The following is a 57,671-nucleotide window of genomic DNA, read 5'->3' on the forward strand; positions in this document are numbered from 1 at the left end:
ATCGCGATCTCGTTGGTGCGGGCCATCAGCGTGGCCGAAGGCGGCGGCAGGGCCTGCATGTCGCCCGGATGGCTCATCAGCCCGCCCGAGGCCACCACCGTGTTGGTCAGCGGGTCATAGATCACCGCCTCGTTCAGGCCGCGCAGCGTCGCCTGGGAATCCAGGATCTGGTCCAGCGCCTCGGGGTCGTGCATCAGGTCCGACCCCGACCCTTCCAGGCCGTTGGCCGCGCTGGCCAGGTAGTTGGCCAGCGAGAACGCCTCGGTGCGGATATTGGCGTTATGTTCCTGCAGATAGCCGTGCGACGCCTCCAGCGCCTCGCTCAGCGCGGTATTCACCCGGTCGCTGAACCAGATCTGGATGCCGTAATGAAAGAACACGGCGGCGAAGGTGCCGACCAGGATGGTGGGCGCCGCCGCGACGATGCCGAACAGGGTCACCAGCCGGACATGCAGCCGCGCCCCCGCCAGGCCGCTGCGCCGTTCGGCCAGCACCCGCCCGACCCGCTCGGCCAGCGCCAGCGCCAGCAGCAGCAGGACCAGGAAGTTCAGGATGAAGATCAGCGCCTGGACGCGCGGATAATGCGTCAGGGACATGCCGCCCGACAGCACCACGAAGGTCGCGACGCCGAAACACAGCGCCAGCGCGACCAGGGTGATCGCGACATTGCGCCGCGCCAGCACGGAAAACAGCCCGCGCATCACGCCCGTCCGGCGCGACGGACGCTCGGCACGCGGCGCCGCCGGCACGGGTATCAGCTTACGCCCCGGACGACTGGAATTTCCAGGTCCCGGATCTTCTTGCGCAGCGTGTTGCGGTTCAGCCCCAGCATGGCGGCGGCCTTGATCTGGTTGCCGCGCGTGGCGGCCAGCGTCATCTGGATCAGCGGCCGTTCGACCTCGGCGATCACCCGGTCATAGATGTCGTGCAGCGGCATGCCGTCCTGCCCCGACGACAGGAAATGGCGGATATGGCGCGCCACCGCATCGGCCAGCGGCTCCTGCGACGCCGCCTGCGGCGCCTCGCCCGGCAGGTCGCCCGACGTCTCGGCCAGTTCGGAATCGATCAGCTCGGCGGTGATCGTCTCCTGGGGATACAGCGCGGCCAGCCGGCGCATCAGGTTTTCCAGCTCGCGCACATTGCCCGGCCAGCGGCCGGCCTGCAGCCGTTCGACCGCGCCCTCGGCCAGCATCTTGACCGGCAGCCCGTCCTCGCGGCTGCGATCCAGGAAATGCCGCGCCAGCAGCGGGATGTCCTCGGCCCGCTCGCGCAGCGGCGGCAGGCGGATCGGCACCACGTTCAGCCGGTAATACAGGTCCTCGCGAAACGTGCCGGCGCGGATCGCCTGGCGTAGGTCGCGGTGGGTGGCGGCGACGATGCGCACATTCGCGCGGATCGGCTGGCGACCGCCCACGGTGGTGAACTCGCCCTCCTGCAGCACGCGCAGCAGCCGGGTCTGGGCCTCGGGCGGCATGTCGCCGATCTCGTCCAGGAACAGGGTGCCGCCGGCGGCCTGCTCGAACCTTCCGGGCGTGCGGTTGGTGGCGCCGGTAAAGGCACCCCGCTCATGGCCGAACAGCTCGCTTTCGATCAGTTCGCGCGGAATGGCCGCCATGTTGACCGCCACGAACGGCCCGCCCCGCCGGCGCCCGTAATCATGCAGCGCCCGCGCCACCAGTTCCTTGCCCGTGCCGCTCTCGCCGTTGATCATCACCGTCAGGTCCGACGTCGTCAGCCGGGCGATGATGCGATAGATGTCCTGCATCGCCATCGAACGGCCGATCAGCGGCATGCGCTCGTCGGCATCGGCGGGCGCGGGCTCGGGCAGCGCGCTGGCCGGCGACGCCAGGGCACGCTCCACCACCGACAGCAATTCCTTCAGGTCGAAGGGCTTGGGCAGATATTCGAACGCCCCCCGCTGGGCCGCCTTCACGGCGGTGATCAGGGTGGATTGCGCGCTCATGACCACCACGCGCAGGTCCGGCCGCGCGCGCTTGATGCGCGGGATCAGGTCCAGGCCGTTTTCGTCGGGCATCACCACGTCGGTGATGACCAGGTCGCCCTCGCCTTCCTCGACCCACTGCCACAAGGTGGCGGCATTGGCCGTGGTACGGACCTGGTAGCCCGCCCGCCCCAGCGCCTGGCTCAGCACGGTGCGGATGGAACGATCGTCGTCGGCGACAAGAACGGTCGGCAAGGGCATGCGGGGTTCAATCTCTCGGAACGAAAATCACGGCGGCGAAGGATGCGCGGATACGGGACGCGGATTTGGCGAGCACATATTTGGCGATCAGGGCGCGTCCTTTCCCTCGGCCACCACAGGCAGGTGCAGCAGCACCTCGGTCCGTCCGGGGCGGCTGTCAATCTCGATCACGCCGCCATGATCGTCGATGATCTTGCCCGCCAGCGCCAGCCCCAGCCCGCTGCCGCCGGCCTTGGTGGTCAGGAACGGCTCGAACAGATGCGGGCGGATGCTTTCGGGAATGCCCGGGCCGCTGTCGCGCACCGAAACGACCAGCGGCAGCTCGACCCGCTGCTCCATGCCCGGCACCGCCAGGCGCACGCCGTGGCGATAGGCGGTACCCAGGATGATCTCGCCGCCCAAGCCTTGGTTGCCAGAGCCTGGGTGACCAGAGCCCTGGTTGCCCGACATGATGGCCTCGGCCGCGTTCTTGACCAGGTTCAGCAGCACCTGCACCAGTTGGTCGCGATTGCCCCAGACCGGCGGCAGCGACGGGTCATACTCCTCGACGATCCGCACGCCGCTGGCGAAACCCTGCTCGGCCAGCATCCGCACCCGCTCCAGCACGCGATGGATGTTCACCGGGCGGCGTTCCAGCGGCTTGTCGCTGAACATCTCCATCCGCTCGACCAGGTCGCGGATCCGGTCGGCCTCGTCGCGGATCAGCACCGCCAGTTCCCGATCGCCCTCGCCCACCGAGCTTTCCAGAAGCTGGGCCGCGCCCCGGATCCCCGAAAGCGGGTTCTTGACCTCGTGCGCCAGGATGGCGGCCATGCCCGACACGCTGCGCGCAGCGGACCGAAAGGTCAGTTGCCGGTCCAGCGCCCGCGCCGCCGAGGAATCGTGGAAGGTCAGCAGCACGCCGCCCGGCTCCTCGGCGACCAGCGTGCCCTGGACGGTAATGCCGGTGCGGTGCAGGCGCGGGCCGTCCAGCGTCAGCTCATGCTCGGCGATGGTGACCCCGTCGCGCCGCACCTGCTCGACCAGCAGGAAGATCGGATGGTCGGCGGCCAGCAGATCGGCCAGCCCCATCTGCACCAGATGCGGGCTGGACGCACCGAAGAACGGCTCGGCCGCGCTGTTGACGTGACGGACGCGATTATCGGCACCGACCAACATGACCGGCATCGGCATCGCATCCAGCAGCGCCCCTCCGTCGGGCGGCGCAAGCACGGCTTCCGCGGCGCCATGGACGGACATCGTCGTCCTCACGCCGCCTCGGCGGTGCCCTGGTCGGCAATGCCCCGGCCGCCCGCCGCGCCGAATCGCTCGCGGCGCGAACCCGCCGCGATGTGCCGGTCATAGAAATCGGCAATCATCCCGATCGCGACGTCGGCCTGGTCCACCCGGTTGATCGCGGCCCGGAAATGCGCCGAATCCGGCAGGCCGGCCGAGTACCACGACACATGCTTGCGCGCCAGGCGCAGCCCCGGATGCGCCCCGAAATGCGACAGCATCATATGGTAATGTTCCAGCACGATCGCCTTCTCGGTCGCCAGATCGGGATCGGGGACCGCCTCGCCCGTGCCCAGCGCCCGGGCCACCTGGGCCGGGAACCACGGCCGGCCATAGCATCCCCGCCCGATCATCACCCCGTCCGCCCCCGACTGCGCCAGCGCGGTGCGCGCGTCCTCCACCGTCAGGATGTCGCCATTGACGATCACCGGCAGCGAAACCGCGTCCTTCACCCGCCGGACGAAGGCCCAGTCCGCGGTGCCGGTATAGAATTGCTGCCGCGTGCGCCCATGCACCGTGACCATGCGGATGCCGGTCCGCTCGGCGATCCGCGCCAGCACCGGGGCGTTCAGGCTGGCATGGTCCCAGCCCATGCGCATCTTCAGCGTCACCGGCACGTCGACCGCGCGCACCACCGCCTCCAGCAGCCGGCCGGCCAAGGCCTCGTCGCGCATCAGGGCCGATCCCGCCTGCTGCCCCACCGCGACCTTCTTGACCGGGCAGCCGAAATTGATGTCGACCATGTCCGCGCCGCGATCGACCGCGATCCGCGCCGCCTGCGCCATCGCCTCGGGCTCGCACCCCGCAAGCTGGACGGCGTTGGGCCCCTCCTCGTCCGCGACCTCGGCCATGCGCAGCGTGGCGTCGTTTTCGCGCACCATCGCCCAGGACGCGATCATCTCGGACACGACCAGCCCGGCCCCCAGCCGCCGCGCCAGCCGACGGAACGGCAGGTCCGTCACGCCCGACATCGGCGCAAGGATGACCGGGGTGCGCAACACCACCCCCCCACCCAGATCGATGGGGCGCAGCAATTCGGACGACATGGACGGCATGATCCCCGCTTGGGCTGTCAGATTCCAAACCCGGCACATCGCGCGGCATCCCGAATGGATAAAAAATGCAGCATAGATGCTTAGGATTTGAGCACAGTATATAAACTCTCCGCGTCACGCAATCGCGATGGCAGCATCCCGCGCGCATCCCGCTTCCGAAATTCGCCCATGCGGCCTCGGTTGCGCTTGACGGCGGAAACCTGGCGCCCCATTGCTCCGCCATGCGTGTTGCAGCCATCCTTCTCGCCGCCGGTGCCGGCCGCCGTTTCAGCGCCACCGCGGCATCCCCGGTCGCCAAGCAGTATCTGACGCTGGCCGGCCGGCCGGTCATCCGCCACGCGGCGGACGCCCTGCTTCCCCATGTCGGCCTGCTCCAGCCCGTCGGCGACCCGGCCGCCCTGGCGGACGCCCTGACCGGCCTGGACGTCCTGCCGCCCGTGCCCGGCGGCGCCACGCGCCAGGAAAGCGTCCGCGCGGGGCTCGAGGCGCTGGACCGCCTGCCGCCGGACGCCCGCCCGGACCTGGTGCTGGTGCATGACGGCGCGCGGCCCTATGTGCCGGCCGAGGTCACGCGGGCGGTCATCGCCGCGCTGGCCCATCACCCCGGCGCGATTCCGGCCGTCCAGGTGGCCGACACGATCAAGCGCGGGCGCAACGGGCTGATCGACGGCACGGTACCGCGCGACGACCTGTACCGCGCCCAGACGCCGCAGGGTTTCCGCTTCGCGCTGCTGCGCGACCTGCACCGGGGTGCCGCGGCGTGCGACGCGACCGACGACGCCGCCCTGCTCGAGGCCGCCGGCCACACCGTGGCGCTGGTGCCCGGCTCGGAAGACAATATCAAACTGACCTACAAGGAGGATCTCATGCGGCTGGAACGCCTGATCGGTCCGACATTGCTGCCGCGCACGGGCGTCGGCTACGACGTCCATGCCTTCGCCGAAAACCGCCCGCTGATCCTGTGCGGCATCCAGGTGCCGCACGATCGCGGCCTGGCCGGGCATTCCGACGCCGACGTGGGCATCCACGCGCTGTGCGACGCGATCTACGGCGCGCTGGCCGAGGGCGATATCGGCCGGCATTTCCCGCCCAGCCAGGACGAATGGAAGGACGCCGACAGCGCCCGCTTCCTGGTCCATGCCGGACAGCGGATTCGCGAACGCGGCGGCATGCTGGTGAACGCCGACGTGACGCTGATCTGCGAACGGCCCAAGATCGGCCCGCATGCCCAGGCGATGCGCCAGCGCCTGGCCGACCTGCTGGAGGTCGAGATCGACCGGATCTCCGTCAAGGCCACGACATCCGAACGGCTGGGCTTCACCGGCCGCGAGGAAGGCATCGCCTGCACCGCCTGCGCCACCGTGCTGGTGCCCTGATCCGAATTACGGCGGGCCCGACAGGGGCCCGCCGAGGCGCCTCAGCCGCCGATCGCCATGATGACGACCACCACGGGCACGACCGCCAGCAGCACCCACGCCCCCATGGCGCAGGTCGCGACGATCTGGCCCAGGCGCTGCTTCGTCCGGCGCGACGCGGACAGGCCACCCTGCGCCTTGCCCGGGCGGAAATCCAACTCGTGCGCGTTCAGGGCGGACAGTTCGGATAAGGGGCGCCAATCGATCGAAGCCATGCGACACTCCTGCCTTCACCGCTAAATGGTCTACCGCCCTTCTACCGCAAGCCCGTGTAACGGAGTGTTCGGCTTGGTATCAGAGCGCAAGGCGCCAAGTGCCGGCTTTTTATGGCAGATCAATGGCCGGCGGGACTGATTCGCCGCCCTTCGCGTCCACCAGTCGCAGGAACGACACGGCATCGGCGACGTCGCGTCCCAGGGCGGCCAGGCGTTCGGCCTGCTGGGCGTCATAGCCCCAGATCTCCATCTGGGTCCGCTCGTCCAGCGTGGCGCAGGACGTCGCCTGTTCGGCGCTCAGCCGCCCCTCGACCAGCGCCAGTCCCAGCACCAGACTCCCCAGGGCGGGCACGGCAACGCCCAGCGCCGCCAACACCCCGTCGGACAGCGATTCCAGCAGCCCGCGCACGCGCGCCAACGCCTCCGGCGGCTGTTCGACCGGCATGACGCCATAGGTCACCGCCAGGGCGATGCCGTGACGCGCGCGCAGCCAATCCAGCCACGGATCCCATTCCTGCCGCTGGCGCTCGGCCAGCAGCGCGGGCGCGCGCACGCGATAGCACAGCAGGTCCCCCGCCGCGTATCCCGCCAGGGCCGCCACGCTGGCCTGCCGGTCGGGCGCGATCCGTTCCAGCATCGTGCCCGCGATCCGCGTCAGCTTCAGGTCGGACGGCGTAAATTCCCCGCCCTTCGCCCCGCCGCCGGCCGCCTGCCATTCGGCCGCCAGGGCCGTGGCCAGGGCCGGGCTGGCGACCCGCAGGGCCGCCCCGCCCGGCAGGCGCACCGGACGTCCGTCCAACTGGACGGCAAACCCCTCCGGCTGGGCCACCGCCTCCGCCCGGTCCCAGAAACGGCGGCGCGCGGCGGGCGCGGCGGCATCCTTGCCATCGGTCATCGGAACAATCCCAGGCCACGCAGGAAATCCAGGGCCTTCGGCGCCTTGGCCTTGGGCGCCGCGCCCGGCGACGGCCCCGGCTGGCCCTCGCGCGCGGCCAGCAACGCGGCCGGACACGGATCGGCGACGGCCGAGGACGGGCCGATACTCAGGGTGAAACGCTGCTGGGGCCCGACGCGATCCATGCGCGGCCGGGGCGCCTGCACCGTGCCGCCCACCGCCACCGGCATCGCGGCGCCGGTTCCGCCGATCAGCACCTGCGGCACCAGATGCAGGTCCAGCGCCTGGTCGGCCAGGCCGATCGTGCCATGCCCGGTCACCGACAGGCGATAGGTCTGCATGCCGATCGTGTCCAGCGCCGCCCGCCCGTCCGCCAGGCCCATATGCACCGCCAGGCAGCGCAGGCCGGCCGCCGAATCCTGCGCGGCCCCCGCCGCCGGCCCCAGCAGCGCGCCCAGCGCCCTGCCGTCGATCTGGCCATTGACCAGCGACAGGCCCAGATGCCCGGTCAAGGACGTCCGCAGCGCCGCCCGGTCCCGCCCCTGGGCCTCCAGCGTGCCGACCAGTTGCAGCGCGCCATGCAGGTACGGCGGCATGCCGGCCTGCGCCGCCGCCCATTCCGCCGGCACGACCAGCGATCCCAGGCTGGCCGACAGGCGCGGCACCGCCCCGGTTCCGGCCCCCGAATCGTCAATGGTCAGGGTGCCGTTCACCCGGCGATCCGTCCCGTCCGCCCGCAGCGGATCGACGGCCAGGCGCCCGCCATGCACAGCGATATGTGCCTGGGCATCGCGATAGGTCTCGCCGCCCAGCCGCATCTGCGCTGCCGACAGGTCCAGGTCGCCATCCAGCAGATGCAGCCCCCCGAACGGCAGCGCCGCCACCTGCTCCGCCGGGACCGACCCCGAAGCCGGGGCGGGCGCGGGCGGCGCAGCCGTTTCCGAAGCCCCCTCCGCCACGGGCCCGACCGGGCGCAGCGCGTCCAGATCCAGGCGCGCGGCGTGCACCCGGCCCGTCAGCAGCGGCAGCCCGTTCGTGCCGGCATGGCGCGCCAGGGTCAGGTCGCCGGCCAGCGCCAACTGGGCCGCATCCAGCCGCAGGCCGGACAGTTGGACCTCCTCCCCGCCCCGCGCCGCCAGATGCGCATCGGCGGTCAGCCGGTCCAGCGCCCGGCCGCCGGGAAGGGCCAGCCGGTCCGCCGTCATGTGCAGGTCCAGCGCCGATTGCGCACCGCCGATGCTGCCGCCGGCCTTCAGGCTGGCGCCACCCTGGCGCAGCGTCAGGTCCACCGGCAGGGCCGTGCCCAGGCGGGTGTCGACCGCCGCCCGGATCTCCGCCAGCGTGCCCAGCGCGCCCTGCAGGTCGAACGGCCGGCCGTCATAGGCCCCGGCGGCCTGCACCGCCAGATGATCGGCCGGCGTCGGCGCGTCCAACGCCAGATGGTCCAGATGCAGGCCGGGCACCCACGCCCCGATATCCGCCGCCCCGGTCCGCAGATGCAGGTACCGCAGGCCGGGCGCCGCCGGACCGCCGGCGGACAGATCGACGATGCGGGCGTCCAGCGCGATGTCCCGCACCGCGGGCAGCCCCGCATGCACGAACAGCCGGTTCAGCGCCGCCAGTTGCCCCAGATTGCCCCGCACGGCGACATCATAGCCGCGCAGGCGGGCGGGATCGGACAGGCTGCCGTCCAGCGTGGCGTCGCCCTGCCGCACGCCCGCGATCTCCAGCGTGGCGTACAGCCGTACCGGCCACGCATCCGGCAACGGCGCGGCCAACCGCCCGACATGGCCCAGCAGCGTGAAGACCACTCCGGCATCGGCCGGACGATGGCCCCGCAGATCGATCGTCGGCGCATCCCCCGCCAGGCCGTCCAGCAGCAGGTGATCGACCGCCACCGCGCCCGTCGCATGGGCCTCCCGGTCGTCCCAGGCCAGGACCGCATCCTGCACCCGCACGCTGCCGATCCGCACCCGCCAGCGCGGCGCGGCGGACGGTCCGCCCGCCCCGCCCGGCACGGACTCGGGCCCAGGTGCGGACGCAGGTGCGGGCGGCGGCCGCATCTGCCAGTTCGCCCGCCCGTCGGCCAGCCGTTCGACCAGCAGGTCGGGATGCGCCAGCCGGACATCCTCCAGCCGGATCTCGTGCCGCAGCAGCGGCAGCAGCGCCAGGCGCGCCTGCAGCGAGGCCGCGCTCAGCATGTTCGCCCGCGCGCCGCCCGGCATGTCCGACAATGCTACGTCGTCGACCGTGACCGAGGGATAGGGCAGGACATGCACCGCGACCGACCCGACATGCAGGGTGCGCCCGGTCTGGCGCCACACCGCCCGCGCCACGACCTGCCGCAGGGCGTCGGGGTCGATCATCGTGCGCGCCGCGATCGCGCCTCCCCCCAACGCCAGCACGGCGATCACGGACGCGGCCAGCAGCCAGCCCCGTCCCCGCCGCGCCGCGCGCCCCGGCCCCCTGCCCGGCTCCATCCCCGACCCCGTCATCCTCGCCCCTCCACCGTCTCGTCCCGAAATCCGGCTTCAACCGCGCCGGCTTCAACCACGCCTGGGCGACGGCGTGCTGCCGGCCGAGAAGCCGAGCTGCCGGAAGGTATCGCGCATATGCGGCGGCAATTCCGCCGTGACCACCAGCCGCCCGCCGGCCGGGTGCGGCAGGTCCAGCGCGCGGGCATGCAGGTGCAGTTGGTCGGTGAACCCTTCGGGATGCGCGGCCGCGCCGCCATATTTGGGATCGCCCAGGATCGGCGTGCCCAGGGCCTCGCAATGCACGCGCAACTGGTGCGTGCGGCCGGTCAGCGGCGACAGGGCCAGCCAGGACATCTTGCGCCCCGCGGCGTCCAGCACCTCATATTCCGACAGCGCATGCGCCGCGTCCTCGTCCTTGCGCGAGGCGACGACCGTCAGCGCGCCCGGCCCCGCGCCCAGCCGGGCCAGCGGCTGGTCGATCACCCCGCTGGCGGGCGTCGGCCGTCCGACCACCACCGCCCAATAGGTCTTGCGGACGTCGCGGCCGCGAAACGCGGCGGCCAGCTTCGCCGCCACGCCCGGCGTGCGCGCCAGCAGCAGCAGGCCCGACGTGTCGCGGTCGATCCGGTGCACCAGGCGCGGACGCGGATCGTCCTCCTGCGCCTTCAGCCCGTCCAGCATGGCATCGACATGATGGGTGATCCCCGGCCCGCCCTGCACCGGCAGGCCGGCGGGCTTGTTCAGCACGATCACCTGGTCGTCGCTATAGATCACCATGCCGCGGATTTCGCGGATCAGGCGCGCATCCAGTTGCGGGCGCGGCGGCGGGGCCGGGCGCGCGGCATCGGGAATGGGCGGCACGCGCACCGCCTGGCCCGGCGCCAGACGGGTCGAGGTCTCGGCGCGCCTGCCGTCCACGCGCACCTGCCCGGTGCGGCACAGCTTCTGCAGCGCGCCCTGGGTCAGGTGCGGGTAATGGCGGCGGAACCAGCGATCCAGGCGGATATCGGCCTCGTCCTCGCTGACGGTCAGGGTCACAACACTCATGACTGACGGCTTTCCCGCAGTCTGCTCCGACTGTCCAGCCGTCGCGGCCAGGAAAGCCAGGTTCCGGACCGATTTTCCCACGAGCCGGACGCGCCCGGGCTCGGAGGGGACGCCTGCTCTACGCGTCTTTCTTCTGTTCGCGCCCCTGCTCGCGCCCCCGTTCGCGCAGGCGCGCCCAATGTTCCAGGCGCTTGCCGATCTCCCGCTCGAACCCGCGGTCGAAGGGCTGGTAGAATTGCTGGCGCGCCATCCCATCGGGGAAAAAGCCGCGCAAGGCGCCCCGCTGTCCGGCATCGGGATGCGCATCGGCATAGATGTCCGCATAATCGTCCGCATAGCCGCGGCCATAGCCCAGATCCTTCATCAATCCGGTGGGCGCGTTCAGGATATGGGCCGGCGGCATCAGGCTGCCGGTCGATTTCGCCACGCGCCGCGCGGCCTTGTAGGCCGCATAGACCGCGTTCGATTTCGGCGCGGTGCCCAGATGCACCACCAGTTGCGCCAGCGCCAGCTCGCCCTCGGGCGACCCCAGCCGCTCGTACGTCTCCCACGCCGCGATCGCCAGGGGCAGCGCCTGCGGGTCGGCCATGCCGACATCCTCGGCCGCGAAACGGGTCAGGCGTCGGGCGATATAGCGCGGATCCTCCCCGCCTTCGAGCATGCGGGCAAACCAGTACAGCGCCGCATCCGGGTCCGAGCCGCGCAACGATTTATGCAGCGCCGAGATCAGGTTGTAATGTTCCTCGCGGTCCTTGTCGTACAGCACCGCCCGGCGGGCCAGCAGGCCGGAAAGGCCCTGCGCGTCCAGCGGCCGCTCGGCCTTCACCGCCAGCACCTGCTCGACCATGTTCAGCAGATAGCGCCCGTCGCCATCGGCCATGGCACGCAGCGTGGCGCGTCCTTCGGCGGTCAGCGGCAGTTCGTGCCCGCACTCGGCCTCGGCCCGGCGCAGCAGACGCTCCAGCGCCTCGTCATCCAGCCGGCGCAGCACCAGCACCTGGCAGCGCGACAGCAGCGCGCCGTTCAGGGCGAAGGACGGGTTCTCGGTCGTCGCGCCCACCAGGATCACCGTCCCGTCCTCGACCACCGGCAGGAAACCATCCTGCTGCGCGCGGTTGAAGCGATGGATCTCATCGACGAACAGCAGCGTGCCGCGCCCGGCCTCGGCCAGGCGCCTGGCATCGTCGAAGGCGCGCTTGAGGTCCGCGACACCGGAAAATACCGCCGAAAGCTGCACGAAGCGCAACCCCGCCGCATCGGCCAGCAGGCGTGCAATCGTCGTCTTGCCCACGCCCGGCCCGCCCCACAGGATCAGGCTGGCCAGCGATCCGCGCTCCAGCATGCGGCGCAGCGCGCCGTCCGGGCCCAGCAGATGGTCCTGGCCCACCACCTCGTCCAGCGCGGCGGGGCGCAGCCGGTCGGCCAGAGGCTGCGTCCGGGCCGGCGGCCGCCCCCTGCGCGGCGCGGCTTCGGGCGAAGCACCGCGCACCGCCTCGCCCTGCCGCGGCGCGGGCGCGCCGAACAGATCGCCCTCATCCGGTTCATCCCGCCTGCCCGCCATCACGTCCCGTCCATCCGCATCACATCATGGTACCCGGTCGCCAGGATCGCGCCAGATACATCGCGCCAAATACATCACGCCAGATACCATGCGGGCGCTCCCGGCCAAACCGGCAGCGCCCGCCTGTCATACCGCCATCCGACCCCTCGTTCGGGCCGGCAACGACCTAGTGTCCCGATTCCGAAATTCGCAAGCGAATTTCGGGATCGAAAGGACACTAGAATCAATATTTTAGTGGCCTGCTGATCCGAGAAATTCTCATAAGAATTTCTCGGGCAGGACACTAGAGCCATATCCATTCACACTGGTTCACGGATATGGCTCTAGCTTATTGTTTTAACGAGCATCTTTATCCGACCGGATGAGTCCATCCGGTCGGATGATGCTCTAATGCACATTCCCCCAGGACGGCGCCCCCAGTGCGGGACACGAACACGTGCTGCCCAGCGGCACCTGGGTCGGCAGCCGGCAGCTATAGACGCCCGCCTGGCACATATAGCCATATCCCGCGACCACGCCGGGCTCACCCGGCGGATAGGATTGCGCCACGCCCTCGCACCCGGCGGGCAGCAGCGCCAGCCCGCCAAGCAGCAGCAGGACCGGCCAGCGTCCACCCGGCCGCACCATATCGCGATCCATCTTTCGCATCACACCCTCCTGTCTCGAATGCACACCCGGAACGGATGCCGGCCCGTTACCAGGGAAGCGTACGGTCCATATGGAAGAATCCCCCGGTCGGCCCGTCATCCGGCAGGGTCGCCAGGCGCACGCTGGTCAGGGCGCCCGCCGCCACGTCCAGCGGCGCGGCCTCGCCCCCCATCTCGGTGCGGACCCAGCCGGGATGGGCCGAATTCACCTTGATCCCGGTATCCTTCAGCTCATGCGCCAGATGCACGGTAAAGGCGTTCAGCGCCGTCTTCGACGCGTCATAGGCAAAGGTCAGCTTGCCATAGATCGACGATGCCGGGTTGCTGTGCTCGCCCAGCGAACCCAGGATGCTCGACAGGTTCACGATCCGCCCGGCCTTCGACTTCAGGATCAGCGGCAGCAGGATCTGCGTCAGTTGCACGGTCGCGAACAGATTGATCTCGAACGTATCGCGCAGGATCTGGATCGGCGTGGCCGAGGGCGGCGGGGCGACGCCGCCGGGGCCGCGGTCCAGCAGCACGCCGGCATTGTTCACCAGCACGTCCAGCCGCCCATGCGTGCCGGCGATCCAGTCGCGCAGGGCGATCTGCTGCGCCGTATTGCCGATATCCAGCACGACGCCCTCGGCCGACACGCCTTCGTCGCGCAGACGCTGCGCCACATGCTCCGCCTGGTCGTGGCGGCGCCCGGCCACCAGCACGTGCATTCCCTGCCGCCCCAGTTGCCGCGCGGTCTCCAGGCCGATGCCCCGCACCGCCCCCGTCACCAGCGCGATCCGTCCCGTTTCATCCATCCTCGTGGCCTTTCCTTCCTGGTCCGCATCCCCGGTCCGGCCCCTGCTCCGGCCCCTGTTCCGGCGTTTCCGGTCAGGCCGCCTCGGCGATGGCGCATCCCGCCGCATGCCCGCTGGCCCAGGCCCACTGGAAGTTGTAGCCCCCCAGCCAGCCCGTCACGTCGACGGCCTCGCCCACCGCATAGAGGCCCGGAACCGCCCGCGCCGCCATGGTGCGCGACGACAGGCCGCGCGTGTCGATCCCCCCGCGCGTCACCTCGGCCTTGGCGAAGCCCTCGGTGCCGGACGGGGTCAGGCCCCAGCGGGACAGGATCTGTCCCAGCCGGTTCAGCGCCGCGTCGGGAATATCGCCGAGACGCCCGTCAGGCAGATGGTGCGCGGCCATCGCCTGCGCAAGCCGCTGCGGCAACAGCCCCGCCAACGCGGTGCGTCCTTCGATCCGCGGCCGCTGCCGCTTGGCCGCCCGCAGCGCCCCGGCGGCGTCGATCCCCGGCAGCAGGTCCAGGCAGATCTCCTGCCCCGCCTGCCAATAGGACGAAATCTGCAGGATCGCCGGACCCGACAGCCCGCGATGGGTGAACAGCATCGCCTCGTCGAACCGCGCCTTGCCGCACCGCGCCGCCACGGGCAGCGACACGCCCGACAGCTCCCGCACCCACGGCCACGCCGCCACATCCAACGTCAGCGGCACCAGCGCCGGCGCGGTGTCCGTCACGCACAGGCCGAACTGCCTGGCGATCACGTGCGACAGCCCGCTCGCCCCCATCTTGGGTATCGACAGCCCGCCGGTCGCCAGCACCAGCGCGGGCGCACGATAGACGCCCCGGTCGGTGGTCACCACGAACCGGTCGGACAGGCTGACATCGGTGATTCGGTGCGACAGGCCGATCGTCACCCCGCCGGCCGCGCATTCCGCCAGCAGCATCGCGACCACCGCGCGGGCCGACCCGTCGCAGAAAAGCTGGCCCAGCGTCTTCTCGTGCCAGGCGATCCTGTGCCGTTCGATCATCGCCAGGATGTCGGCCGGCCCGAACCGCGCCAGCGCCGATTTGGCGAAATGCGGATTGCCGGACAGAAAGCGGGTGGCGGCGCAATCCAGATTGGTAAAATTGCAGCGCCCGCCCCCAGAAATCAGGATCTTCCGCCCGGCCTCGTCGGCATGGTCCAGCACCGCGACGCGCCGCCCGCGTTGCCCCGCCGTCAGCGCCGTCATCAGCCCGGCGGCGCCGGCCCCCAGGACGATCGCATCCACGTCCCGCATCATGGGATCAGAGCGCCATGGGCTCAGAAATCGAGGTCCGCATAATGGTCGGGCGGCACGATCCCCGTCACCCGGTCATTCAGCAGCGAGCGGAAACACGGGCGCGACTTGATCCGCGCATACCAGTCCTTGGCCGCCGGCGCCTTGGACCAGTCCACGTCGTTGATGAAATCCAGGCATGACAGATGGGCCGCCGCCGCGAAATCGGCCAGCGACAGCGCGGGCCCGGCCAGCCATTTCCGCGTCTCGGCCAGCCAGTCGATATAGGAAAGGTGATAGCGGATATTGGCATAGCCGGCGCGCAGCGCATTGCCGTCGGGATTGCCGCGCCCCGAAATGCGCTTCAGCACCTTTTCGTTCAGCAGGTTGTGCGTGACCTCGATCGCGAATTTCTGGTCGAACCACGCGACCAGACGCCGCACCTCGACCCGCTCGGCCAGGGTGCGGCCCAGCAGCGGCGTGTCGGGATAGGCCTCTTCCAGATATTCGCAGATCACCGACGAATCGGGGATCGACAGCCCGTTCTCCTCGACCAGCAGGGGCACCGTGCACGCCGGATTGGCCGCCAGATAATCCGGGCGCCGGTCCCACACCCGCTCCATCATCAGTTCGAACGGCAATCGCTTTTCGCCCAGCACCAGACGAACCTTGCGGGAATAGGGCGACAGCGGAAGATGATAGAGGATACGCATCCGCCCGCTTTATTGCATCGCGCCCCGCTTCGCCAAGCCTCCCTTGCCTCGACAGGGCCCCATTCTCACGCTAGCTCACGTCAATCCCCTCATGTTCCGCCCTCCTGTTCTGGCCACCAAAGGTTCGTGACGCCTTGCCCGACGAATCCAGCCCCCTGCCCCGCATCCGCGCCCGCGGCCGCTCCTTCCTGGCCCTCGTGCTCTCGCCCGAGGCGGCGCTCGATGACTGGCTGCGCGGGCTGGACGCGCAGATCGCGCGCTCCCCGTCTTTTTTCGTCGGCAAGCCGATCATTCTCGATCTGGGCCTGCTGTCGGCCGACGCCGAAGGGCTGGACGGACTCCTTGCGGCGCTCCTGGCGCGCGGCGTGCGGATCATCGCGATCGAAGGCGGCGATCGCGGCTGGCCGGCGCTGGCCGGATGGGACTGGCCGGACGGATTCGCGGGCGGACGGGCCTCGGGCCCGGTCGACCTGCCGGACGAGGACGAATCGCCCGTCCCCGCGTCCCAAGGCACCGCATCCCAGGCCGCCGCATCGCTGATCGTCGAGGGACCGATCCGGTCGGGACAGGCGATCCTGCATCCTGACGGGGATGTGATCATCGTCGGATCGGTGGCATCGGGCGCCGAAATCTCCGCCGGCGGATCGGTGCATGTCTATGGCACGCTGCGCGGGCGGGTCATCGCCGGCATGGGCGGACAGGACGGCGCGCGGATCTTCGCACAGGCGATGAAGGCCGAATTGCTGGCGATCGACGGCTATTACATGATCGCCGAGGACATCGACGCGGCCCTGCACGGCAAGCCGGCCCAGGCGCTGCTGCAGGACGACACCATCGTGGTGCGCAAGCTGGACTAGGCCCCGGCCGGGCTCGACCGGCCCCCGGCCAGCCCCTGGGCCGCTTTCCCGTTGCGATTGCCACATATCCGCCATTAGACTCACGCAATTACGGCGCCGCAGAACGGCGAATCGAGACAAGGGAATATGCGTATGGCCAAGGTGCTGGTTGTCACATCCGGAAAGGGCGGAGTCGGCAAGACGACCTCGACCGCCGCCCTCGGCGCGGCACTGGCCCAGACGGGGAAGAATGTCGTCGTCGTCGATTTCGATGTCGGCCTGCGGAACCTGGACCTTGTCATGGGCGCCGAACGGCGCGTGGTCTTCGACCTGATCAATGTCGTGCAGGGCGACGCCAAGCTGGCGCAGGCGCTGATCCGCGACAAGCGGGTCGAAACCCTGTCGATCCTGCCGGCATCGCAGACCCGCGACAAGGACGCGCTGACCCCCGAGGGCGTGGCCCGGGTGATCGGGGAACTGCGCGAGAAATTCGACTGGGTGATCTGCGACAGCCCCGCCGGGATCGAACGCGGCGCCCAGCTCGCGATGCACCACGCCGACCAGGCGATCGTGGTGACCAATCCCGAAGTCTCGTCGGTGCGCGACAGCGACCGCATCATCGGCATGCTGGACAGCACCACCGAACGCGCGAAAAAGGGCGAGAAGATCGACAAGCATCTGCTTCTCACCCGCTACGACCCGGCCCGCGCGGCGCGCGGCGAGATGCTGCGCACCGACGACGTGCTGGAAATCCTGTCGATCCCGCTGCTCGGCATCGTCCCGGAAAGCGAGGAAGTGCTGCGGGCGTCGAACCTCGGCACCCCCGTCACGTTGTCCAATCCGACCAGCGCCCCGGCCCGGGCCTATTTCGAGGCGATCCGCCGCCTGGAGGGCGAGAAGCTGGACGTCAGCGTGCCGACCGAGCGCAAGGGCCTGTTCGACTGGCTGTTCAAGCGGAGCGTGGCATGAGCTTTCTGGCAAACCTGTTCGGACGCAAATCCTCGGCCCCGATCGCCCGCGACCGCCTGCAGATCCTCCTCGCCCACGAACGGGTGGCCGGCGAAGGCCAGTCCGAGCTGATCGCGAAGCTGCAGGAGGAAATCCTCGAGGTCATCAAGCGGCACCTCGCCATCGACCAGGACAAGGTCCAGATCAAGATGGACCGCGGCACCGGCGTGTCGATGCTGGAAATCGACATCGAAGTGCCCGAGATGAAGGCGCGCGAAGCGAAAGCTTCCGAAGCGACGGACAAGGTCGAACAGCCCGAGCCCTCCTCGGCCTGACCCCGCCCACCGATCGCCGCCAGCGCACAACCCCGGACAGAATCTCTCAGATCTTTATATCTCTCAGATCCTGTCCGGACAGGTGGGCTGCGAGCGAGAATGCCGCGCAGCGGCACGGAAGGCGTGTGTTCCCGAGCATCGTAACGGCCTTGTCGACCGCGAGCATCGACGCGCAGCAAACCCGCGTCGGATCGCCACCAGCATGCAGTCCCGATCAGATCCTGTCCGGACATGTGGGCTGGCGAGCGAGAGTGCCGCGCAGCGGCACGGCCGGCGTGCGTTTCCAAGCATCGGAGCGGAGCGGCCTTGTCGGCCGTGGAGCACCGAAGCGCAGGAAACGCGCATCTGATCGCCGCCAGCGCATAGCCCCGATCAGATCCTGTCCGGAAATGCGGGCTGGTGAGCGAGAGTGCCGCAAAGCGGCACGGAAGGCGTGCGTTTCCGAGCATCGGAGCGGAGCGGCCTTGTCGGCCGTGGGGGAGCACCGAAGCGCAGGAAACGCGCATCGGATCGCCACCAGCGCATAGCCCCGATCAGATCCTGTCCGGAAATGCGGGCTGGTGAGCGAGAGTGCCGCAAAGCGGCACGGAAGGCGTGCGTTTCCGAGCATCGGAGCGGAGCGGCCTTGTCGGCCGCGGAGCACCGACGCGCAGGAAACGCGCATCGGATCGCCGCCAGCGCATAGCCCCGATCAGATCCTGTCCGGAAATGCGGGCTGGTGAGCGAGAGTGCCGCAAAGCGGCACGGAAGGCGTGCGTTTCCGAGCATCGGAGCGGAGCGGCCTTGTCGGCCGTGTTAGCACCGAAGCGCAGGAAACGCGCATCTGATCGCCGCCAGCGCATAGCCCCGATCAGATCCTGTCCGGAAATGCGGGCTGGTGAGCGAGAGTGCCGCAAAGCGGCACGGCCGGCGTGGGTTTGCGAGCATCGCAGCGCAGCGGCCTGGATGGCCGTGAGCAGCGAAGCGCAGGAAACGCGCGTCGGATCGCCACCAGCGCGCATTTACGGACAGGATCTCTCAGAATGCGCCTTCGATCGACATGGCCTGCCGCTCCAGGAATTCGCGATACGGGCCCGCGGTGCGCTCCAGCAGCCCGACCGGACCATCCTGGACGATCCGCCCGTGATCCATGACCACGATCCGGTCGAAATCGCGCAGGGTCGACAGCCGATGCGCCACGGCAATCACGGTCCGCCCGATTTTCAACCGGTCCAGCGCCGCCTGCACATGCTGCTCGCTCTCGCTGTCCAGCGCGCTGGTGGCCTCGTCCAAGATCAGGATCGGCGCATTGCGCAGGAACGCCCGGGCGATGGCGATCCGCTGGCGCTGGCCGCCGGACAGCTTCACCCCGCGGTCGCCGACCTCGGTCTCGAACCCCTCGGGCATCGCCTCGATGAAGTCGCGGCAACCGGCGGCGGCGGCGGCGGCCAGCACTTCCTCGTCCGTCGCGTCGGGCTTGCCATAGCGGATATTTTCCAGCACCGACCGGCGCAGCATCGACACGTCCTGCGGCACGACCGACATGCAGGCGCGCAGGCTTTCTTCGTCCAGGTCGCGGATATCGATGCCGTCGATCTCGATCTCCCCGCCCTGCACGTAGCGCAGGCGCTGGATCAGGGCCAGGATCGTGCTCTTGCCCGATCCCGAACGCCCCACCAGCCCGACCCGCGACCCGGCCGCGATCGTCAGGTTGAAATGCGACAGCACCGGCTGGCCGCCGGGATAAGCGAAGGTGACGTCGCGGAACACCACCTCGCCCCGCGACGATTCGGCAAAGCCGCGCGCCTCGGGGGAATCGACCATCTCATGCCGGACCAGGATGGCGGCCAGCGCCTCGTCCAGCCGCGAGATATGCTGGATGGTCTCGACCAGGGCCACGGCCAGGTCCCGCGTGCCGTGCAGGATCATGAAGCCCAGATTCGTCACCATGACCACGTCGCCGATGCTGGCCTGTCCCAGATGCCACAGCATGACCACCCATCCCAGCAGCCCGGCGGTCAGCACCGCGGTCAGCACCGCATGGAGCAGGCGCAGCTTCTCCAGGTACCGCAGCGAACGGCCGCGGGCGGTCATCTCCTGCCGCATCGTCCGGCCCAGGCGCAGGCGCTCGTACTGCGCCATGCCGAACGACCGCACCAGCGAGACATTGTTGATGACGTCCAGCATCTCGCCATCCACCCGCGCCGCTTCCGACGCGAAATGCTGGTGCAGCCCGCGCCCCCCCGCCGCCATGCGGAACATCAGATAGCAAAGCCCGGCGGACAGGGCGACGATCACGCCGGCCATCAGCGGGCTGACGGTCAGCAGCAGGCCGATCGACAGCGCGACGTTCAGGCAGGGCGGCAGCACGTTCCACGCCGCCAGGTTTTCCAGCGTGAACAGCGACACCGCCGAGGTCGAGATGCGCGTCGCCATCGCGCCGGGCATCCGCTCGGCGAAGAAGGCCGCGGAATGGCCGGTCAGGTAGCGGAACAGGTCGCGCCGCACGTCGCCGGTGATGGCCACGAACGCATGGGTGGCGAACCAGCCCGCCACCCGCCAGGACAGGTTGTCGGCGGCGATCACCACCACCAGGAAGGCGACCGCCCGCCAGATCGGCCCCATGTCGTGGGCGCCGTGCGCCGTCATGGTGTCGATCAGGAACCGCGTGGCATAGGTCGCGCCGACCGTGCAGCCGACCGCCACCGCGACCGAGAGGAAAATCACGACATGCTGAAGCGCGTGGCGCCGCACATAGCGAAAGATAAAAGGCAGCGGCCGGCCCAGATAGCGGACCAACTGGTCGTCTGTGATGGTGGTATCTGTGATGGTGGTATCGGTGTCACGCGCCAAAATCGGCTGCCCTCTCGATTGCGGCCGGATCGGCCGGACCATGGTGCGGGAAGACTTACATACTGAAATCGCTGATACTTATATCTATCCGGATCGCCGGGAAGAAAGATAGGCTTCCTCTCCCCCGGTTTATAAGGGCCCTCTGACGTCCCGGATCTGAAATCCATTGGATTTCAGATTGATAGTGGGCACAGGTTAAATCAACAACTTCGTGCCCAGGGCGAAGGCGAGACACGAATGCGCGGGCGGCGCGATGGACGGAATATCGGACGAAACGCGTTTCCCTCGCGGTCGTTTTACCGGCCGCTGGACAGGATCGCGGCCTGATGCCATCGATTTGCCGTTTCCCGGCGAAACGGTAGCATCCCCTGTCCCCTCATGCGCTCTCATGCGGAAGAAAGAAGTGAACTGCCCATGCGTATCGCCCAGGTCGCGCCCCTTCACGAAGCGGTCCCCCCCAAGCTCTATGGCGGGACCGAGCGCGTCGTCTCCTTCCTGACGGAAGAACTCACCGCGATGGGCCATGACGTCACCCTGTTCGCCAGCGGCGACAGCGTGACGTCCGCCCGCCTGAATGCCTGCTGGCCGCAGGCATTGCGCCTCGATCCGGCGATTCGCGACCCGATCGCGCCGCACATGCTGATGATGGAGCTGGTCGCCCGCGCGGCGGATCAGTTCGATATCCTGCATTTCCATATGGATTACTGGCCCTTCACCCATTTCAGCCGCCAGGCGACGCCGATGCTGACCACCATGCACGGCCGGCTGGACCTGATGGAGCTGCAGCCGATCTTCAACGCCTTCCCCAAGGTGCCGATCGTCTCGATCTCCGACAATCAGCGCACCCCCCTGCCCCAGGCCCATTACGTGCGCACCGTCCTGCACGGCCTGCCCGAAAAGCTGCTGACGCCGCAGCCCGGTCCGCGCGATTATTTCGCCTTCCTGGGCAGGATCTGCCCGGAAAAAGGCGTAGACAAGGCAATCCGCATCGCCCGCGCGCTGAACGTGCCGCTGAAGATCGCCGCGAAGATCGACAAGGTCGACGCCGACTATTTCGACCGCGAGATCGCCCCGATGCTGGGCGCCGGCGTGGAACTGATCGGCGAGATCAACGACCGGCAGAAGCCGGCCTTCCTGTCCGGGGCCAGGGCGCTGCTGATGCCGATCGACTGGCCCGAACCGTTCGGCCTGGTGATGATCGAGGCGATGGCCTGCGGCACGCCCGTCGTGGCCTTCCGCCGCGGTTCGGTGCCCGAAGTGCTGGAAGACGGGCTGACCGGCCTGATCGTCGATGACGAGCACGAGGCGATCGCCGCCTGCGCGCGCCTGCCCGAACTGAACAGCACCGCCATCCGCCGACGGTTCGAGGAACGTTTCACCGCCCGCCGCATGGCCCAGGATTATCTCGAACTTTATAACCAGTTGATCGACGGTCGTGTCCCGCCCGAGAAATTCTTATGAGAATTTCTCGGATCAGAAGGCCAATAAAATATTGATTCTATTGTTATATTCTCGAATTTCGCTTGCGAATTCGGGAATATGACACGGGCATTCGGACTGATGCGGCCGGGGCAGCCCGGCCTCGACCGGCGCCGCCCCTCCCACTCTTCTCCCCGACCGGTCAAGCCGGCCGCCACGCGGTGACGACCCGCGCGGCCGCCTCGGCCACCCCGTCCAGATGCAGCCGGCCCCCGGTGACCGGCTGCGCGACCCCCGTGGTGTCCGGAAAGGACAAGGCCAGGCCACGGACGCTGCGCATCGCCAGAAAGGCGAAACATTGCGCCTCCAGCGCGTCGCCATCCCATCCCACCGCCTCGACCGGCGCGACGGGCACCGTCAGGCTGTGGCTCAGCCCCTCCATCAGCACCGGATTATGCCGCCCGCCGCCGCAGACCAGCCAGCGGCGAGGCAGGAACGGCAGCCTGGTATTGGCGACCGCCCGCACGGTGAAGGCCGCCAGCGTCGCGGCGCCGTCCTCGGCCGACAGGTCCGAGAGCAATTCCATGCCGCGATGGAACGACATGCGATCCAGCGATTTCGGCGCCCCGCGCACGAAGAACGGATCGCTCATCAAGGCCGCCAGCACCCGCTGGCTGACCTGCCCGGCCCGGGCCAGCGCCCCGTCGCGATCATAGGGCACGCCGGTATGGCGCATGGCCCAATCGTCCAGCAGCGCGTTTCCCGGCCCGACATCGCAGGCCACCAGGCGTCCCCCCGGCCCCAGCAGCGACAGATTGGCCACCCCGCCGATATTCAGCACGGCCAGCGGCCGCGCCATGTCGTGCGCCAGCGCATCATGAAACACCGGCACCAGCGGCGCGCCCTCGCCCCCCGCCCGCACGTCGGCGCTTCGGAAATCATGCACGACCGGCAGGCCCAGCTCCCGCGACAGCAGCCCGGCGTCACCGATCTGCCAGGTGCGGGCATCCTCGGGCCGATGCAGGATCGTCTGGCCGTGAAAGCCGATCAGTTCGGCGGGCCAATCCAGCGCACGCACCGCCTGGACATGCAGCAGCGTCAGTTCGCGCTCGACCGCGCGAAGCTCCGGGTCGCCGGGCGAGATCATGGCGGCATGCCCATAGATGTCGCGCATGCGCCCCCGCAGTTCGGCCGAGAAGGGAACGGTCACGGCAGGCCCCGTGGCCCCGATCGTCACGCCATCCGTCTCCAGGCACGCCGCATCCACCCCGTCCAGGGACGTTCCGCTCATCAGCCCGATTACCCGGATCATCGTCTTCCTTTCCTGCCGCCCATTCCGTTGTCCAATTCCGTTGCCCAATCCCGGCCATCCCGTGTGTCGGGGGGGCGTCCTGCGAATCGGGCCGGCGAATCGGGCCGGCGAATCGCGGGCCGGCGGGGCGCCACGCTAAGGCAGATCCCAGCGGGGCCGAAGGCTCATTCGTGCAGGACTCCGGACAGATGAACAGGTTAACGCGGTGCGCCGCGTTTCGTGTCCTAATCGCCCCTTTTCGGAAAGGGCCCGCCGCACCTCCATGCCATGCGATATGCACCAGCCTGATATTCCGGAATTCGATACGGTCACGCAAGAACGATGCGATTCCCGACCCGGAGCCTGGAAATCATGACGGCCCCGCAAGAGGCCGGACCGCCTCGTCCTCCCGAATAGCAATAATCAGTCCGGACTGTCCCGCGACCCGATGGAATTTCGTACCGGCTTTACGTCACCCTTCACCGGACGGCCAGGGAAATGATCTTTAAAAACAGATTTATGTCACTTTAAATTTACCTGATTTCTTCACCGATTCAGCCGAGTATCCGTTTCGTGATGTGAATAAATCGCCGCGCAAGGTGCTAGATGCGTTTCGGGTTTCTGCCTCCGTTCTGTCTTTCTCTGCTGCTCTCCACCGCTTTCGTCCTTCAGGCCCGGACCGCCCCCCGGACTGCCCGGTCGGCGACCGTCCTTTCGGCCAATGACGCGCATTCGATCCTGCGGGACGGCGTCCAGGTCCTGCCGAAACCGCTCGGGCCCGACACGCTGTCGATTCTGGACCTTCAGCCGAGCGGCCTTTGGGCGGTGCGCAGCAGCATCGACGTCCCCGCCAGCGTGATCGGACCGCCGAGCGCGCTCACGCTCACGCCGGACGGCAGGATCGCCCTGGCCGCCTCGGCATCGAAACCCGACCCGGCCGACCGGCGGATCGTTCCCGACGACCGGATCAGCGTCATCGACCTCTCCGGCCCCCGGCCGCGCGTGATCCAGCAGGTCACCTCCGCCCCGGGCACGACGACCCTGCGCCTCACCCCGGACCGGAAGCACGTGCTGGCCGCCAACGGCGCGGGCGGCGTGCTGACATGGTTCCGCTTCGACGGGCGGCACCTCGGCGCGCGCAAGACGATCGCGCTGCCGGTGGAAAACGGCTTCCCCGGCGGGCTGGCGATTACCCCGGACGGCAAGCGCGCGCTGGTCAGCCTGTGGAAGGGCGACAGGGTCCTGGTCCTGCATATCGACGGCGACGACATCGCGCTCGCCCCCGATCCGCTGGAGATCGGACCCGGGCCATGGAACATCCGCCTGACCCGGGACGGGCATTATGCCGTGATGGGCATTCTCGGCCATGGCGAGGGACTGCCCGGCGCCCTGTCGGTGCTGGACCTGACGGCATCGCCCATTCGCGAAATCCAGCGCGTCCGCGTTCCCAACGCTCCGGAAGGACTGGATATCTCCGCCGACGGCCGATACGTCGCCGTGGTGTCGCAGAACGGGTCCGCCCTGGCGCCGTCCTCGCCCCGCTATCACGACCGGGGCATCGTCACCGTCTTTTCGCTGCGCGACGGCCACCTGGCGCAACTGGCCCAGGCCCCCGGCACGCTCTGGCCCCAGGGCCTCGTCTTCGCCCCCGACGGAAGGACGATCCTGGTCCAGGGCGTGATGGACCGCGCGCTGCGCACGCTGTCATGGAACGGCAGCGCCCTCACGGTCGTGGGAGACACGATTCTGCCTGGCGGCGGCGCCAATATCGAACGCCAGCGCTGACCGCCGACCCAGAGGAAAAGGGGGGAGGGAAAGGGGAGCAAGCCGTCAGAGGTGCCGCAACCTGATTTCGTTGACGGCATGGCTGCGCTCCTTGCGCACGATCAGGCGCGCCCGTTCCCGGGTCGGCAGGATATTCTGCTCCAGGTTCGGCAGGTTGATCCGCTGCCAGATCCGGCGCGCGACGTCCTTGGCCTCGTCCCGCGGCAGATCCGCATAATGATGGAAATAGGATGCCGGGCTGCGGAACGCCGTGCGCTGCAGCAGCAGGAATCGCTCGACATACCAGGATTCGATGTCGGCCGTGGCCGCATCGAGATAAATCGAAAAATCAAAGAAATCCGACGCCACCGCCGCGCGCTCGCTGCCGGTCTGCAGCACGTTCAGCCCCTCGAAGATCAGGATGTCCGGCCGGTCGATCGTCTCGAACTGTCCGGGGACGACGTCATACGCCTCGTGCGAATAGAACGGCACCTGCAGATGCCGCTCCCCCGCCTTCAGCGCGGCCAGGAACCCGATCATGCGCCGCAGGTCGTAACTTTCGGGAAACCCCTTGCGCTGCATCAGGTCGCGCTCCTCCAGCACCCGCGTGGGCAGCAGGAAACCGTCCGTCGTCACCAGGTCCACCCTGGGATGGTCCGGCCAGCGCGACAGCACGGCCCGTAGCAGGCGGGCAAACGTGCTCTTGCCCACGCCCACGCTGCCGGCGATGCCGATGACGAAGGGCACCGCGCTGCGCGGTGCGCCGAGAAACGCGCTCTCGACCATGCTGTTCAGGCTGCGCGAGGCTAGCACATACAGGTTCAGCAGGCGCGACAGCGGCAGATAGACGTCCCGGATATCCGCCAGCGAGACCGGCTCGTTCCGGCCACGCAGCGACGCCACCTCCTCTTCGGACAGCGACAGCGGCACGTTCGCCCGCAACGCCGCCCATTCCGGCCGGGAAAAGACCAGGTACGGCAGCTTCGTCTCGCCGTCGCGAAACGCGGCATGCCCCCCCAAGGACGACGATGCTGACGACGATATGGGCGACGATGTGGGCGATGACGGGGAGGATGACCCGGCCATGGATCAGGCCCGGACGTGCCGGCGGAAGCCGTATCGCGCGCAAGCTGTCATCGAACCTGTTTCCTTCGGATATCCGCCATCGGGCGGCAAATCTGCGCGGCGCCATCGGGGGCCGCCGGCATGGCTTCTTGCGCCCATGCGCATCAGAGCACGGAAACGCGCGCAAGATGCGCCGGACACGGGGCTCGTGAAACAGCCTCTTACATCTTCCCGCCCCGCCGATCCAGTCCCCAGCCCCACGCCCGGTCCCCGGACCCCGGGCCTCCGTTCCCCGGCTTTCACCCTCACAAGACGGCCCTCGGCCGGCGGAAACCCGCCCCGGCCTTCCGAAGATGTGACACAGACGTGATCCGAGCCCCCAGGAGAGCAAGCAGCGGACCGCCGCAACCTGCGGCCCGCCCTTCTATGCCTTCTACACCCTTACGGGCCCACGCCGCCCTGGCCCCCGCCGCGCCGCCCATGCGGGCCGTAGCTGACCTGCGTATCCGGGATGACATAATGGCCGCCCCCATCCTTGTCGGCACTCTCGTCGCCCGCCGCGTTGGGATCGAATCCCGACGCGATGATCTGCATGCCCAGCGCATCGGGCAATGGCTGGTAATCCGGCGGCCGCGCCGCCGGATCGCCCGGCGCGGCGTCGTCCCGCCCGCCGCGCCATCCGCCGCCATGCCGTCCTCCGCCGTGCGGCCCGCCGCCCGATTGTGCCGCCGGCGCATCGGCCGCGGCCATGCCTTCCGGCGGCACGTCGATCGAATCGCCATCCGGCCGCTTCGGCGCGCAACCCGCCAGACAGGCCGGAAGCAGGCAAGCCAGCAGCACGAAAGCCGGCGGCACCCACACCGACCGCACCCAAACCCGGCACGCCCCCGACCGGCGCTCCAAAAACAGACGCATCGACAACAGAGGCCCCGGCAACAAACGCCTTGGCAACAGACGCACCGGCGACAGGCACGCCCGTCCGCCCGGACACGGCGGTCCGGGTTCCGGCCCGCAAGCCGGGCGGCAGGTCACTGACCGGGGCGGCACATCACGCCGGTCACTCGGCCGCGTCGGCCAGGTCCTGTTCGCCGGGAGAGACCAGCATCGCCTCGGCCACCACGCCGGCCTGCTCGCGCACCCGGCGTTCGATATCGGCAGCCATCTCGGGATGGTCGCGCAGGAACTGCTTGGCGTTCTCGCGCCCCTGGCCGATCCGCTGGCTGTCATACGAGAACCAGGCCCCCGATTTCTCGACGATACCGGCCTTGACCCCCAGGTCGATCAATTCGCCCATCTTGCTGATGCCTTCGCCATACACGATGTCGAATTCCACCTGGCGGAAGGGCGGGGCCATCTTGTTCTTGACGACCTTCACGCGGGTCTGGTTGCCCACGACCTCGTCCTTGTCCTTGATCTGCCCGATGCGGCGGATATCCATCCGGACCGAGGCGTAGAATTTCAGCGCGTTGCCGCCCGTCGTCGTCTCGGGGCTGCCGAACATCACGCCGATCTTCAGGCGGATCTGGTTCAGGAAGATCATCATGGTGTTGGACCGCGACACGGTGCCGGTCAGCTTGCGCAGCGCCTGGCTCATCAGCCGGGCATGCAGGCCGACATGGCTGTCGCCCATGTCGCCCTCCAGTTCCGCGCGCGGCACCAGGGCCGCGACGCTGTCCACCACCAGCACGTCGATCGCGCCCGACCGCACCAGCGTGTCGGCAATCTCCAGCGCCTGCTCGCCGGCATCGGGCTGGCTGATCAGCAGATTGTCGACATCCACCCCCAGCTTGCGGGCATAGCCGGGATCCAGCGCATGCTCGGCATCGATGAAGGCGCACACGCCGCCCTTCTTCTGGGCCTCGGCGATGGCATGCAGGGCCAGCGTCGTCTTGCCCGAGCTTTCGGGACCATAGATCTCGACGATGCGCCCGCGCGGCAGCCCGCCGATCCCCAGCGCGATATCCAGGCCCAGCGAGCCGGTGGAAATGACGTCGACCTGCTCGTTGGGGCGCTGCCCCAGACGCATGACCGACCCTTTGCCGAACGCGCGCTCGATCTGGCTCAGCGCGCCTTCCAGCGCCTTGCTTTTGTCAATGCCCGGTGCCTGCGCCATCACCCCTACCCCGCTTTCCTGAAATTCCCTGGTCCGCCCGCGCCGCCCCATTCCACCCGGACAGCGCCCCAAGACTAGAACAAAACATGATCATCCACAAGCAGCCACCTCAGCCGTCCCTACCCCGGGCAGAGGGCCGAGGGGCAGAGGGCCGAGGCGCCCCGGCCGGCCCCGTCAGTCCGACCCGACCGCCAGCCCCGCCGACCTTGCATCGGTGCCGCCGGCGCAGCTCCCCTCGCCGCCCGGCACGCCGCCCGAGCAGGCAATGGCATTGATGCGTCCGTTGGCGGTCACCGGCCGCGCGCCGGGCTTCGCCCCGGCCAGGACCTGCCGCATCTCGGCGGCCACCGCGTCGGCCGCGTCGTTCTGGCCCGACCCGGTGACCACGGCGCGCAAGGTCGCGCCCTTACTGGCGATCGCCGCCGTCAGCAGCGGGCGCGGCAGGCGCTGCGGCGACGCGCCGATGACGATGCCGGTGGCACCCGCCACCCGGCCGGTGCCGAACAGATTGTCCATGGTCAGGCTGCAGGCCACCGCCCCCCCATGCCGGTCGATCACGGCGAACGAGGTCGAGGCCGGCAGATGCGGCAGGGCGCCCCCTTGCGGGACCGCACCGGAATCGACGACCGCCTGCGCGCGCGCCACCAGTGCGGCCGCATCCTGCGTACCGCCGTCATGCGCGCGCCACGCCGCGACCGCGGACTGCCCGGCCGATCCGGCCGCGCCGCCGGCCGACAACGCCCTGAAGGCCACCGCGCTGCCCAGCCCGCCATCGGCCGGCGGCGGCAGGAACGCGACCGTCATGCGATCGGCACGGACCGTCAGCGGGATCGTCTCGGCCGGGATCGCGCGGCGCAGGTCGCCGGTCTGCAACCCGCCGCCCGCCGCCTGGCTGCCCGCGACGAAGGACTGTGCCAGCGCCCCGTTATACAGGTCGCCCACGCCCATGCTGCGCATCTGCTCCAGCACGCCCGCCAGATGAGGCTGCAGCAGCGTATCGCCCTCGACCAGCGCCTTGCCGTCGTCGCGACCGAAGATCGCGCGGGCACCGGGATCGGCCAGCAACGGCCCCTGCACCGCCGCCAGGTCGCCTGCCAGGGCATGGCTGACCGAAATGCCGCCCCGCGCCAGTTCCAGCGCCGGCGTGATGGTCTCGGAAAAATCGACGCTGCCGTAGCGCACCTGCATCAGGTACAGCCCGCGCGCCAGCATCGGCACCGCCGCCGGCCGGTCGACCGGGGCGCTGCTCCCCGGCGCGGTCGTGCCCGCCACGGGCGTGAACAGGAAGGCATGCCCCCCTCCGCCGTCGCCGGGGCGATAGGCCAGGCAGGCCCCGCCCGCGCCCAGCGCCGCGCGCGACGGCAGGGTCACCGCCAGCGCCATGCCCAGCGCCGCGGCGGCGTCGGCGGCATTGCCGCCCCGCGCCAGCACGTCACGCGCGACCAGCGCGGCCTGCGGTTCGTCCGCCACCACATTGCCGATGAATCCGGTCAGGTACGGCGAGGTACTGCCGGTGCCGAACAGCGCATGGCCGAAGGTCTTGACCGTATTGGCCGTCTCGGACGAACACCCGGCCAGCGCGGCCGCCAGCACCGTCGAGACCAGCACGCTCCCTCTGCGACGACGCGGGGCACGGCCCGGGACATTCGGGGCCCGGGGGGTCAGGGGACGCTCACGCACGCAGAAATTCTCCATAGCCACCGTTCGATCCCCGGGCGAGCCGCCGGGCCTTCGGGACTTAGCGGTCTTCTGGACCCTCGGCAACAGCACCCCGGAACGGCCCGCACCCTATCCCGCCGCCCCGTCCCACCGCCATGGCCGATCGGGCCCGCGCCCTTTCGCCGCCATGCGATCTGCTCTACAGACGGCCGGTATCGGACCCGACCGCCGGAGCACGCCCTTGCCGCCCATCTCCCCCGCCCGCCCGTCCCTCCCGCGCCGCGCCGCGCGGCACGCCGCCGCCGCCGCCGCACTGGCGGCCGCGCTGTGGCTTCCGGGCGGCGGCGCGGCGCATGCCGAGGGCAGCTTCACCCCGGACCAGCGGCGCGAGATCGTCGAGATCGTCCGCAACGCGCTGAAGACCGACCCGACCATCCTGTCCGACGCCATCGCCGCCCTGCGCGCCGGGGCCGAGGCCCAGGCACAGGCCACCACCCGCGACGCGCTGGCCGCCAACCGCGCGGCGCTGACCAATCCGCTCCCCACCGACGCCATCCTGGGCAATCCGCGCGGCCGCACCATCATGGTGGAATTCTACGACCCGCGCTGCCCCTATTGCCGCAAGGTCCTGCCCGACCTCGACCGGCTGGTGCATGACGATCCCGACGTCCGGATCGTCGAAAAAGTGGTGCCGGTGCTGGGCCCGGCCAGCCTGCTGGCCGCCCAGGCCATCGCCGCCGCCGCCCTGCAGGGCGGGCAGGACGCCTATTTCCGCATGCAGCACGCCCTGATGACCGACAGCCAGAAGCCGGACATGGCGCGCATCCGCGCCCTGGCGGCGCAGGCCGGGCTGGATGCCGACCGGCTGGCCAGGGACATGGACGGCGCGGACGTCGCGGCCACCTTGCGGGCCAACATGACGCTGGCCAACGCGATCCACCTCGAGGGCACACCCACCTTCGTCTTCGACGCGCACTACGTCATCCCCGGCGCGGTCGACCTGGACGACCTGAAGGCCGCGATCGCAAAGGTCCGCCACGGCTGACCGCTACGCCCCATACGGTCCCCCGCCGGTCCGGGGGGCCTCCCCCGCCCGGCGGCGCCCTTACGCGGCCTCGGTATGCCGGTCGGCCGACACGCCCAGCAACCTGGCCAGGGCCGCGACCATGTCGTCCATCATCGCGTCGGTATGGAACGGCCCCGGCGTCAGGCGCAGCCGCTCGGTGCCGCGCGGCACGGTGGGATAGTTGATCGGCGTGGCGTACAGCCCGTATTCCGACAGCAGGCGGCGGCTGATCTCGGTGCAGCGATCCGCATCCCCCACCGGAATCGGCACGATGTGGCTGGGGGTCTCCATGAACGGCACCCCCGCCGCCCGCAGCCGGCCGCGAAATGCCGCGACGCGCGCGAACAGCCGCTCGCGCCGCCACGACTCGCGGCGCACCAGCCGCACGCTGGCCAGCGCCGCCGCCACCACCGAGGGCGGCAGCGCGGTGGTGAAGATGAAGCCCGACGCCACGCTGCGCAGATAATCGATCAGTTCGGCCGATCCGGTGACATACCCGCCATGGACGCCGAATCCCTTGGCCAGCGTGCCCTCGATGATGTCGACCTGGTCGGCCACGCCGTCGCGCCGCGCCACGCCCGCGCCCTCGGGGCCGTACAGCCCCACGGCATGGACCTCGTCCAGATAGGTCATGGCCCCGTATTTCCGCGCCAGCGCACAGGTGGCCGCGATATCGGCAATGTCGCCGTCCATCGAATAGACGCTCTCGAAGGCGATCAGCTTCGGCGCATCCTTGGGCGCGGCCGCCAGCTTGGCTTCCAGGTCCGCCAGGTCGTTATGTTCAAAGATCACGCACGAGGCGCCGCGCGCCCCCTTGATCCCGGCGATCATCGAGGCATGGTTCTGCCGGTCGGAAAAGCAGATCCACCCCGGCATGCTGGTCAGGATCGCCTGCAGGCTGGCCTGGTTCGAGACATAGCCCGACACGAACAGCAGCCCCGCCTCCTTGCCGTGCAGGTCGGCCAGCTCGGCCTCCAGCGCAGCATGAAGCGGACTGGTGCCCGCGATGTTACGCGTGCCGCCCGCCCCGGCCCCATGCTCGCGGATCGCGGCGATCGCGGCCTCGACCACCGCCGGCTCGACCCCCATGCCCAGATAGTCGTTCGCGGACCAGACCACCACCTCGCGCCCGTCCGCGGCGGCGACCGCCTGGACGTCGCCGCCCTGCTCATAGACCGGAAAACGATCGGCCTGGCGCGCCAGCGGCGTAAACTGGCGATAACGACCCTGTTTGCGGATATCTTCCAGCGCGGACCGGCAGAACCGGTAGAAAGGATGTCCGCCCACGTCGATGCTGGCCACTCTCGAATTCTCCTGCGCCGCCGCCGGCCCGGCTGGCCGGCGCGTCATGCGCCGTTGCGGTTCGTGCGCTTCGCCGCACGGATATCGGTTCGGATCACCGCACATACACCCGGACCGCGCCCGCGGTCACCGTCGAATCCGACATGGCGGACATTTCCACCTGGGCCGGACGGGCCCCGTCCGCGACGATGGCTGCCGCCACGGCCCTCCCGTCGGCCGCCATGGCGCGGGTCAGCGCCGCGCCCTCGGCCCCCGGCGTCGGGCCCGCCGGCACGATGATCGTCACCACGAACAGCACGTTCGGCTTGCGCGCCAGGGCACGCGCCACCGCGTCCTTCAGCGCCGGCTGCCAGCGTTCGGCCGGCGTGCCCAGCCCGATCTGCACCAGCGGCGGAACGGGCGGCGGCGGCGGCCTGGACGGCGGGTAATGCGGCACCGGCGGCCGGCTGGCACGCGGGTCGAAGGTCCGCTGGTCCACCAGATTGCAGGACGCCAGGCACAGGATCCCGGCGGCGGACACGGCCGTCAGGACGGGAACAGGGCGAAGACGGTTCAGCATGGCGCGCCACGGTTACAGCATCCGCCGGACGGGGCAAGGGCGTTTCGGGGCGCATATGCTTGCGTGCCCGCCCGCCGCCCTCCTATAGCCTGTCGACCGCCCTCCCGGCCCGCGCCGGGCGGGCACCCATATCAGGGACGGCCCCGCGCATGGCAGGCGCGCAAACCAGTTTGACCGAACGGGACGACCCGGCACACGCGCCGGAAGCTCCCCTCCCAGACTCCCTCCTGGCCCCTCCGGCCGCGCACGACACGATCCGCGCGCTGCGCGACGCCGCGCACCGCTTCATCGCCGCATCGATCGCGGACGAGGATCAGGCCGCCCGGGCCGCCGCCATGGCCGTGCCGGCCTGCGTGCTGTGGAACCAGTTCTTGCGCTTCGACCCCACCAACCCCGACTGGCCGGACCGTGACCGCTTCGTCGTGTCCTCGACCCGTCACCGGCCGCTGCTGCACGCCATGATGCGCCTGGCGGGCCAGACCGCCGCCGGCGAGGGCGTGATCGAATACGGCGCCCACCCGGCGGTCGAAATGGCCTTCGGTCCCAGCGGTCAGGGGCTGGGGGCGGCCATCGGCCTGGCGCTGGCCGAACGGCAGATGGCCACGCGCTTCGGGCGCTCCATCGTCAATCACCGGGTCTGGGTCCTGTCCTGCGCCACCGAACTCTCGACCGGCGTCGCGCTCGAAACCGCATCGCTCGCCGCGCGCATGGCGCTGGACCGGGTGACGGTGCTGCTGGAAATCACGCCCGAGGACGCGGACGACGCCGCCGACGCGCTGGCCCGCCACGTCGCCAGCGGCTGGTCGGTCCGCCAGGTGGCCGCCGACGATTCGGACGCGGTCCATGCCGCGCTGGCCGCCGCCATGCGCTCGCGCAAGCCCTGCATGGTGGCCTGCACCGTGCGGGCGGCGCCGCGCCGCATCCCGCCCCGCGCACCCCAGGGCGACCTGGCCAGCCTGATGTGGGCGCGGGTGACGCGCCGGGGCGCCGCCGCCCGGCGCTCCTGGCTGCGGCGGGTGGCCAAGCACCGCCACCGCGCCGAATTCGAACGCACGATCGAGGGCCGCCTGCCCTCCTTCTGGCGCGAGGACTGGATCCGCTCGTGGCAGGTCGCGGCCGGCCCGCTGCCGTCGGCGATGCTGCATACCGCGACGCTCCGCCCCGCCGCGCTGCGCGCCAGCCGGCCGCGCGCCGGCCAGCCCGCGCCCACGGGCCGGCCCGCCCCCGCCCCGTCCCGTCCCGCCGCCACCACCGCCGCCGGAACGACCTTGGCCCATGGCCGCCAGGGCCTGGTCGTCCTGCGCGACCTGCTGCCGGAATTGCTGTGCCTGTTCTCCCGCCGGGGGGGCGAACTGACCAGCCCCGTCTGGGGTGACGACCCGGCGGCCGATTGCGGCATCCGCGTCCACGGCCTGGCGGCGCTGCTGAACGGGGTGGCGGCCCATGGCGGGCTGATCCCGTGCGGGGCGACCACCTTCGTCGCCATCGACCGCATGCGGCCGGCCCTGCGCTTCGCCGCCCTGATGCGGCGGCAGGTCATCTACCTGCTGACCGATGACGGGCTGGCCCTGGGCCAGGACGGCGCCGGCTGGCTGCCGGTCGAGCAGTTGGCCAGCCTGCGCGCCATGCCCAACGTCGCGGTCTTCCGCCCCGCCGACCGGCGCGAAACGATGGAAAGCTGGGAACTGGCGCTGCGCCGCACCGACGGCCCCAGCCTGATCACCCTGTGCCCCACGGCCGGCGAGGGGGCGGATTCCGCCGAACCGCGCGCCCGGCGCCCGCGCTTCGGCAGCGCGCGCGGCGGCTATGTGCTCGACGAGCCCCGGGCCCCGCGCCAGGTCACGCTGATCGCCACGGGCAGCGAGGTCGCGATCGCCCGCCAGGCCCAGCGCGCGCTGACGCACGAGGGCGTGCACGCGGCGCTGGTCTCCCTGCCCTGCTGGGAACTCTTCGCCCGGCAGGACGCCGCCTATCGCGACCAGGTGCTGGGCCAGGCCCCGCGCATCGGCATCGAGGCCGCCTCGGCCTTCGGCTGGGAACGCTGGCTGGGTCCGGGCGGCGCCTTCATCGGCATGGAGGATTTCGGCGAGACGGCGCCCGCCAGCGAACTCTACCGCCGGCTGGGCATCACCGCCGAACGGATCTGCGACACCGCAATGCGGCTGATCGGCGAGACAGGGCGTGACTTTCCGTCGCCTTCCGGGCAGAAAGCTGAGAGCGGCCGCGCCCAGCCAAGGCCGACGGCCCGAAAAGGCTGAAACGAACGGGAGAGAAATCGAATGGCTGTCAAAGTCGCAATCAACGGCTTCGGCCGGATCGGCCGCCTGGTCCTGCGCGGCATCATCGAAAGCGGACGCACCGACGTCGAGCTGGTGGCCATCAACGACCTGGGCAGCGTCGCCGACAACGCCCACCTGCTGACCTATGACAGCATCCATGGCCGCTTCCCCGGCGAGGTGCGGGTCGAAGGCAACAGCATCGTCATCACCGCGAACGGCCGCACCTACGCGCCGATCCAGGTATCGGCCGAACCCGACCCGACCAAGTTGCCGTTCGAGGGCGTCGACGTGGCCATGGAATGCACCGGCCGCTTCACGACCAAGGAAAAGGCCGCGCACCTGATCGAAGCCGGCGCGCGCAAGGTCATCATCTCGGCCCCCGGCACCCATGTCGACGCCACCATCGTCTACGGCGTGAACCAGGACACGCTGACCAGCGACATGACGGTGATCTCGAACGCGTCCTGCACCACCAACTGCCTGGCCCCGGTGGCCAAGGTGCTGGACGACGCGTTCGGCATCGAGCGCGGCTACATGGTCACCATCCATTCCTATACCGGCGACCAGCGCACGGTGGACACGCTGCACAAGGACCCGCGCCGGGCCCGCGCGGCGGCGATCAACCTCATCCCGTCCTCGACCGGCGCCGCCCGCGCGATCGGCCTGGTCCTGCCGCACCTCAAGGGCAAGCTGGACGGCACCTCGATCCGCGTGCCCACCCCCAACGTGTCGCTGGTGTCGCTGGATTTCGTGCCGACCCGCATCCCCGCCTCGGTCGAGGAAGTGAACGAGGCGGTGCGCAAGGCCGCGTCCGAAGGCCCGCTGAAGGGCGTGCTGGCCTACAACACCGCGCCGCTGGTCAGCTCGGACTTCAACCACAACATCGCGTCCTCGACCTTCGACGCCACGGAAACCGCGCTGATCGACGGCGGCAAGATGGTGCGCATCTGCAGCTGGTACGACAATGAATGGGGCTTCTCCAACCGCATGTCCGACACGGCCGCGGTCTTCGGGTCCCTCTGATGGCCGCCCTGTCCTTCAAGACGCTGGACGCCTTGCAGCCCAAGGGGCGCAAGGTGCTCTTGCGCGCCGACCTGAACGTGCCCGTGCGCGACGGCCGGATCACCGACCTGACGCGAATCGAACGCCTGGTTCCCACCATCCGCGAACTGGCGGACAAGGGGGCCCGGGTGATCGTCGCCAGCCATTTCGACCGTCCGAAGGGCAAGCGCGTCCCCGAGATGTCGCTGGCCCCGATCGCCCAGGCCCTGGGCCAGGCGCTGGGCCGACCGGTCCAGTTCGCCGACGACTGCGTGGGCCCGGTGGCCGAGGCCGCCGTCGCCAGGCTGCAGGACGGCGACGTGCTGGTGCTGGAAAACACCCGCTTCCACGCCGGCGAGGAAAAGAACGACCCCGACCTGTCCAAGGCGCTGGCATCGCTGGCCGACGATTACGTCAATGACGCGTTCTCCGCGGCCCACCGCGCCCATGCCTCGACCGAAGGCGTCGCGCGCTTCCTGCCGTCCTTCGCCGGCCGCCTGATGGAGGCCGAGCTGAACGCGCTGAACGTCGCGCTGGAAAACCCGGTCCGCCCGGTCGGCGCGATCGTGGGCGGCGCCAAGATCTCGACCAAGCTGGATCTGATCGGCAACCTGCTGGAAAAGGTCGACGTGCTGATCGTCGGCGGCGCCATGGCCAATACCTTCCTGGCCGCCAAGGGCGTGCATGTCGGCAAGTCGCTGCAGGAAGCCGACATGCACGACACCGCGCGCGCGATCATGGCCAAGGCCCAGGCCGGCGGCTGCGAGATCGTGCTGCCGGTCGACGCGGTGACGGCGACGGAATTCAAGGCTGATCCGCCGACCAAGATCGTGCCGGTCGATGCCATCCCCGCCGATTCCATGGTCCTGGACGCCGGTCCCGCGACCGTTGAGCTGCTGCGCGAGAAGATCGTCGGGCTCAAGACCCTGGTCTGGAATGGCCCGCTCGGCGCGTTCGAGCTTCATCCCTTCGACGCCGCCACCAACCAAGTCGCGGCCGAGGTCGCCCGCCGCACCCAGGCCGGCCAGTTGACCAGCGTCGCCGGCGGCGGCGACACGGTCTCGGCGCTGCGCCATGCCGGCGTGGCGGACGAAATGTCCTACACCTCGACCGCGGGCGGCGCCTTCCTGGAATGGCTGGAAGGCAAGACCCTGCCCGGCATCCAGGCCCTCGGCGAGATCTCGGAACGGTTCCTGCCGCTCTGAACCGCCAAGCTTGACCATTCAGGCTTGACCATTATCGGGGGCACGGTCCGCGCGGACCGTGCCCCGTCGATCAGGCCGGCTCGTCCGCCGCCCCCTCTCCCTCTTCCGGCGCCTGTCCCGTCAGCCGCACCGAATCGCCCACCAGCCCGTGCGCGAAGGCTTCCGCCGAGAAGGGACGCAGATCCTCGGCCTGCTCGCCCACGCCCACCGCATGGACCGGCAGGCCGAAACTGTCGGCCAGCGCCACCACGATGCCGCCGCGCGCCGATCCGTCCAGCTTGGTCACCACCAGCCCGGTGACGTTGACCAGTTCCTTGAACACCCGCACCTGCTCGATCGCGTTCTGCCCCGTCGTCGCATCCAGCACCAGCAGGACGGAATGCGGCGCGCTCTCGTCGAACTTGCGCATCACGCGGATGATCTTGGCCAGTTCCTCCATCAGCGCACCCTTGTTGTGCAGGCGGCCGGCGGTATCGATCAGCAGCAGGTCCGCCCCCTCGGCCTGGGCGCGCTTCAGGGCCTCGAACGCCAGCCCGGCCGCGTCGGCATTGGGCGGGCCGGCAATCACCGGCGCGCCGACCCGCTGGCCCCAGATCTGCAGCTGCTCCACGGCGGCGGCGCGGAACGTATCGCCCGCCACCATCATCACCTTCAGCCCCTGCTCGCCGTAATAGCGGGCCAGCTTGCCGATCGTGGTGGTCTTGCCGGTGCCGTTCACCCCCACCACCAGCACCACATGCGGCTTGCGCTGCGGATCGGGGACAAAGGGCACGGCGACCGGCTCCAGCACGCGGGCGATTTCCGCCGACAGCGCCTGGCGGACCTCCTCGTCCGTCACCTCGGCGCCGAAGCGCGAATGACGGAACGCCGCGATGATCCGCGCCGCGACATTGGGGCCCAGGTCCGCCGCGATCAGCAGGTCCTCCAGTTCCTCCAGCGCCTCGTCATCCAGCTTGCGGCGGGTAAAGACCGCGGCGATGCCGCCGCCCAGCTTCTGGGTCGAGCGCGACAATCCCGCCTTGAGACGGGAGAAAAAACCGAGTGCCATGTCAGAGGGTTTCCGCCACCAGTCCGTTTTCGTCAACCGCCGTCGGCCGCACGGTCACGATCCGCCCCATATCGGCCGCCGCCCCCACCAGCCGCACCGGCGCGAATTCCTCCGAATGCCCGCTGGTCGGGGTCTCCAGCAGCACGTTCAGCGGCCGGCCCAGCAGCCGGGCGTGATAATCGCGCGCCGCCGCCTGCCCCACCGCGCGCAGTTCGGCCGCGCGCGCCTTGCGCACCGGCACCGGCACGGCGGGCATCCGCGCCGCCGGCGTCCCCGGCCGCTCGCTGTAGGGAAAGACATGCAGATAGGGCAGGCCCTGCCCCCGCACGAAATCCAGCGTCTCGGCGAACAGCGCGTCGGTCTCGGTCGGAAACCCCGCGATGATGTCGGCGCCGATCCCCAGCTCGGGGCGGCAGGCCCGCGCCCGCGCGATCACCCGCGCCACGTCGTCCACCAGGTGCCGCCGCTTCATTCGCTTCAGCACGATGTCCGACCCGGCCTGCAGCGACAGATGCAGATAGGGCATGAACCGCCGCTCCTCGGCCAGCAGCCGCCACAGATCCTCGTCGATCTCCACCGGATCGACCGAGGACAGGCGCAGCCGCTCCAGCTCCGGCACCAGGGCCAGCACGCGGCGGCAGAGCTGCCCCAGCGGCGGCCTGCCCGGCAGGTCCCCGCCCCACGAGGTGATGTCGACCCCCGTCAGCACCACTTCGCGATAGCCCGACACCACCAGCGCGCGCACCTGCTCGACCACCGCCCCCACCGGGACCGAGCGCGACGGTCCCCGGCCGAAGGGAATGATGCAGAAGGTGCAGCGATGGTCGCACCCCTGCTGCACCTCGACGAAGGCGCGGGTCCGGCCGGCGAACTCGGTGACCAGGTGGGGCACCGTCTCGGTGGCCGCCATGATGTCGGATACCGCGCGCCCCTCCTCCAGCGCCGCGCGGGTCCAGTTCGCGGCCTCCAGCTTCTCGCGGTTGCCCAGCACGCGGGTCACCCCCGGCAGGGCCGCCCAGCGGTCCGGGTCGATCTGCGCGGCGCAGCCGGTCACCACGATGCGCGCGTCCGGCCGGTCGCGATGGGCGCGACGGATCGCCTGGCGGGCCTGGCGCTCGGCCTCGGCCGTCACGGCGCAGGTATTGACGATGATGACGTCCTCCAGCGCCGCCGCATGCCCGCGCATCACCTCGCTCTCATAGGTATTGAGGCGACAGCCGAAGGTCAGGATCTCCGGGGCGCCCGTCATGACGGCACGCCCTCGGCCGGCACCGCGCCGGTGAAGCTAACGGTCGCGGGCCCGGTCATCAGCACGTGCCCGTCGGATTCCCGCCAGGCGATCGACAGCGTGCCGCCATCCATCTCGACCGCGCAGGCCCGGTCGACCAGCCCGCGCCGCACCGCGTTGACCACCGCCGCGCACGCGCCGGACCCGCAGGCCAGCGTCAGCCCGCTTCCACGCTCCCACACCCGCAGGCGCATCGCGTCGCGCGCGCGGACCTGTGCGAAGCCGATATTGGCCCGCTCGGGGAACAGCGGGTCATGTTCCAGCAGCGGCCCGGCGACCGACGGGTCCATGTCCAGCATGTCGGCCAGAAAGAACGTGGCATGCGGGTTGCCCATCGACGCCGCCGCCGGATCGCCCGCCAGCGGCAGATGCAGCGTATCGGCCGCCTGCGACAGCGGCACGTCGCGCCACTCCAGGGCGGGCGGCCCCATATCGACCGTCACCGCGCCATCCTGCCCGATCCAGGCGGGCAGCAGCCCGGCGCGGGTCTGCAGCACGCACTCGCGCAGCCCCTCTTCCCGCCGCAGCCATTCCGCGACGCAGCGCGAGGCATTGCCGCAGGCCCCGGCCTCGCTGCCGTCGGCGTTGAAGAAACGCACGAAGACATCCGCCCCCGCGCGGCAGGCCGGCCGCAGCACCACGAACTGGTCGCAGCCGATCCCGCGATGGCGGTCCGCCAGCGCCGCGATCCGCGCCGGGCTCAGGCCATGGCGCCGGGCGCGCTCGTCGACGATGACGAAATCATTGCCCAGGCCGTGCATCTTGTAGAATGGGATCATCATGCGCGCCTTATACGGCACGAGTCGCGATTACGCGAGAAAAGCCTGTATCCCCCCGCCGGTCCCTACAGGAAGCGGCCCGGCGCGCCGCGCTGCAGCACCTCGATCCGATAGCCGTCCGGATCGGTGACGAAGAAGAAGCGCCCCACTACCCGCTCGCCCAGCGACAATTGCCGGACCGGCTGCGGCGCCAGCCCGTCGCGCACGAACCGCGCATGCTCGGCATCCAGGTCGGCGACCGACACCGCCAGATGCCCATAGCCGTCACCCAGGTCATAAGGACGGTCGCGGTCATGGTTGACCGTCAGCTCCAGCTCGAAACTCTGCTCCGCATTGGACAGATAGATCAGCGTGAACCCCTCGAGGGCCACCCGCTCGGCCACCGCCAGGCCGAACGCCTTCGCATAGAAGGCCACCGACGCGCCCTCGTCGCGCACCCGGATCATGGAATGAATCAGTCTGGCCATCGCCCGCCCCTTCTCCTCTGACAAATCCTCTGGCAGGCCGCGGATCATAACGGCCCGCGCGCGCCGGAAAAGACACGAACGCCCAAAGAGACGAACGCCGCCCAAGGTCTGGATTTTCCGCCCGTTCCGTCGCATCTGCAGCCCATGACCGAGATGCACGGATTCCACCCCGCCGCCTTCACCGTCGCCAGCGCCGCGCCCGACGCCGAATTCTTCGCGCACCGCGCCCCCGGCCCGCTGCTGGACCCGGGCGCGCGGGCGGCGGTGACGGCCCTCTATCACACGCTGATCGCCGAAGGCGCCGACATCCTGGACCTGATGGCCGGCCCGCACAGCCACCTGCCCCCCGACCTTCCGCGCGGCACCGTCATCGGCATCGGGCTGGACCGCGCGGTCATGCAGGACAATGTGGACCTCACGCACCGGATCGTGCAGGACCTGAACGAAGACCCCACCCTGCCCCTGCCCGACGAGACGATGGACGTCGCCTGCCTCTGCGACGTCGTTCCCTATCTGCGCCACCCTCTGGTCACCTTCGCCGAAATCCTCCGGATCCTGCGCCCCGGCGGCGTGGCGATCCTGACCTTCTCCGACCGGTTCCTGCCGCAGAAGGCCGTGGCGCTGTGGCAGGCGCTGGACCATGACGACCGGCGCCGGCTGCTGGACATGCTGCTGACCCGCGCCGGCTTTTCCGGCATCGACAGCGGCGAGGTCCAGCCTCCGTCCGACGACCCGTCCTGGCGCGACGCGGTCTATGCGGTCACCGCGCGGCGGCCCCACGCGGCCTGACCGCCCGCCTCCGCGAAAGGCGAGTTGCACCCGGCGGCAAAAGAGACGATGTTCCCGGCTGGCCGAACCAACGGATAAAGGAGTACGCGGTCGATGCTGGACAGGATGCTGCGCGGGCTGACCCTCCCCTTCTGCCTGGCCGCGCTGGCCGCCCCCGTTCTCGCGGCCCCCATTCTCGCCGGCCCGGCCCTGGCCGATGACGAGGACGGTCCCAAGACCCCCTCGATGCACCAGATGGCCGCCAACCCGCCGGTCCCCCGCGCGCGCAAGGATTTCAGCCAGTTCCGCTACCGCCCGGCGGGCGACAAGGTGGTCGAGCAGTCCGACGCCAACCGCCTGCTGTTCTGGACGCCCGAAGGCACGCCCGACGGCTACGCCGAACGCAGGGGCGACGCCATCTTCTATTACGACCGTGCCGGCAAGGTCACCCGCGTCGATCCCGCCGATCCGGCGACGTACTGATCCAGACTCCGAACTCCGCGCTCAGAACTCGGCGCTCAGCGTGAAATGGCAGGTCCGCGGCAGGCCGGCCACCGCATTGTTGGTGGCGCTGCCGCCGCCATTGATGCTGCTGGGATAGACCGACGCCCAATAGCGCGCATCCGTCACGTTCTGCACGCCGAAGCGTACGACCATCGGATAATGCGCGACGCGAAACGCATAGCGCACGCCCAGGTCGAGCGTGACATAGGACCCCGCGAAACTGGTATTGGCGACATTGGCCGCACGACGCCCGGTGTAATGCACGTTCGCGTTCACCGCCAGGCCGTGCCCCGGCACCCCCGCGCCCAGCGGCAGGCGATAATCCAGTAATATATCGGCCTGGACCGGCGCCACCCCCACCACCTCCTTGTGGCTGGTGGCCGGCGTGCCGGTCGCGCCGAGCTGCGCGTCGATCCACGTCACGCCCCCCAGCACGGACAGGTCGGGCGTGACATAGCCGGCGGCCTGGAACTCGACGCCGTAATTGCGCTGCACGCCGAACGTGCCGAACAGACGCGTCGTCGGATCGGTAAAGGAATAGGGCCGGGTCATCCGGAAACCCGCCACGTTCATCTGTAATTTTCCGACCAGGATCTTGTATCCGACCTCGTATTCCTCGCTCTTCAGCGGGGCCAGGACCTGGTTCTGGTTGGTCGAACCCGCCGGCGCGGTATCCCCCTGCTGCAGGCTGCGCCCCCAGGTGAAATAGGCCGTCTGGTTCTTCGCCGGCTGGTAGATCAGGCTGGTCATCGGGCTGAACGCCGCATCCTTGTCATAGGCGCTGACGACATGGCCATGGATGTCGTTATTGACGATCGACATCCAGCCCCAGCCCAGCGTGCCCATGACCGACCAGTGACGGTCCAGATGCAGCGTATCGCCCAGGATCACCGTCTGCGTGCGCGTATAGGCCGATTCGTAAGTTCCGGAAAAATAGGGCTGGCGTCCGGGAAAAGAACGCGGATCGTCCAGGTTCGCCGTCCCCAGCACGAATGTCCCGTCGGCGCGGGTGGGGTTGTAGTTGCCCATCATATAGCCGTTGGTGCCGACCACCAGGTCGTGCCCGATCGACCAGGTGCGAACATGTCCGTTCAGATAGGCAAGGTTGCTGCCCACCTTGAAATTCTTCGCCGTCGTCGCCGCCGAAATCACCTGCTGGTACAGCCCCGCGCCGTTCAGCAGCCGATCGGTGTTCGCAAAGACCTGGCGATAGGCGTTCTGGTACAGCCCGCCCAGGGTCAGCGACCAGTCCTCGTTGAATTCATGCCGGATTTTCGCAAGCGCCGTGTTCGTCTCCATGTTGAAGCCCGCATAATCCTGCCCCAGATAAGGCTTGCTCAGGTCCGGCGCGGCCGGCAGCGGCACGGTCGCGGAATAGGCGAACCCGGGCGCCATGCCGCGCTCGGCATAGGTGTACTGGCTGGCATCGATTTCGATCACCGTCCGCTCGGACAGGCGGATATCGAAATCCCCGCTCACCAGGTTCCGGCGCAGCCAGCTCTTGTCGACATAGCCGGTCCCGTCGCCATGCAGCAGGTCGAGGCGATAGCCGAACCAGCCATTGCGCCCCGCCCGTCCGGACAGATCGGCATTTTCCATCACGGTGCCGATGGAATCCACCCCGATCGACAGGCGGTTGACCCGCTGCCCGGTCGGCCGCTTCAGCGTATAGGCAAAGGTGCCCGCCGGATTCTGCGGCCCGTACAGCGCGCCGGCCAGCCCGTTGAGGACCTGCAGATTGTCGAACTGCTCGGCCGCATAAGGGGTCGTCGTCACCGCGTTCAGCCCGTCGATGCGCATGTTCGACACCACATCGGCCTCAAAGCCGCGGCTCTGCGGGCGGCTGGTATTCGGATCGCCGCGCTCCTCCAGTTGGACCGACGGCAGATACTGCATCACGTCATTGATGTTGCGCCCCTGCTGGTTGACGATCACGTCCTGCGGCACCGCCAGGATGGAAAAGGGTGCATCCAGCGTCCGCCGCGTGCCCAGCGGCCCCAGATCGGCCGTGGCCTTGTCGTACGCGGCCTGCGTACCGGCCGCCTGGCGGCGCACCACCTGGACATGCTCGACACGCGGCCCGGCCCCGCTCTCATGCGCCCCGCTATCATGCGCCTTGGCATCATGCACCTTCGCGTCATCCGCCGCCTCCGCCGCGCGCCCGGCCCCGGCATGCCACGCATCCAGCGAAAATACCGAACAGACCAGCAAGATGCGCAAACCCGTACTCGTCCGGCCGACCATGTCGCAATCCATTTCCCGTGCGTGACGTTGCACCTCACTAACGAAGGGACGGCCGGATGTCTATATACCATGAAATATAGACAAGGGCGCCGCTATGGCGGAACGCGATCGTACAGGTCCGAAATCGCGTCCTCCGACAGGATCGCCGCCGCCGGTCCGTCCGCCAGCACCCGCCCCCCGCGCAGCAGGACGGCGCGCGAGAACACCCGCGCCGCGCGCAGCGGGTCATGGGTCGTGGCCAGGATCGCATATCCGCCCGCCGCCAGATCGCGCAGCAGGCCGAACAGCCGGCGCTGCTGGCCGTAATCCAGCCCCGCCTCCGGCTCGTCCAGCACCAGCAGCCGCGCCCCCTGGGCCAGCGCCCGCGCAATCAGCACGCTCTGCCGCTCGCCTCCCGACAGGGTGACATAGGCACGCTCCGCCAGATGACCGATCGCCAGACGCGCCATCGCCTCGGCCGCCGCCCGGCGATCGGCGGCCGAGGCAAAGGGCGCCAGCATCGTCCCGCCCGCCAGCCGCCCCAGCGCGACCACGTCCGCGACGCGATAGGGAAACGCCACGGCATGGCCCTGCGGCACATAGGCGACACGCCCGGCCAGGTGCCGCCGGGTCAGGCCGGCGATATCCCGCCCGTCCAGCAGAATCCGCCCCGCATCCGGCCGCGACAGCCGCAGCAGCAGGCGCAGCAGGCTCGTCTTGCCTGCGCCGTTCGGCCCCAGCAGCGCCACCAGCTCGCCCGGACGCAGCGTCAGGGACACATCCTCCAGCACCCACCGCCCCTGCCGCCGGAAACCGATCTGCCGCGCCTCCAGCCCGCTCACTCCGCCCACCCCCGGCGGACCAGCCGCAGCACGCCCACGAACAGGCACACGCTCAGCAGATCGACGATCAGCCCGACCGGCACTTCCTGCTCGGTCAGCACCCGCGCCAGATCGTCGCACAGCAACAGGAACGCCCCGCCCAGACAGGCGCTCAGCGGCAGGACCAACCCGTTGCGCGGCCCGGCCAGCAGCCGCGCCGCATGCGGAACCATCAGCCCGATCCAGCCGATCATCCCCGCCACCGAAACCGTCAGCGCCGCCAGCATGCTGGCCACCGCGATCACGCCATGGCGCAACAACCCGACCGGCACCCCCAGGGTCCTGGCCTCGTCGTCGCCCATCGCCAGCGCGTCCAGCATGCGGCCGCAGGCCGTCAGCACCGCGATCCCGCCCAGCACCGGGGGCGCCGCCACCATCAGGTCGCGCCATCCGACCTGCGTCAGGCTGCCCAGCAGCCAGAACACGATATCGGGCAACTGCCTGTCCGGATCGGCAACATATTTCAGCGCCGACAGCAGCGCGGTGAAGAAGGCGGTACTCAGCAACCCGCCGAAGACCAGCATCAGCATCGATCGCACGTCGAACAGCCGGGCGATCCCGGCCCCGGCCGCCACCGCCAGCACCCCGCCCAGAAAGGACAGGGCATGGATGCCCGCCGGCCCGGCCCCGGCGACGATCCCCAGCGCCGCGCCGAACCCGGCCCCGGCCAGCACGCCCAGCAGGCCCGGCGAGACCAGCGGGTTGCGGAACACCGCCTGATACCCGGCCCCGGACGCCGACAGCGCCGCCCCCACCACCACCGCGCCGGCAATGCGCGGCAGCCGGGCCTGGATCAGGATCGCGCGCAGCACCGCCCGCCGCGCCGGCGCCATCCCCCCGTCATGCCCCGACAGGATCGCGACGATGTCCGGGACCGACACCGGATAGCGCCCGATCGCCAGCGACAGCGCCGCAAGGCCGAGCAGCCCCACGGCCGGCAGTGCGAAAAGCAGGATGACCGGGACGGCCCGCAGGACCGCCGCGCGCCGCATCACTCCGCGTCCCCCGCCGGCGGACGGGCCGCCAGGATCCGCGCGGCCTCCCCCGGCGTCAGGTCGTATCCGAAAAATTCGCGATAGAACTTAATGGTTTCAAAAACCATATCCACCCGGGCAAACCGGCCGGGATAGAGGGTCTTCGCCGCCCACAGGACCTGCAACGGCAATTCGCTGCCATAGCGGTCCCACGGAAACACGCCCGACGGATTGCGATAGACCCGGCCGTCCCGCACGGCCCGCAGCGCCCCCCATTGCGCCGACACCCGCGCCAGGTCGCCGCCGTCCGGTCCCAGGATCACCACGTCCGGGTCCCAGGCGGCAACCTGTTCCAGCGAAACCGGGCGCATGTTGCCGCTGACCGCCGCGGCGACATTGCGCCCGCCCGCCCGGCCGATCCATTCATCGATGATCGTCCCGCCGCCATCGACCGTCAGCGGCACCAGCGACTTGACATGCAGCACGCGCAGCCGCCGTCCGGGCGGCAGGTCCGCCAGCCCGGCCTCCACCCGCGCCATCGTCGCATCCAGCATGGCGCGGTACCGCCGGGCGACGTCATGCGCGCGCGCATCGCCCAGCACGTCCGCCGTCAGGTCCAGCGCCCGCAGCAGAGAGGCCGTATCGGTAAAACCCGCCTGCACCACCGCCAGCCCGGCCCGCCGCAGCGGCGCGGCGGCCGGCGAGTCGTTGGCGGCGAAGACCAGGTCCACCCCGCGCCCCAGCAGCATTTCCACATTGGGCACCGCGCCGGTCACCCCGGCCGCGCCATGCAGCACCGGCGCCACCCGGTACATCCACGGCCGCGCCGACGGCAGATCGTCCGTCACCGCGATCCGGCCGGCCCCGCCCAGCATCAGCACCAGTTCGTTATGGGCGAACCACAGATCGGCAATGCGCGACGGATGGTCCGGGCAGGCAACCACCCGTCCCGTCATGTCCACGACCGAACGGGCAGGCGCCGCGTCCGGCCACGCCGCACAGCCCGCCGCCACCATGATCGCCGCCGGCAATCCCGCCCGGACCGCCGAGATGAAACGCCCCATCCTTCCCCCTGTCGGGGAAAGATCTATATCCTAACGGACATAACCGCCAGCCCCGCCGACATGTCGCCGGGCACGCGGCCCGCCGGCCTGCGGCCCGACGCTTCAGGGACGGAACATCGAGAAATAAAGAATGGCCATGTCGATGACGAAGGCCGACAACAGCCCCCCGCAGATCAGCGCCACCGTCATGCGGTCGCGCGCATCCGTCCACGCCGGATCGTCGCGATGCGCCGCGATATAGGCCCACGGCGCCGTCATGTGGAAATGGGACCGGCTGTCCCCCGCGATTTTCAGATGAAACATGACCCGCCTCCCCCGGACCGTCCCTTTTCTTATGGACCGCGCGATGCGGCGGGCTTATCCGGTATGGGGGCGAAGATGCGCCTTCTCCCTGCCCGCCCCAAGAGCAATCGCGGGCCAGTCGCAACGTTTTGAAATGTCTCGGGGCCGCGCATGCGCGGCGCACATGGCGGGGTCCCGGGACCCGCGCCACGCGACGGAATGGAACGGACGGTCAGTCCAGGCGCACGATCGGGCGCACGAACTCGTCAAGCTGGTCGGCTCCCCATGCCGCCAGCGCCCGCGCCGGGCCGTGGATCTCCATCTGGTGCTGGCGATACAGCATGTCGTGCCCCAGCCGGGCGGGCAATCCGCGCAGCGGACCGCCCCCGAAATGATATTTCCCCAGCGTGCCCCAGCCATTGTAATCGCCCAGCGACACCACGGCCCCGCGATCGCGGTAATGGAATGGCGCGATCGCCCCGCCGCCGATCCAGCCCTTCATCTGCCGCGACAGATGCCGCGCCTGCTGCCGCGCCGCCTGCGCGGTGGCGGGCACCGGCTTTTCGGCGATGAACGAGCAATCGCCCAGGGCGAAGATCCGGTCATCCCGCGTGGTCTGCAAGGTCGGACGCACCACCAATTGCCCCGAGCGCGACCGCTCCAGCCCCTCGAACAGCGTCGTCGCGGCCGGCGCCTTCACCCCGGCGGCCCAGACCTTCAGCCTGGCGTCGATCCGCGTGCCGTCCCCCAGCAGGAACCCGTCCGCGTCGGCCCCGGTCACCTGGGCGCTGGTGTGCACGGTGATGCCCAGCGCCTCGAGTTGCCGGCGGGAATCCTCGGACACCGCCTCGGGGAAGGCGGGCAGGATGCGCGGCCCGGCCTCCAGCAGGGTGACATGCAGGTCCGCCCGGTTCATCCCCGCCCCGTAATTGGCGGCCAGGTCCAGCGCGCGATGCAGCTCGGCCGCCAGTTCCACACCCGTGGCGCCGCCGCCGACGATGGCGATCTGCAAGGTGCCGGACTGCCCGATCGCCTGCAGCACCAACGAGCGGAACCGGGTGTTGAAGGCGTCGGCCTCGGTCAGGTTGTCGATGAAATGGCAATGTTCGGTAATGCCCGGCAGGCCGAAATCATTGGCCCGGCTGCCGATCGACACGATCAGCGCGTCATAGGACAGGCTGCGCCGGTCCAGCAGCACATTGCCCCGCTCGTCCTCCATCGGCGCCAGCTCGACCTGGCGCGCCGCGCGGTCGACGCCGTCCAGCACCCCGGGCCAGTATTTGAAGGATTTGCGGCTGGCCTGCGCCAGGAAACTGACCCGGTTCCGGTCGTTCGGGCTGGTACCGGCCGCGAACTCATGCAACATCGGCTTCCAGACATGGAAGAAGGAACTGTCGATCAGCGTCACCTCGGCTTGGCCGGACCGGCCCAGCGTGTTGCCCAGATAGGTGGCCATCTCCATGCCGGCGATCCCGCCGCCGACGATCACAAACCGGAACCTGTCAGACACGCCGTTCTTCTCCTTCTCGACGACTTGGGCTCGACGACTCGGGTTGCCCCTGTCCGGCAGAGAACACATTTCCGTGACGTTTGAAAGCGTGCCGCCCCCGGTCCCTGTCCGACGTCCCTACCCAGCGTCCCTATCCAGCGTCCCTGGCCGCCTCAGACGGCATCCTCCTGATAGCTGGCCATGTCGGGGCACGCGCAGACCAGGTTGCGGTCGCCATAGGCATTGTCCAGCCGGTTGACCGGCGGCCAGTATTTGTCCGCGGCCGCGACGCCGGACGGCAGGCAGCCGCGCCGGCGGTCATAGGCACGCTCCCAGGCCGGGTCGGCCAGGTCGCGCACCGTATGCGGCGCATGGCGCAGCGGGCTTTCCTCGGCGCTCAGCACCCCGGCCTCGATATCGGCGATTTCCGCGCGGATCGCGATCATCGCGTCGCAGAACCGGTCCAGCTCGGCCTTGTTCTCGGATTCCGTGGGCTCGATCATGAAGGTGCCGGCGACCGGAAAACTGACCGTCGGCGCATGGAATCCATGGTCGATCAGCCGCTTGGCGACATCGTCCACCGTAATGCCGGTCGCATCCTTGATCGGGCGCAGGTCGATGATGCATTCATGCGCCACCCGCCCGTTCGTGCCGCGATACAGCACCGGATAATGGCCGGACAGACGGCTGGCGACGTAATTGGAATTCAGGATCGCGATCTCGGTCGCCCGCCGCAATCCCGCGTCGCCCATCAGCATCATATAGGTCCAGGAAATCGGCAGCACCGCCGCCGATCCGTACGGCGCGGCCGACACCGCGTTCGCCCCGCCCTCCTGAGGCACGCCCGGCAGGAAGGGCGCCAGATGCGCGCCCACGCCGATCGGCCCCATGCCCGGCCCGCCGCCGCCATGCGGAATGCAGAAGGTCTTGTGCAGGTTGAAATGGCTGACATCCGCGCCGAAGGCGCCCGGGCGCGACAGCCCGACCTGCGCGTTCATGTTGGCGCCGTCCAGATAGACCTGGCCGCCCGCCGCATGCACCAGGTCGCAGATCTCGACCACCGATTCCTCGAACACGCCATGGGTCGAGGGATAGGTGATCATGATCGCCGCCAGCCGGTCCCCGCTCTGCGCGATCCTGGCCTTCAGGTCGCCGATATCGACATTGCCCTGCGCGTCGCAGGCCACGACCACCACGCGCATCCCCACCATCTGGGCCGATGCCGGGTTGGTGCCATGGGCCGAAGCCGGGATCAGGCAGATGTCGCGCCCGCCCTCGCCCCGCGCCCGGTGATAGGCACGGATCGCCAGCAGGCCGGCATATTCGCCCTGCGCCCCCGAATTGGGCTGCAGCGACACCGCGTCATAGCCGCTGACCGCCTTCAGCATCCGCTCCAGCTCGTCGAACAGCACGGCATAGCCTTCCATCTGCGCCGAAGGCGCATAGGGATGGATGTCGCAGAATTCCGGCCAGGTGACCGGCATCATCTCGACCGTCGCGTTCAGCTTCATCGTGCACGACCCCAGCGGGATCATGGTGCGGTCCAGCGCCAGGTCGCGATCCGCCAGCCGGCGCAGATAGCGCAGCATGTCGGTCTCGGACCGATGGGCGTGGAAGACCGGATGCGTCATGAACGGGCTGGCGCGCAGCAACCCGGGCGGCAGGGCGCCGCCCGGCTCCGGCAGGGCGCGCTCCATCTCCTCCAGCCGCCGCGCATCGGGGCAGAAACAGCGCCACACGGCGCGGACGATCTCCGGCGTGGTCGTCTCGTCCAGGCTGATCCCCACATGGTCGGCATCGACGATGCGCAGATTCAGGCCCGCCTCCTCGGCCCGGGCGCGGACCAGGCCGGACGCGCCGCTCGTCGCTACGGTGATCGTGTCGAAGAAATATTCGGTCACCACCCGCACCGACAGCGCCCGCAGCCCGGCGGCCAGGATCGCGGTCAGCCCATGCACGCGCCGCGCGATGTCCGCCAGCCCGTCGGGCCCGTGATACAGCGCGTACATCGCCGAAATCACCGCCGGCAGCACCTGCGCGGTGCAGATGTTCGACGTCGCCTTCTCGCGCCGGATATGCTGCTCGCGCGTCTGCAACGCCAGGCGATAGGCAGGCTGCCCCCGGCTGTCGACCGAAACCCCCACCAGGCGCCCGGGAATATTGCGCTTGTAGGCATCCCGCACGGCCATATAGGCCGCATGCGGACCGCCCGCGCCCATCGGCATGCCATAGCGCTGCATCGACCCCACGGCGATGTCCGCCCCCAGCACGCCCGGCGCCTCCAGCACGGTCAGCGCCAGCGGATCGGCCGCCATCGCCACCACGGCCTGCGCCGCGTGCAGCCGCGCGATCGCGCCGCGCGGATCGCGGACCTGCCCCGACGATCCCGGATATTGCAGCAGCGCGCCGAACACCGCCTCCGCATCCAGGTCGCGGTCCGGATCGCCGACGATGATCCGCCAGCCCATCGGCTCAGCGCGGGTGCGCAGCACCGCCAGCGTCTGCGGATGGCAATCGGCATCGACGAAGAACCCGTCCGCCTTCGACCGCGCCACGCGCCGTGCCAGCGCCATCGCCTCGGCCGCCGCCGTCGCCTCGTCCAGCAGCGAGGCATTGGCCACGTCCAGCCCGGTCAGGTCCGCGACCATGGTCTGGAAATTCAGCAGCGCCTCCAGCCGTCCCTGGCTGATCTCCGGCTGATAGGGCGTATAGGCCGTGTACCAGGCCGGGTTTTCCAGCACGTTGCGCTGGATCACCCCCGGCAGCACCGTGCCGTAATAGCCCTGGCCGATCAGCGAGGTCATGACCCGGTTGCGCCCGGCAATGGCCCGCAGCCGCGCCAGCACCGCCGGTTCGGTCAGGCCCTCGCCCAGCCCCATCGCGCCGCGCAGCCGGATCGCCGCCGGCACCGTCTGCTCCATCAGCGCATCCAGCGACGGCGCACCGACCGCCTCCAGCATGGCGGCGACCTCGCCGTCGCGCGGGCCGACATGGCGGGCGCAGAAGGACTCGGCGGCGGGACGCGCAGTCCGCCAGAGAGTCGAGGAATGCACGGTGGAAGAGTGCTCGGTCGAGGGCGCCACGTTCATCGTCTCCGCGACAGGATCAGCCGACCAGCGCGGCATAGGCCGCCGCGTCCAGCAGCGACGCAAGCTGCCCCGCATCGGCGATGCGCAGCTTCAGGATCCAGCCCTCGCCCTCGGGCGCGCCGTTCACCAGGGTCGGATCGTCGGTCAGCGCGGCATTGAAGCCCACCACCGTGCCCGACACCGGGGCATAGATGTCGGACGCCGCCTTGACCGATTCCACCACCGCCACGCTGTCACCCTGCGCCACCGCGGTGCCGTCCTCCTTGGCCTCGACGAACACCAGCTCGCCCAGCTCCTCGGCCGCATGGGCGGTGATGCCGACGACCGCGACATCCCCCTCGACGCGCAGCCATTCATGATCCTTCGTGTAATAAACCGTCATGTCCGTCTCTCCACCCAAACCCGTCAATTCCCGAAACCCGGCGTCCGGGACTACCGCCTGAACCCGGGCGCCGTGAACGGCAGCGCCGCCACCCGCGCCGGCAAAAATTTGCCCCGCAGCTCGGCGAACAGCGCCGTGCCGGTCGCCTCGTACCCCGCCGCGACATAGCCCATGGCCACCGGCGCCCCGACCGTGGGGCCGAACGCCCCCGACGTCACCCGGCCGACCGGCACCGCGCCCTGCGCGTCGGCGAATAATTGCGCCCCGCCGCGCACCGGCGCGCGTCCCTCGACGGCGATTCCCACCCGGCGGCGCGGAGCGCCGTCGCGCAGTTGCGCCAGCACGCTCTCCGCCCCGGGAAATCCGCCCGCCCGCGCGCCGCCGTCCCGGCGGCTCTTCTGGATCGACCAGTCCAGCCCGGCCTCGATGGGGGTGGTCGTGCGGTCGATGTCCGACCCGTACAGGCACAGCCCGGCCTCCAGCCGCAGGCTGTCGCGCGCGCCCAGCCCCACGGGCGCGACCCCCTCCTGCGCCAGCAGCGCCTCGGCCACCCGCACGGCCGCGCCGGACGCCATGCCCAGCTCGAACCCGTCCTCGCCGGTATAGCCCGAGCGCGAGACCACGCAGGCCACGCCCGCTACGTCGCACTCCGCCACGTCCATGAAGCGCATCTCCGCCGTCGCGGGGGCCAGCCGGGCCAGCGCCGCGCCCGCAAGCGGCCCCTGCAGCGCGATCAGCGCGCGCTCCGGCAGGGCCTCGACCACGCAATCCCCGTCCAGCGCCGCCGTAAGATGCGCCAGGTCCGCATCCTTGCACGCGGCATTGACCACCAGCAGCAGCGCCTCATCCCCCAGGCGCGAGACCATCAGGTCGTCCAGGATGCCGCCTTGCGCGTCCGTCAGCAGCGCGTAACGCTGGCGCCAGGGCTTCAGCGCCAGGATGTCGGCCGGCACCAGCCGCTCCAGCGCCAACGCCGCGTCCGCGATGCGCCCCGACCGCGCGCGCAGCGTGACCTGCCCCATGTGGGACACGTCGAACAATCCCGCCGCGGTCCGGGTATGCAGATGCTCGGCCATCACGCCGGCCTTGTACTGCACCGGCATGTCATAGCCGGCAAAGGGCACCATCCGGGCACCCAGCGACAGATGCAGGTCGTAAAGCGGCGTGCGCAGCAGGTCCCGGCTCATGCCGCGCCCCGCCTGTGGCCGTTCAGGCCGATCGCCGGAAAGGAAAGAGGGAGAAGATACGACATGAACCGAGCCTCCTGAATCCGGTCGCGGATCCGAATGCCCCTTCTGTCGGTTTGCCTGAGATCGCTATCCCGTCGGCGGGCGCGCGGGGCGCCTCTCTCCAGAAGTCCATGCCGGGCGGTCCTTTGGCCTGAGAGTTTCCGGGGCGGTTGCTCCTTCGGCGCCGGCTCGCGCCGGTCTCTCCCGCTTCAGCATCCGGATGCTTGGCACATGTTTCGCAAGCAAGTCAATCGCCCCGTCACATTGTCGCGCGGCCGCGCGGGCTGGATCGGACGGCCCCGCCCGGTATAGGCTCGTCATGGCCGCCAGGAAAGGACGCAGTCATGACGAACGCCGCCCCGTTGACCATCATCGCCGAATTCGCGACGACTCCCGAAAACCGCGGGAAATTTCTCGAAATCTGCGCCTATGACAGCGCCCGCTCCGTGGCGGACGAGCCGGGATGCCGCGCCTTCGACGTCCTGCTGCCCGAGAATGAGCCCGACCGGGTGATCCTGCACGAGATCTATGTCGACCAGGCAGCGTTCGACAGCCATCTCACGACGCCGCATTACCAGGTCTTCGCCGACGGCATGGCGACGCTGGGCGTCGAACTGCTCTCGCTGCGCCGGCTGGCCACCCACCGCGCCTGAACGAGGCCGAGGGCGCCCTCCCCGGGCGGCGCGCGGCGGATCGCCGCCGACGCGCACGCCCAAGTCGGGGTTCTATACCAGCGCGTGTCATAGATTGACCGTCCCGCGCTCTCTTTTTCGGGGCGCTGCCCCGAACCCCGCCAAAGGCGGTGCCTTTGGAAACCGATTATTTGTCAATATAATGGGGTAATGGGGTGCAGGGGTCTGTGACCCCTGCCGGGTTCGGGCAGAGCCCGACCTGGACTGGCCTTACCGCGCCGCGGGCAGATGCCGGGCGATATAGGGCGGCAGGTTGAAGGCGCCCGCGTGGATCTCCGGCGTCCAATAGCCGGTCGTCCCCAGAATGCCCGCCGCCTCGGCCCGGGCGCGAATCGTCTCGGCCGGATGGATGGCCGGGTTCGTCCCCTTGGCCGCGATCCCCAGGGTCATGAAGCCGCCGACATAGGTCGGCACCGCCGCGACATAGGCCGACACGTGCGGAAAGAAGCGCGCGCGGCGCAGGCTGGTCTCGCGCAACTCGTCGGCCTGCATGAAGGGCACGCCGCACTGGTTCACGATGATGCCGTTCGGCGTCAGGATCCGCGCGCAATGTTCATAGAACGAATCCGTGAACAGCACTTCGCCCACCCCGATCGGATCGGTGCTGTCGACGATGATCACGTCGACCGATCCGGTCTCGGCCTTGGCCACGTAATCGATCCCGTCGCCCACGATCACCTCGGCGCGCGGATCGGTCCAGGCATCGCCGGCAATGCCGGGCAGATATTGCTTGGACAGGGCGATCACCTCGCCGTCGATCTCCACCATCACCGCGCGGGTCACGCCGCGATGCTGCAGCACCCGGCGCAGCACGCCGCCATCGCCCGCGCCGATGATCAGCACGCTCTTCGCATCGCCATGCGCCAGCAGCGGCACATGGGTCAGCATCTCCTGATAGACGAATTCATCACCCTCGGTGATCTGGATCACGCCATCCAGCACGAGCACGCGGCCATGCGTCTCGCTTTCGAAAACGACGATATCCTGAAAAACGCTTTTCGTACGGGCCAGTTCCCTGCGCACCCTGAAGCGCTGCTGCCAGCCTTCATAGAGGGTTTCGCCAAGCCAGTTTTCGCTCATTCCCCGTCTCCCGCTCCGCACGGCATCCGATGTCCGGCCGTCGATCTTCGGCTTCAGGACACCGGCCATAAAAAAAGAGGCCGGATCGATCCGGCCCCCGATGGTCGGGCCCCCCGATGGTCGGGAGAGAAAGCGCCGGAGCCGTCGGGCAACCGGCGCCCGTCGCATCAGGCGACGCGGCCGCGCCGCTGCTCGTCCACTTCGACCCGTTCCGCCTGGAACAGGCGCTGCATCACCGGGATCGCCAGATTCGGATCGCACGCGCCGCACATGAAGATGTCGACCGCCGCGAAATTCCGTTCGGGCCAGGTGTGGATCGAAATATGGCTCTCGGCCAGGACCACCACGCCCGACACCCCGCCATTCGGCGAGAAATGGTGGAAATGGCTGTGCAGGATGGTCGCACCCGCCGTCACCGCCGCCTCGCACAGGATGCGATCGATCTGCGCCGGATCGTCCAGATTCCGGGCCTCCCAAAGATCGACCAGAAGATGCGTTCCCGCGAACTTCATCCCGTCTTTCTCGACGAAATAATCCTTCCGCTCTTCGTCGTGCGAAGACGGATTAGAAGACACCTGGATATTGCTCGGGAGTTCCGAGACCATCCCCAGCTGAGCAAGTGCGTTCATCACGTACCCCCAAACCAGTAGACAGCCTGTTGGGCGGGATCGCCCCCTTGGGCCAAGGGGGCCGCTGATAAGGCCACCACCCTGCTTATGCAAGTATTTTCCGCGGTTCCGTGCGATTTTTTTTATCCGTTTTCGCCAGCCTGCCCCGCCTGCCCGCCGCGCGGCGTCCCCCGGCCTCCGGCGGATCGGCGTCGGGCCGCGCCAGCAGCGGCCCCAGGAAGCGCCCGGTATGGCTTTCGGCGCAGGCCGCGACGTCCTCGGGCGTGCCCTCGGCCACGATCCGGCCGCCGCCGTCGCCGCCCTCGGGCCCCATGTCCAGCACCCAGTCGGCGGTCTTGATGACGTCCAGGTTGTGCTCGATCACCACGACCGTATTGCCCTGGTCCACCAGGGCGTGCAGCACCTCCAGCAGCTTGCGCACATCCTCGGAATGCAGGCCGGTGGTCGGCTCGTCCAGGATATACAGCGTGCGCCCGGTGGCCCGCCTGGCCAGTTCCTTGGACAGCTTCACTCGCTGCGCCTCGCCGCCCGACAGGGTCGTGGCCTGCTGGCCCAGCGCGACATAGCCCAGCCCCACCTGCTGCAGGATCGCCAGCCGGTCGCGGATGCGCGGCACGGCCGAAAAGAACGGCAGCGCCTCGTCCACCGTCATGGCCAATACGTCGGCGATCGACTTGCCGCGAAACTTCACCTCCAGCGTCTCGCGGTTGTAGCGGGCGCCCTTGCAGGTATCGCAGGTCACGAACACGTCCGGCAGGAAATGCATCTCGATCTTCAGCACCCCATCGCCCTGGCAGGCCTCGCACCGCCCGCCCTTGACGTTGAACGAGAACCGCCCCGGCTTGTATCCGCGCGCCTTGCTCTCCGGCAGTTCGGCGAACCAGTCGCGGATCGGCGCGAACAGGTCGGTATAGGTCGCGGGGTTGGATCGCGGCGTACGGCCGATCGGCGACTGGTCGATGTCGATGATCTTGTCCAGCAGTTCCACCCCGTCCAGCCGCCGGTACGGCGCCGGATTCTGCCCCGACCCCATCAATTGCCGCGACAGCGCCTTGTACAGCGTGTCGATCACCAGGGTCGACTTGCCGCCCCCCGACACGCCGGTGACGCACGTAAAGGTGCCCAGCGGCACCCGCGCCGTCACGTCCTTCAGGTTGTTGCCGCTCGCCCCTTCCAGCCGCAGCATGCGCACCGCATCCACCGGGCGCCGCCGCGCCGGCACGGCGATGCTGCGCCGGCCCGACAGGTAATCCCCGGTCAGGCTGGCCGGATTCGCCGCGACGGCGTCGGGCGTGCCGATCGCCACCACATTGCCGCCATTCACCCCCGCCCCGGGCCCCATGTCGATCAGCCAGTCGGCGGCGCGGATCGCATCCTCGTCATGCTCGACGACGATCAGCGTGTTCCCCAGCCGCTTCAGCCGGTCCAGCGTGCCCAGCAGGCGCTCATTGTCGCGCTGGTGCAGCCCGATCGACGGCTCGTCCAGCACGTACAATACCCCCGTCAGCCCCGACCCGATCTGGCTCGCCAGGCGGATCCGCTGGCTCTCGCC

50 protein-coding genes and 1 riboswitch (2 of these 51 cut by a window edge) are annotated in these 57,671 nt (G+C 69.5%); of the genes, 13 read left to right on the top strand and 37 right to left on the bottom strand.

Annotated features, from left to right (window positions below; genetic code table 11):
* From AAC691_RS04375 to dusB, 4 genes are all read right to left on the bottom strand, one after another.
* Positions 1-701 carry the 5' end (the start) of a PAS domain-containing sensor histidine kinase gene (locus AAC691_RS04375; protein ID WP_342630144.1) on the bottom strand. It extends 1,513 nt beyond the left edge of the window, so only the first 701 of its 2,214 coding nucleotides appear in the window; its start codon is at positions 699-701; the stop codon falls past the left edge of the window.
* A 53-nt stretch (positions 702-754) separates the two neighbouring features.
* Positions 755-2,203: a nitrogen regulation protein NR(I) gene (ntrC, locus tag AAC691_RS04380; protein ID WP_176640068.1), complete on the bottom strand. Its 1,449-nt coding sequence runs from the start codon at positions 2,201-2,203 to the stop codon at positions 755-757.
* Between the two features lie 87 nt (positions 2,204-2,290).
* The gene (locus AAC691_RS04385; protein WP_342629072.1) at positions 2,291-3,442 is read right to left on the bottom strand and encodes an ATP-binding protein; all 1,152 of its coding nucleotides are present in this window, start codon (positions 3,440-3,442) and stop codon (positions 2,291-2,293) included.
* An 8-nt stretch (positions 3,443-3,450) separates the two neighbouring features.
* Positions 3,451-4,524, bottom strand: coding sequence for a tRNA dihydrouridine synthase DusB (gene dusB / locus AAC691_RS04390; protein ID WP_342629073.1), 1,074 nt, complete (start codon positions 4,522-4,524; stop codon positions 3,451-3,453).
* Positions 4,525-4,754: 230 nt separating this feature from the next.
* Here dusB and AAC691_RS04395 point away from each other — a divergent pair, with 230 nt between their 5' ends.
* Complete coding sequence (locus tag AAC691_RS04395) at positions 4,755-5,909, top strand: bifunctional 2-C-methyl-D-erythritol 4-phosphate cytidylyltransferase/2-C-methyl-D-erythritol 2,4-cyclodiphosphate synthase (protein WP_342629074.1); 1,155 nt, start codon at positions 4,755-4,757, stop codon at positions 5,907-5,909.
* Positions 5,910-5,950: 41 nt separating this feature from the next.
* On the opposite strand, the gene AAC691_RS04400 is transcribed toward AAC691_RS04395, so the two are convergent.
* The 9 genes from AAC691_RS04400 to AAC691_RS04440 form a co-directional block, all read right to left on the bottom strand.
* Positions 5,951-6,163, bottom strand: coding sequence for a hypothetical protein (locus AAC691_RS04400; RefSeq protein ID WP_342629075.1), 213 nt, complete (start codon positions 6,161-6,163; stop codon positions 5,951-5,953).
* 109 nt (positions 6,164-6,272) lie between these two features.
* Positions 6,273-7,058, bottom strand: coding sequence for an ATP12 family protein (locus AAC691_RS04405; protein ID WP_342629076.1), 786 nt, complete (start codon positions 7,056-7,058; stop codon positions 6,273-6,275).
* A complete protein-coding gene (locus AAC691_RS04410; RefSeq protein ID WP_342629077.1) occupies positions 7,055-9,553 on the bottom strand; it encodes an AsmA family protein in 2,499 nt (832 codons plus the stop codon). The genes AAC691_RS04405 and AAC691_RS04410 overlap by 4 nt, the downstream gene beginning before the upstream one ends.
* Positions 9,554-9,604: 51 nt before the next feature.
* Complete coding sequence (locus tag AAC691_RS04415; protein WP_323991346.1) at positions 9,605-10,582, bottom strand: RluA family pseudouridine synthase; 978 nt, start codon at positions 10,580-10,582, stop codon at positions 9,605-9,607.
* Positions 10,583-10,700: 118 nt separating this feature from the next.
* Positions 10,701-12,143: a replication-associated recombination protein A gene (locus AAC691_RS04420; RefSeq protein WP_342629078.1), complete on the bottom strand. Its 1,443-nt coding sequence runs from the start codon at positions 12,141-12,143 to the stop codon at positions 10,701-10,703.
* 387 nt (positions 12,144-12,530) lie between these two features.
* Positions 12,531-12,791 carry a hypothetical protein gene (locus tag AAC691_RS04425; RefSeq protein ID WP_342629079.1) on the bottom strand — a complete coding sequence of 87 codons (261 nt, stop codon included), beginning with the start codon at positions 12,789-12,791 and terminating at the stop codon, positions 12,531-12,533.
* Positions 12,792-12,837: 46 nt separating this feature from the next.
* Positions 12,838-13,584, bottom strand: coding sequence for an SDR family oxidoreductase (locus tag AAC691_RS04430; RefSeq protein WP_176640715.1), 747 nt, complete (start codon positions 13,582-13,584; stop codon positions 12,838-12,840).
* Between the two features lie 73 nt (positions 13,585-13,657).
* Positions 13,658-14,845: an NAD(P)/FAD-dependent oxidoreductase gene (locus AAC691_RS04435; RefSeq protein WP_342630145.1), complete on the bottom strand. Its 1,188-nt coding sequence runs from the start codon at positions 14,843-14,845 to the stop codon at positions 13,658-13,660.
* A gap of 23 nt (positions 14,846-14,868) precedes the next feature.
* On the bottom strand, positions 14,869-15,537 hold the full coding sequence (locus AAC691_RS04440) for a glutathione S-transferase family protein (RefSeq protein WP_176641356.1): 669 nt from the start codon (positions 15,535-15,537) through the stop codon (positions 14,869-14,871).
* A gap of 134 nt (positions 15,538-15,671) precedes the next feature.
* Between AAC691_RS04440 and minC the strand changes: the two genes are divergently transcribed.
* From minC to minE, 3 genes are all read left to right on the top strand, one after another.
* Complete coding sequence (minC, locus tag AAC691_RS04445) at positions 15,672-16,394, top strand: septum site-determining protein MinC (protein WP_342629080.1); 723 nt, start codon at positions 15,672-15,674, stop codon at positions 16,392-16,394.
* Between the two features lie 132 nt (positions 16,395-16,526).
* Positions 16,527-17,342, top strand: a complete 816-nt coding sequence (gene minD / locus AAC691_RS04450) for a septum site-determining protein MinD (RefSeq protein ID WP_176640098.1) — start codon at positions 16,527-16,529, stop codon at positions 17,340-17,342.
* Positions 17,339-17,656: a cell division topological specificity factor MinE gene (gene minE / locus AAC691_RS04455; protein ID WP_342629081.1), complete on the top strand. Its 318-nt coding sequence runs from the start codon at positions 17,339-17,341 to the stop codon at positions 17,654-17,656. The genes minD and minE overlap by 4 nt, the downstream gene beginning before the upstream one ends.
* A 1,017-nt stretch (positions 17,657-18,673) precedes the next feature.
* Here minE and AAC691_RS04460 read toward each other — a convergent pair.
* Positions 18,674-20,530 carry an ABC transporter ATP-binding protein gene (locus AAC691_RS04460; protein WP_176640100.1) on the bottom strand — a complete coding sequence of 619 codons (1,857 nt, stop codon included), beginning with the start codon at positions 20,528-20,530 and terminating at the stop codon, positions 18,674-18,676.
* Between the two features lie 372 nt (positions 20,531-20,902).
* On the opposite strand from AAC691_RS04460, the gene AAC691_RS04465 reads away from it, so the two are divergent.
* Entirely contained in the window at positions 20,903-21,949 is a 1,047-nt protein-coding gene (locus tag AAC691_RS04465) for a glycosyltransferase family 4 protein (protein WP_323991353.1), read from the top strand.
* Between the two features lie 160 nt (positions 21,950-22,109).
* Here AAC691_RS04465 and AAC691_RS04470 read toward each other — a convergent pair whose 3' ends face one another.
* Positions 22,110-23,219, bottom strand: coding sequence for an anhydro-N-acetylmuramic acid kinase (locus AAC691_RS04470; RefSeq protein WP_342629082.1), 1,110 nt, complete (start codon positions 23,217-23,219; stop codon positions 22,110-22,112).
* A gap of 585 nt (positions 23,220-23,804) precedes the next feature.
* Here AAC691_RS04470 and AAC691_RS04475 point away from each other — a divergent pair.
* Complete coding sequence (locus AAC691_RS04475; RefSeq protein ID WP_342629083.1) at positions 23,805-24,983, top strand: YncE family protein; 1,179 nt, start codon at positions 23,805-23,807, stop codon at positions 24,981-24,983.
* Between the two features lie 45 nt (positions 24,984-25,028).
* On the opposite strand, the gene coaA is transcribed toward AAC691_RS04475, so the two are convergent.
* From coaA to AAC691_RS04495, 4 genes are all read right to left on the bottom strand, one after another.
* Positions 25,029-25,982 carry a type I pantothenate kinase gene (gene coaA, locus AAC691_RS04480; protein ID WP_342629084.1) on the bottom strand — a complete coding sequence of 318 codons (954 nt, stop codon included), beginning with the start codon at positions 25,980-25,982 and terminating at the stop codon, positions 25,029-25,031.
* A gap of 486 nt (positions 25,983-26,468) precedes the next feature.
* Positions 26,469-26,942 carry a hypothetical protein gene (locus AAC691_RS04485; RefSeq protein WP_342629085.1) on the bottom strand — a complete coding sequence of 158 codons (474 nt, stop codon included), beginning with the start codon at positions 26,940-26,942 and terminating at the stop codon, positions 26,469-26,471.
* A 142-nt stretch (positions 26,943-27,084) separates the two neighbouring features.
* Positions 27,085-28,140 (bottom strand): recombinase RecA, encoded by a 1,056-nt coding sequence (gene recA / locus AAC691_RS04490; protein WP_176641558.1) that lies wholly within the window; start codon positions 28,138-28,140, stop codon positions 27,085-27,087.
* Between the two features lie 174 nt (positions 28,141-28,314).
* A complete protein-coding gene (locus AAC691_RS04495) occupies positions 28,315-29,820 on the bottom strand; it encodes a gamma-glutamyltransferase (RefSeq protein ID WP_408906055.1) in 1,506 nt (501 codons plus the stop codon).
* 220 nt (positions 29,821-30,040) lie between these two features.
* Between AAC691_RS04495 and AAC691_RS04500 the strand changes: the two genes are divergently transcribed.
* Complete coding sequence (locus AAC691_RS04500) at positions 30,041-30,844, top strand: DsbA family protein (protein WP_342629086.1); 804 nt, start codon at positions 30,041-30,043, stop codon at positions 30,842-30,844.
* 60 nt (positions 30,845-30,904) lie between these two features.
* On the opposite strand, the gene hemA is transcribed toward AAC691_RS04500, so the two are convergent.
* Positions 30,905-32,215, bottom strand: a complete 1,311-nt coding sequence (hemA, locus tag AAC691_RS04505; RefSeq protein ID WP_408906056.1) for a 5-aminolevulinate synthase — start codon at positions 32,213-32,215, stop codon at positions 30,905-30,907.
* Between the two features lie 46 nt (positions 32,216-32,261).
* Entirely contained in the window at positions 32,262-32,726 is a 465-nt protein-coding gene (locus AAC691_RS04510; protein ID WP_342629087.1) for a hypothetical protein, read from the bottom strand.
* Between the two features lie 149 nt (positions 32,727-32,875).
* On the opposite strand from AAC691_RS04510, the gene AAC691_RS04515 reads away from it, so the two are divergent.
* The 3 genes from AAC691_RS04515 to AAC691_RS04525 are packed head-to-tail and all read left to right on the top strand — an operon-like array spanning position 32,876 to position 37,251.
* Complete coding sequence (locus AAC691_RS04515; protein ID WP_342629088.1) at positions 32,876-34,984, top strand: transketolase-like TK C-terminal-containing protein; 2,109 nt, start codon at positions 32,876-32,878, stop codon at positions 34,982-34,984.
* Between the two features lie 21 nt (positions 34,985-35,005).
* Complete coding sequence (gene gap / locus AAC691_RS04520) at positions 35,006-36,028, top strand: type I glyceraldehyde-3-phosphate dehydrogenase (protein ID WP_323991359.1); 1,023 nt, start codon at positions 35,006-35,008, stop codon at positions 36,026-36,028.
* Positions 36,028-37,251, top strand: coding sequence for a phosphoglycerate kinase (locus tag AAC691_RS04525; protein WP_342629089.1), 1,224 nt, complete (start codon positions 36,028-36,030; stop codon positions 37,249-37,251). Before gap ends, AAC691_RS04525 begins: the two co-directional genes overlap by 1 nt.
* 70 nt (positions 37,252-37,321) lie before the next feature.
* On the opposite strand, the gene ftsY is transcribed toward AAC691_RS04525, so the two are convergent.
* The 4 genes from ftsY to AAC691_RS04545 all read right to left on the bottom strand — a co-directional run bounded on the left by ftsY (position 37,322) and on the right by AAC691_RS04545 (position 40,833).
* On the bottom strand, positions 37,322-38,299 hold the full coding sequence (gene ftsY, locus AAC691_RS04530) for a signal recognition particle-docking protein FtsY (protein ID WP_342629090.1): 978 nt from the start codon (positions 38,297-38,299) through the stop codon (positions 37,322-37,324).
* A 1-nt stretch (position 38,300) separates the two neighbouring features.
* Positions 38,301-39,548, bottom strand: coding sequence for a tRNA (N(6)-L-threonylcarbamoyladenosine(37)-C(2))-methylthiotransferase MtaB (mtaB, locus tag AAC691_RS04535; protein WP_342629091.1), 1,248 nt, complete (start codon positions 39,546-39,548; stop codon positions 38,301-38,303).
* A complete protein-coding gene (dapF, locus tag AAC691_RS04540) occupies positions 39,545-40,369 on the bottom strand; it encodes a diaminopimelate epimerase (protein WP_342629092.1) in 825 nt (274 codons plus the stop codon). Before dapF ends, mtaB begins: the two co-directional genes overlap by 4 nt.
* 62 nt (positions 40,370-40,431) lie before the next feature.
* Positions 40,432-40,833, bottom strand: a complete 402-nt coding sequence (locus AAC691_RS04545; RefSeq protein ID WP_342629093.1) for a VOC family protein — start codon at positions 40,831-40,833, stop codon at positions 40,432-40,434.
* A 144-nt stretch (positions 40,834-40,977) separates the two neighbouring features.
* On the opposite strand from AAC691_RS04545, the gene AAC691_RS04550 reads away from it, so the two are divergent.
* Together AAC691_RS04550 and AAC691_RS04555 are read left to right on the top strand one after the other, a co-directional pair.
* The gene (locus AAC691_RS04550; protein WP_342629094.1) at positions 40,978-41,622 is read left to right on the top strand and encodes a methyltransferase domain-containing protein; all 645 of its coding nucleotides are present in this window, start codon (positions 40,978-40,980) and stop codon (positions 41,620-41,622) included.
* Positions 41,623-41,715: 93 nt separating this feature from the next.
* Positions 41,716-42,084, top strand: a complete 369-nt coding sequence (locus AAC691_RS04555) for a hypothetical protein (protein ID WP_176640628.1) — start codon at positions 41,716-41,718, stop codon at positions 42,082-42,084.
* A gap of 21 nt (positions 42,085-42,105) precedes the next feature.
* Here the strand turns inward: AAC691_RS04555 and AAC691_RS04560 are convergent, their stop codons facing one another.
* From AAC691_RS04560 to gcvT, 9 genes are all read right to left on the bottom strand, one after another.
* Entirely contained in the window at positions 42,106-44,349 is a 2,244-nt protein-coding gene (locus tag AAC691_RS04560) for a TonB-dependent siderophore receptor (protein ID WP_342629095.1), read from the bottom strand.
* A 92-nt stretch (positions 44,350-44,441) separates the two neighbouring features.
* Positions 44,442-45,170, bottom strand: a complete 729-nt coding sequence (locus AAC691_RS04565; protein WP_342629096.1) for an ABC transporter ATP-binding protein — start codon at positions 45,168-45,170, stop codon at positions 44,442-44,444.
* Positions 45,167-46,201, bottom strand: coding sequence for an iron ABC transporter permease (locus AAC691_RS04570; protein WP_342629097.1), 1,035 nt, complete (start codon positions 46,199-46,201; stop codon positions 45,167-45,169). The genes AAC691_RS04565 and AAC691_RS04570 overlap by 4 nt, the downstream gene beginning before the upstream one ends.
* On the bottom strand, positions 46,201-47,247 hold the full coding sequence (locus AAC691_RS04575) for an ABC transporter substrate-binding protein (protein ID WP_342629098.1): 1,047 nt from the start codon (positions 47,245-47,247) through the stop codon (positions 46,201-46,203). Before AAC691_RS04575 ends, AAC691_RS04570 begins: the two co-directional genes overlap by 1 nt.
* 102 nt (positions 47,248-47,349) lie before the next feature.
* Positions 47,350-47,550: a hypothetical protein gene (locus AAC691_RS04580; RefSeq protein ID WP_176640368.1), complete on the bottom strand. Its 201-nt coding sequence runs from the start codon at positions 47,548-47,550 to the stop codon at positions 47,350-47,352.
* Between the two features lie 211 nt (positions 47,551-47,761).
* On the bottom strand, positions 47,762-49,039 hold the full coding sequence (locus tag AAC691_RS04585; protein ID WP_176640367.1) for an NAD(P)/FAD-dependent oxidoreductase: 1,278 nt from the start codon (positions 49,037-49,039) through the stop codon (positions 47,762-47,764).
* A 152-nt stretch (positions 49,040-49,191) separates the two neighbouring features.
* Positions 49,192-52,107: an aminomethyl-transferring glycine dehydrogenase gene (gcvP, locus tag AAC691_RS04590; protein WP_408906093.1), complete on the bottom strand. Its 2,916-nt coding sequence runs from the start codon at positions 52,105-52,107 to the stop codon at positions 49,192-49,194.
* A 16-nt stretch (positions 52,108-52,123) separates the two neighbouring features.
* Positions 52,124-52,489 carry a glycine cleavage system protein GcvH gene (gene gcvH, locus AAC691_RS04595; RefSeq protein WP_176641937.1) on the bottom strand — a complete coding sequence of 122 codons (366 nt, stop codon included), beginning with the start codon at positions 52,487-52,489 and terminating at the stop codon, positions 52,124-52,126.
* 50 nt (positions 52,490-52,539) lie between these two features.
* Positions 52,540-53,676: a glycine cleavage system aminomethyltransferase GcvT gene (gene gcvT / locus AAC691_RS04600; protein ID WP_342629099.1), complete on the bottom strand. Its 1,137-nt coding sequence runs from the start codon at positions 53,674-53,676 to the stop codon at positions 52,540-52,542.
* A gap of 171 nt (positions 53,677-53,847) precedes the next feature.
* A riboswitch (glycine riboswitch) is annotated at positions 53,848-53,935 on the bottom strand.
* A gap of 127 nt (positions 53,936-54,062) precedes the next feature.
* Between gcvT and AAC691_RS04605 the strand changes: the two genes are divergently transcribed.
* Entirely contained in the window at positions 54,063-54,371 is a 309-nt protein-coding gene (locus AAC691_RS04605) for an antibiotic biosynthesis monooxygenase family protein (RefSeq protein ID WP_342629100.1), read from the top strand.
* Between the two features lie 249 nt (positions 54,372-54,620).
* Here AAC691_RS04605 and speE read toward each other — a convergent pair whose 3' ends face one another.
* The 3 genes from speE to uvrA form a co-directional block, all read right to left on the bottom strand.
* On the bottom strand, positions 54,621-55,490 hold the full coding sequence (gene speE / locus AAC691_RS04610) for a polyamine aminopropyltransferase (RefSeq protein ID WP_342629101.1): 870 nt from the start codon (positions 55,488-55,490) through the stop codon (positions 54,621-54,623).
* A 167-nt stretch (positions 55,491-55,657) separates the two neighbouring features.
* Positions 55,658-56,119 carry an adenosylmethionine decarboxylase gene (gene speD, locus AAC691_RS04615; protein WP_176640747.1) on the bottom strand — a complete coding sequence of 154 codons (462 nt, stop codon included), beginning with the start codon at positions 56,117-56,119 and terminating at the stop codon, positions 55,658-55,660.
* Between the two features lie 85 nt (positions 56,120-56,204).
* On the bottom strand, positions 56,205-57,671 hold the end of the coding sequence (gene uvrA / locus AAC691_RS04620; protein WP_342629102.1) for an excinuclease ABC subunit UvrA. 1,554 nt of this gene lie beyond the right edge of the window; the window shows 1,467 of its 3,021 coding nt (coding positions 1,555-3,021); the start codon falls outside the window, past its right edge; it ends in the stop codon at positions 56,205-56,207.

This window comes from Nguyenibacter vanlangensis, assembly GCF_038719015.1.
Classification (GTDB): domain Bacteria; phylum Pseudomonadota; class Alphaproteobacteria; order Acetobacterales; family Acetobacteraceae; genus Gluconacetobacter; species Gluconacetobacter vanlangensis.

Bases quoted from the DNA above. Each gene is read 5' to 3' on its own strand.
- ntrC (WP_176640068.1), bottom strand. From the start codon at position 2,203: ATGCCCTTGCCGACCGTTCTTGTCGCCGACGACGATCGTTCCATCCGC.
- AAC691_RS04385 (WP_342629072.1), bottom strand. From the start codon at position 3,442: ATGTCCGTCCATGGCGCCGCGGAAGCCGTGCTTGCGCCGCCCGACGGA.
- dusB (WP_342629073.1), bottom strand. From the start codon at position 4,524: ATGTCGTCCGAATTGCTGCGCCCCATCGATCTGGGTGGGGGGGTGGTG.
- AAC691_RS04395 (WP_342629074.1), top strand. From the start codon at position 4,755: ATGCGTGTTGCAGCCATCCTTCTCGCCGCCGGTGCCGGCCGCCGTTTC.
- AAC691_RS04400 (WP_342629075.1), bottom strand. From the start codon at position 6,163: ATGGCTTCGATCGATTGGCGCCCCTTATCCGAACTGTCCGCCCTGAAC.
- AAC691_RS04405 (WP_342629076.1), bottom strand. From the start codon at position 7,058: ATGACCGATGGCAAGGATGCCGCCGCGCCCGCCGCGCGCCGCCGTTTC.
- AAC691_RS04410 (WP_342629077.1), bottom strand. From the start codon at position 9,553: ATGACGGGGTCGGGGATGGAGCCGGGCAGGGGGCCGGGGCGCGCGGCG.
- AAC691_RS04415 (WP_323991346.1), bottom strand. From the start codon at position 10,582: ATGAGTGTTGTGACCCTGACCGTCAGCGAGGACGAGGCCGATATCCGC.
- AAC691_RS04420 (WP_342629078.1), bottom strand. From the start codon at position 12,143: ATGGCGGGCAGGCGGGATGAACCGGATGAGGGCGATCTGTTCGGCGCG.
- AAC691_RS04425 (WP_342629079.1), bottom strand. From the start codon at position 12,791: ATGCGAAAGATGGATCGCGATATGGTGCGGCCGGGTGGACGCTGGCCG.
- AAC691_RS04430 (WP_176640715.1), bottom strand. From the start codon at position 13,584: ATGGATGAAACGGGACGGATCGCGCTGGTGACGGGGGCGGTGCGGGGC.
- AAC691_RS04435 (WP_342630145.1), bottom strand. From the start codon at position 14,845: ATGCGGGACGTGGATGCGATCGTCCTGGGGGCCGGCGCCGCCGGGCTG.
- AAC691_RS04440 (WP_176641356.1), bottom strand. From the start codon at position 15,537: ATGCGTATCCTCTATCATCTTCCGCTGTCGCCCTATTCCCGCAAGGTT.
- minD (WP_176640098.1), top strand. From the start codon at position 16,527: ATGGCCAAGGTGCTGGTTGTCACATCCGGAAAGGGCGGAGTCGGCAAG.
- minE (WP_342629081.1), top strand. From the start codon at position 17,339: ATGAGCTTTCTGGCAAACCTGTTCGGACGCAAATCCTCGGCCCCGATC.
- AAC691_RS04460 (WP_176640100.1), bottom strand. From the start codon at position 20,530: ATGGTCCGGCCGATCCGGCCGCAATCGAGAGGGCAGCCGATTTTGGCG.
- AAC691_RS04465 (WP_323991353.1), top strand. From the start codon at position 20,903: ATGCGTATCGCCCAGGTCGCGCCCCTTCACGAAGCGGTCCCCCCCAAG.
- AAC691_RS04470 (WP_342629082.1), bottom strand. From the start codon at position 23,219: ATGATCCGGGTAATCGGGCTGATGAGCGGAACGTCCCTGGACGGGGTG.
- AAC691_RS04475 (WP_342629083.1), top strand. From the start codon at position 23,805: ATGCGTTTCGGGTTTCTGCCTCCGTTCTGTCTTTCTCTGCTGCTCTCC.
- AAC691_RS04485 (WP_342629085.1), bottom strand. From the start codon at position 26,942: ATGCGTCTGTTTTTGGAGCGCCGGTCGGGGGCGTGCCGGGTTTGGGTG.
- recA (WP_176641558.1), bottom strand. From the start codon at position 28,140: ATGGCGCAGGCACCGGGCATTGACAAAAGCAAGGCGCTGGAAGGCGCG.
- hemA (WP_408906056.1), bottom strand. From the start codon at position 32,215: ATGACGCGCCGGCCAGCCGGGCCGGCGGCGGCGCAGGAGAATTCGAGA.
- AAC691_RS04510 (WP_342629087.1), bottom strand. From the start codon at position 32,726: ATGCTGAACCGTCTTCGCCCTGTTCCCGTCCTGACGGCCGTGTCCGCC.
- AAC691_RS04515 (WP_342629088.1), top strand. From the start codon at position 32,876: ATGGCAGGCGCGCAAACCAGTTTGACCGAACGGGACGACCCGGCACAC.
- gap (WP_323991359.1), top strand. From the start codon at position 35,006: ATGGCTGTCAAAGTCGCAATCAACGGCTTCGGCCGGATCGGCCGCCTG.
- AAC691_RS04525 (WP_342629089.1), top strand. From the start codon at position 36,028: ATGGCCGCCCTGTCCTTCAAGACGCTGGACGCCTTGCAGCCCAAGGGG.
- ftsY (WP_342629090.1), bottom strand. From the start codon at position 38,299: ATGGCACTCGGTTTTTTCTCCCGTCTCAAGGCGGGATTGTCGCGCTCG.
- mtaB (WP_342629091.1), bottom strand. From the start codon at position 39,548: ATGACGGGCGCCCCGGAGATCCTGACCTTCGGCTGTCGCCTCAATACC.
- dapF (WP_342629092.1), bottom strand. From the start codon at position 40,369: ATGATGATCCCATTCTACAAGATGCACGGCCTGGGCAATGATTTCGTC.
- AAC691_RS04545 (WP_342629093.1), bottom strand. From the start codon at position 40,833: ATGGCCAGACTGATTCATTCCATGATCCGGGTGCGCGACGAGGGCGCG.
- AAC691_RS04550 (WP_342629094.1), top strand. From the start codon at position 40,978: ATGACCGAGATGCACGGATTCCACCCCGCCGCCTTCACCGTCGCCAGC.
- AAC691_RS04555 (WP_176640628.1), top strand. From the start codon at position 41,716: ATGCTGGACAGGATGCTGCGCGGGCTGACCCTCCCCTTCTGCCTGGCC.
- AAC691_RS04560 (WP_342629095.1), bottom strand. From the start codon at position 44,349: ATGGTCGGCCGGACGAGTACGGGTTTGCGCATCTTGCTGGTCTGTTCG.
- AAC691_RS04570 (WP_342629097.1), bottom strand. From the start codon at position 46,201: ATGCGGCGCGCGGCGGTCCTGCGGGCCGTCCCGGTCATCCTGCTTTTC.
- AAC691_RS04575 (WP_342629098.1), bottom strand. From the start codon at position 47,247: ATGGGGCGTTTCATCTCGGCGGTCCGGGCGGGATTGCCGGCGGCGATC.
- AAC691_RS04580 (WP_176640368.1), bottom strand. From the start codon at position 47,550: ATGTTTCATCTGAAAATCGCGGGGGACAGCCGGTCCCATTTCCACATG.
- gcvP (WP_408906093.1), bottom strand. From the start codon at position 52,107: ATGAACGTGGCGCCCTCGACCGAGCACTCTTCCACCGTGCATTCCTCG.
- gcvH (WP_176641937.1), bottom strand. From the start codon at position 52,489: ATGACGGTTTATTACACGAAGGATCATGAATGGCTGCGCGTCGAGGGG.
- gcvT (WP_342629099.1), bottom strand. From the start codon at position 53,676: ATGAGCCGGGACCTGCTGCGCACGCCGCTTTACGACCTGCATCTGTCG.
- AAC691_RS04605 (WP_342629100.1), top strand. From the start codon at position 54,063: ATGACGAACGCCGCCCCGTTGACCATCATCGCCGAATTCGCGACGACT.
- speE (WP_342629101.1), bottom strand. From the start codon at position 55,490: ATGAGCGAAAACTGGCTTGGCGAAACCCTCTATGAAGGCTGGCAGCAG.
- speD (WP_176640747.1), bottom strand. From the start codon at position 56,119: ATGAACGCACTTGCTCAGCTGGGGATGGTCTCGGAACTCCCGAGCAAT.